Origin of the sequence: Terasakiella sp., assembly GCF_048267425.1 — a bacterium.
Lineage (GTDB): Bacteria > Pseudomonadota > Alphaproteobacteria > Rhodospirillales > Terasakiellaceae > Terasakiella.
On sequence record NZ_JBLWXN010000007.1, the window covers coordinates 148,057 to 205,727 of the forward strand.

The following is a 57,671-nucleotide window of genomic DNA, read 5'->3' on the forward strand; positions in this document are numbered from 1 at the left end:
ACAGCTTGCCGGTTGGCGTATTGAAATCATCGGCACGGATATTTCGCGTGAAATGTTGGAAAAGGCCAAAGCAGGTCTTTACTCTCAATTCGAGGTTCAGCGCGGTTTGCCTGTTCAGCATCTTGTGAAATACTTTAAAAAGCATGATGATTTGTGGCAGATTGATGCATCTTTGCGGGCGATGGTTCAGTACAAGGAATTTAACCTGCTGAACGATATGAATGCGCTGGGCACCTTTGATGTGGTCTTTTGTCGAAACGTTTTGATTTATTTTGATCAGCAGACCAAAGGGACTGTTCTGGAAAAAATGTCAAAACAAATGACGGATGATGCCGTGCTGTATTTAGGTGGCGCGGAAACCGTTTTGGGTATTTCAGAAGCCTTCAAACCCGTTCCCGGCTTGCGTGGTGTTTATGGCCGTACGGGCGGAAATGGGTCTTTAGGGGATGGGGCACCCGCCGCTGGTGCGACGCCAAAACCCGCTGCTGCGCCAACAGGGTTTGCCAAGCCAAAACACATGGTGGAAGGTCGTGCGCCTAAAGGGGCTGACGCACCGGCACGTCCAGCAGCACCCGCCGCGCCGCGTCCCGGTGGAGTGCCACCGCGTCCTGGTGGGCTACCGCCACGCCCGGCAGGCTCATCATCGGGTTCGCCGACACGACCCTTGCCGCCCAAACCCGGCATTAAGAAACCTTAATAGAAAAAGGCCGCCTCACATTGCAGGCGGCCTTTTTCTTATGGGGTTGAAAGTTCTGCGTCAGGCACTCGCCGCTTGTGCTGCGTCGTCGGCATCGGGGTCGCGTAAGACATAACCGCGTCCCCAAACGGTATGAATGTAGTTATCATCCGTTGCTTTGGTCAGTTTTTTGCGGAGTTTGCAGACAAAAACGTCGATGATCTTCAGTTCCGGTTCATCCATGCCGCCATAAAGGTGGTTGAGGAACATCTCCTTGGTCAAGGTAGACCCCTTGCGCAGGGAAAGAAGTTCAAGAATACCATATTCCTTGGATGTCAGATGTACGGGTTTTCCATCACTTTCGACGGTTTGATTATCCAGATTAACACAAAGCTTGCCTGTGCGAATAATGGATTGTGCATGGCCTTTGGATCGGCGCACAATTGCATGAATGCGGGCAATCAGTTCGTCTTTGTTATATGGCTTGGTCAAATAATCATCGGCCCCGATTTCAAAACCCTTCACCTTGGACGGCGGTTGGTCCAGACCGGACAGGATCAGGATCGGTGTTTCGACCTTGGAACTGCGCAGGGCACGCAGGACTTCAAATCCATCGATGTCGGGCAGCATGAGGTCGAGAATAATAATATCGTAATCGTATAGCTTGCCAATCTCGATACCTTCTTCACCGTAGTTGGTGACATCCACCACCATCCCGGCAGATTTAAGCATCAATTCTATGGCTTTGGCTTCGCTTGGGTTGTCTTCAACGAGTAATGCGCGCATGGTGCCCCCCGAAAGTTGGCGTTAACTTTTCATTAACCTTTCGTTAACCATTACCATAACTCCGATTCGTTGAAAATAGTTTTTTTGTCGCAACGCTATATTTTCTCACGAGTCGCAAAAAATATTGAATCCTGTCAAGGGGTTTGTCATTTTTTGCAAAAGGAGTATAGTGAGCAAAGAAAAGGCAATGAACATCCCTGTTTGGAGTATCTATCGTGGCCCTGTTGGTCAATAACGTAATCGCAGAAGTTGACAAGCTTCCCGGCTTTAATGTGTTTGGCCGGGTTGCGGCAGTTCAAGGCCTTATGGTCGAGGTCGGCGGTGTTCAAGGGGCGCTATCTATTGGAGATCATTGCAGAATTCATGTGCGTCGCCGCGATTGGGTCACTTGCGAGGTCGTCAGTTTCCGCGATGGTCGTGCGCTTGTCATGCCCTTTGGTCCGGTGGATGGCATTGCTTTAGGGGATCGCGTAGAAGTTGGGCAGCGCGAGCCAGTTTTATTCCCGTGCGAGGCATGGCTGGGGCGTGTCATTAATGCGATGGGTGAACCAGTTGATGGCAAAGGTCCACTGCCGGTTGGACCCATACCTTATATTATTAAGGGCACTCCACCGTCGGCCCATGAACGGACCCGTGTCGGGGGCAAAATTGATTTGGGTGTGCGCGCGATTAATACCTTTCTCACCTGTTGTCGTGGGCAACGGATGGGGATTTTTGCAGGTTCCGGTGTGGGGAAATCGACCGTTCTGTCGATGATGGCGCGCAATACGGAAGCCGAAGTCAGTATCATTGGCCTGATTGGGGAACGTGGTCGCGAAGCTCGTGAATTTATTGAAGATGATCTGGGTGAAGACGGCTTAGCCCGCAGCATTGTTGTTGTTGCAACGTCGGATGAGCCCCCGTTGATGCGCCGTCAAGCGGCCTATGTCACAATGGCAGTTGCCGAATATTTTAGAAATCAGCAACGTGATGTTCTGTGTTTAATGGATAGCGTGACGCGTTTTGCAATGGCACAACGTGAAATCAGTCTGTCTGTGGGGGAACCGCCTGCCTCCAAAGGCTACACCCCGTCCGTTTTTGCCGAATTGCCGCGGCTTCTGGAACGTGCCGGGCCGGGGAATGCCCAACAAGGCAGCATTACCGGGCTGTTCACTGTTTTGGTGGAAGGCGATGACCATAACGAACCGATTTCGGATGCGGTGCGTGGTATTCTGGATGGTCACATCGTATTGGATCGCGCCATTGCCGAACGGGGACGTTATCCGGCGATTAATTTATTGCGGTCCGTTTCACGGACCATGCCTGATTGTAATGATGATCAGCAAAATGCTTTGGTCTTTAAAGCGCGAGAATTGTTGTCAACCTATGAAGATATGGCGGAATTAATTCGTCTGGGGGCCTATCGTCAGGGAACAGACCCCAAAGTGGATGAAGCTGTTTATTATTATCCGGCAATGGAGGCCTTTTTATCCCAAAATAAGAATGAGCCTATGAATTTGGAAACCGGATATATGGCCTTGGCACAGTTGTTGGGGATGCCATACAAAGATTTTGATGGGGATGTTTCTCAATTGGGTGTACCGCATGAACAGTTGCAAGGGCCGCAATAAAGGGTGATGTATGGGTAAAACACTCGCCAACCTGATCCGTCTTCATAAATATCGTGTCGATGAGAAACGCCGTGTTCTCGGTCAGTTGTATGGCGAGCTGCATGATCTCGAACAAAAACTGGAAGATCTTGAAAACCAACTGATTGAAGAACAGAAGATTGCAAAATCCGCCCCCGATCAGGCTTTATTTTCCTATGGTCGGTTTCATCAACGTGCAATGGGCATACGCGAACAACTGCAACAAGCGATTGCTGCCAAGGAGCAGGAAGTCGAGATTGCACGCGACGATGTCAACGAGGCGTTCCGCGAGTTGAAAGTGTATGAAGAAGCGGAAAAAAATCGCATCAAGCGGGAAGAGGAAGAACGCACCCGCAAAGAAAACATCGAAATGGATGAGATCGCAATGAACTTGCACCGTCGCAAGCAGGATTAAGAAAAGACGGATCTGGTATTATTGCGGCAAACAGGCTTTCTGTGATTTTTTAAAAGAAGGGTTACATTCCCAGTCATTCCCTGAATAATCCAGATGAGCGTTTTTGGGTAATTCGATGTGAATGCAGGTGTTATCAACCTGTTTAAAACCCCGTAGACATTTCCATCCAAATTGATGAGAACGGTCATTGAGATAAGCATTCTTGGGAACCGTGATCAGTTGGCAGGTATTTTGAACGGTACGATATCCACGCTCGCACTCCCAACCGTTTTCATAGGCACTTTCGGATAAATAGGCATTTTTTGGCAGGGTGATCAAAAGGCATGCGTCTTTTGTTTCTTTGTATCCCCGTTCACAGTTCCATGTGTTTCCTGTGTCATCTAAATAGGCATGTTTGGGGACAAAGACAGGGACGCATTTCTCACCCATATGCTTAAAACCGCGCAAACATTCCCATCCACGATCGTATAATCGACCTGTGGCAAATGCATTTTTTGGGACTTTTATTTTCACGCATTTGTTATTGCTCTCGCGGTAACCGTCATCACATAGCCAACCTGTACCGTATTTCTCTGCATGGGCATGGGTTGGAATGTTTTGTGCGCTTGATGGGGAGGACACAGCCATGCAGGCAAATAAAGTGGAAATAAATAGGAGCGAAAATATTCTCGTCTGAGAAGGAATGTTCATTCGGTGCTTTCTTTGAGGCTTGGCATTAGATCGTTTTTACGATTTCTTACCTAAAAAATAATAATCAATTTCCAGATCTTTTAAGATATTGCCATCTGCGGCCCTGTCGCGTTCTAATGCCTGTTTAAGGAGAGACGCTTTTATGGTGAGAGCACGGGTCAAGCTGCTGTTTTTGCTTTTGCTATGCAGATGTATGATCGTTTGGGTGCGTTTGTAGGCAACAAAGGACAAGCCTTCGATCAGTTCCTCATCCGTATCAATTTGATAAGAACCTGCCGGTTGCGTATTGATCGCTTCATCAAGTTTAAAAGGGTGATGAAAGGTAACGGTTTCTGTATGTGTACGAGTGGTCATGGGAGACTCTTTAAGAAGTATAGCCCTGCCTGAGAAATAAAAATATATATGGGATTAAGATAAATGATATTTATTTTTAATTATTATTTATAATATCAGATATTATATTAAATAGATATCTGTATTAAAGTTATAAATATTATTGTTTTATTTTGGGGTATTAAATTGTGGAGATGCGTACAAGCAAATGGGGATTATCCCATTGAGGTTGGCGATCTTCTATAACAATATTATGCGTTATTGTTTGATGGGGTTCTTCCTCGCCAAAGACCTGTATCCAGCGCGCGACCAGTTCGTTATTCATATCTTCTAAAAGAGCGTTTGCCGTCTGTTCGAGGGAATAATCCGGCAAATCAAACAGATGGGTGAAGTATGCGTCTATTTCTGCGGTATCGATAATGACCTTGTCGGGCACGTAACGCAGGCGTAGGCGTCGTGCTGTCCGTGTGCAAGTGGTCTGGAATGTAATGATATAATCATTTACCCGGTTTGGGTTATCTTTGGTCGCGATTAGGCTGCGTCGTTGTGCGAGGTCCATTTTTATACCAGCATGCCGAGATTTAATTCTGTCGATGTCAGATCAACCCCATCGACTTCAATAAAACGAGGGGTGACTTGAAAAGATAACTTACCATCGAAACCGATTGTGTCCATTGCATTTTCATAGATTTCAAGGATGTCGCGCCGGATAAACCCGGCCAATGGTTTATGTGTACGGATAATCAGGTCAAACATACGGTTGCTTTCCTTGGTTAATCCGTCCAATTGCATGGCCCCCAGACGAGAGAGATGCAAATCGATGACAAAACGCACGCCGGGGTCTTCTTTTCCTTCTTCTTTTTCATCCTTGTGATCGCGTTCTGCCAATCTGATTTGGTTTATTTGCCCGTTGTCTTGCAAAGGGATATAGGCGATTTTCCAGTCCGTAGCATTTGGCGTTTTGATCTTGTCGCTGATTTGTGTGAAATCATTTTCCAGTTTTTTCAACAAGTCCGGTCGTGCTTTGGACAAGGCTTTCAAGACTTTGTCATCGGCCCAGTTCTTGAAATTCCCGCGTCCCAATGCCTTTAGAAAAAAGATCATATTGGCGGCGAGGCGATGATCTGCCTTCGGGATCATGGCCTGATGCAGGTTGTCTGCGGCGGTTGGGTTGATTTGCGTTAAAATTTTATCGACTTCTTCGAGGGTCGGCCAATTTTTTCCAACCCCTTGTTCCAGCTTAAGTTCATTTAGAACTGGTTTTGCGTGTGTCTGAGGGTCGGGACGGGTGGCTGACAGGATTTCAAGTTTCACCTGTGTGCCTTCCGGTATCTTGGCCTTGATATCCAATGCAATCAACCCCTGAGCGGTCTTTACAATCGGTTGTCCTTGGGCTGTGTTGCCCATAATCGTCCCCTGAATAATGACCGTATTGGATTTCATCGTACTGCCGGCATTTGTCGTAGATGTCAGGGCGAGGTTTTGGGTTGGTTGCGTCGAGGATTTTCCACCTTGTTGATCCTGTTGAACGGATAACAGGCGTACTTTCAAATTATTTCCTGGCTGCAGCATGGGATGGGTGTTTTGTCCGCTTGCGCTTGGGTTACCTGTGGAGGGCCGAAAAGGATTATTGGAAGAGGTCTTGGCTGTTGCGGATATGCTGACAGGGGAGGGATTATTTGGCCCTTGCATGGCAGAAGTTGATGCGGTTGTTGATGTGAAACCTTGCGCCTGAGATGGTGTGAGAACAAAAGCGCGAAAGCCAGTTGCACTGTTCAAGCTTAATAAGGTTGCGGGACCTGCCCCCGTTGCATTTGCGTTTAAGGCGGAGGGAGGCAGCGCTGTTTGGGGTCGATGTGTCAATGATGTCTGTGCAGCAAATGTGGCAACCTTCGCGGCCGGTATATTGGGGGAAACCGGCTTGTTATTGATCCCGACCAACTGGATTTGAATATTTGGGACTTTTTGGACGAGGCGGAAGGTGGCTTGCGTGTCTTCAGGTAAGACAAAAGGCGCTTTAAACTGAAGCAGGCCTAAATTGGTTTGAATTTGAAGATTGCCTTGTGGTGTGGCCTGTTTGACCAATCCATTAATGAGACTGTCAAGGGCGAGTTTCGACAGTTCGAGAGACGCGACATTTGCCGGGGGTAATGTAACGGTCAATTGCGCAGCCGAACCCCCCGCACTGGGCGGTGGCGGTGGTGGTGGGGGGGCAACGCTTGTCATGGTGTGTTACATTCTAAAAATTGTTCAACAATCGATTGGCAATAGCGGCAATATCTTTGGCAGCGACACAGGAAGGCGCGTGGCTGAGCAAAGGCTGCTGCTGTTTGATTGTATCACGAACACGCTTGTCCCAGCGAATCACACCTGCCAAAGGCGGCGAAATGCCCAAAAATCCTTCGCAGGCTCGGCGTAGTGTGTTGTAGGTTCGTTCCCCGTCGCGGATAGAATCGCTCATATTCACAACGATGCGGAGGTCTAAACCGGGGTGGTCCTTTGACATGGTTTTAATGAAGGCATAGGCATCGGTCATGGCGGTGGGTTCGTCTGCGGTGACGACCAGACAGCTTCCGGCCTTGGATGTCAGTTGACGGGTCGGGCGATCCATGCCTGCCCCTAAATCAATAATGACCCGGTCATAGGATGCGGCCAAGACACCAAGGTCATTTCCCAGATGTTGAACCTGATTGGCCGGAATATGATTCAAAGCGCTGGATCCCGATCGTCCGGCGATGATATCGAAACCGCCCTCATCGAAATGTTGCGCGGCCTGATTGAGCGTAAGATTCCCACCCACCACGCCGGAAAGGTCGTGTTTGGGCATGAGGCCAAGCTGGATATCCACATTGGCCAGACCGAAATCCCCGTCAAAGAGTAATGTTTTTTGACCCAGATTTGCCAACGCATGAGACAACGTCACGGCAAACCAGGTCTTCCCCACACCGCCTTTACCCGATGCAACGGCAAATACATTACCGCCCTTGCGTGCCCTCGGCGTTGGAGTTGTTTTTTTCATAGCTGCAAACATAGCCATAATTTGTACGCCCAAATGGTTACCGAACGGTTAGGTAAAGATGTTCAATTCGTTAATTTCAGGTAGAAAGAGGAGAATGAAAGCCGTGTAAATCCTTGGTTATCAGGCGGTCTTTGTTTTTTGGAAATTATTTATTTATTTTCGAGATATTTTTTTAATTCACCTAATAAATAGTCCCAAACACCAGTCATCATATCCTTGTATGTTTGCGAGGGTAGGTTGGTTTGAATAAGGTTGAGTTGTGTTTGATCACCGGATTCTTGCAGTTCATAACGAATGGTGATGTGGTTGTCTTTAACGTTTTCTGTCCCGTGGTTTTTATTCCAATACGTAAATTGGAACAGGGAATGGGGAAGCAAGCGATCAATAACGCCAATGTCTTGACCGCTGTCCGGTCCGCTAAATACGATGGGGTTACCTTCTTGCCAGTCGCATTCAACATGATCTAACGGGAAGTAACGGATAATTTCGGCAGAATTCGTCAATGCACGATAAACGTCGCGGCAAGGGGCATTAATCTGGATTTCTTTGGTTAATTTCAAGAGAGTTACCTGTAATCAAAATGGGGGGAGGACGGGCAACAGATTTTTTATGAGTTTACGGCCTAAATCTGGCCCAAGGTTTTAATCTTCGCTTTCGGATGGACTTCACTTTGCGAGATCACAGCTGTTGACGGGCGGAACCGTTCGATGATCGAACGCACGTACGGGCGGATCGCCGGGCTGGTGAGAAGGGCTGGTGTTTCACCCATCATGGCTTGGCGCTCAAACGTTTGGCGAATGGCGTTGATAAATTCCTGCATCTTGCTAGGCGCCATTGACAGCTGACGTTCGTCCCCGGACCCAACGAGGGATTCAAGGAAAATCTGTTCCCATTCCGGCGATAAGGTAATAAGCGTCAAAATACCCTGATGGTTTGCCAGCATATCGCTGATTTGGCGACCAAGGCGAGAACGCACATGTTCGGTAATCATATTGATATTGCGGGTATATCCTGTGGCTTCGGAAATACCTTCCAAAATGGTTGGCAAATCGCGAATGGAAATCCGCTCGGTCAGCAGGTTTTGCAAGACGCGTTGAACGCCACCGACACTCATGGAATTTGGAATGATATCTGCGATAAGTTTCTGATGTTCTTTGTCCAGATCGTCCAGCAATTTTTGCGTTTCAGCATAGGACAAAAGTTCAGACATATTGTCTTTGACCAATTCGGTCAAATGGGTGGTGATAACGGTGCCGGGTTCAACAACCGTATAGCCACGAAAGAGGGCTTCTTCCCGGTTGGTCGGGTCGACCCACATGGCTGGCAAGCCGAAAGTTGGTTCTTGCGTTGCTTCGCCGGGCAGGCTGATGTCTTCGCCGCGCGGATCCATAATCATCAGGCTGGCAGGGCGAAGGTCACCGCGCCCGGCTTCAATCTCCTTGATGCGGATAACATAATTGTTGGCCGGAAGTTGCATGTTATCCTGAATACGAACAGAGGGCATAACAAAGCCCATTTCTTGGGCCAACTGGCGACGCAACGCTTTGATTTGATCAGTCAGACGTTGCCCCGATGCCCCGGCGTTGACAAGGGAAAGCAAACCATACCCCAATTCCAGACGCATCATATCGATCTTCATGGTTTCCGAGATCGGTTCTTCAGATGGCGGTGGGGGGGCCTTGGTGTCAGATTGCTGTTGTTTCAGCAATTCGGCAGCTTCGGTTTTTTGGCGTTGACTGACGAGATAGGCACCACCACCAGTCAAAATCCCCAAAAACATAAACGGCAGCACGGGAATCCCCGGCATGGTCGCCATCCCCAACAGGATAACGGTACTGACACCCAAGGTTTTCGGGTTGGCGCCAAACTGGGAAATCAGGGCTTTGTCTGCGGTCCCGGCAACACCGGCCTTGGTTACAAGCAGACCAGCAGCGGTTGAAACAATCAGGGCCGGTATCTGGGAAACCAGACCGTCGCCAACAGTCAGTCGGGTATAACTGTCGGCAGCTTGTGCCATTTCAAGGTCTTTTTGGACAACCCCGATAATAATACCGCCGATGACGTTGATAAAGGTAATGAGAATACCGGCGATCGCATCGCCGCGCACGAATTTGGAGGCACCATCCATCGCCCCGAAGAAGGTGCTTTCGTCCTGTAATTCCTGACGGCGGGCTTTGGCTTGGTCTTCGTCAATCAGGCCGGTGGACAAGTCGGCGTCAATGGCCATCTGTTTACCGGGCATGGCATCCAGTGTGAAACGCGCGGTGACTTCGGCAATCCGTCCTGAACCTTTGGTAATAACGATAAAGTTTACGATCACCAAAATCGAGAAAACGATAATCCCGATGACGAAATTCCCGCCCATGATAAAGCCGCCGAAGGCTTCAATCACCGCACCGGCTGCCGCTGTTCCTTCATGCCCGTTGGTCAAAATCAATCGGGTGGAGGCGAGGTTTAACGCCAGCCGGATCATGGTTGCAATCAGCAGGACTGTTGGAAACGCGCTGAAATCCAGCGGTTTTTCCAGGAAAATAACCGTCATCATAATCATAACGGAGAACGTAAAACTAAAGGCGAGCGAAATATCCAGCAGCCAACTGGGCATCGGGAAAATCAGGACAACCAAGATGGTTGCAATCCCGACGGCCATACCATAATCGCCATTCAAGAAAGCATTTTTTGCCTTCCCAAAAAAGGCATTGAAGGCGTCGCCGCCTGCCTCTGGTTGACCGGTGTTGCTGGGTTCTGCCATAAAACGCTACCTTGTCTTAACCGTTGCCGCCAGCTGCGGGAACGTCGAAACCTTCATCCCCGTATAACTTCAGCTTGTTGCGCAATGTACGGATGGAAATACCCAAAACATTAGCCGCATGTGTTCGGTTGCCAAGGCAATGATCCAATGTGGCAATAATCAGTTTACGTTCCATATCGGCAACAGTTTGGCCTACAAAATCACCCGAATTACCTGTGGCTTGGCCTGTGTCAGCGCTGGATTGTGCGCTGGGACTGCCGCTTAACATAATGGCTTCTTCGCCGATTTCAGTGGGACCGGCAATCAGAACGGCGCGGTGCATTGTGTTTTCCAACTCGCGCACGTTACCCGGCCAACTGTGACGCAACAACTTGTTCAGGCCCCCGCTCGTTAGGGGACGTTCTGCCATGTCATTAGCTTTTGCATATTTTTTAATAAAGTGATCGGCAAGAATTTGCACATCTTTGGGACGTTCCTTCAAAGATGGCAATTGCAGGTTCACCACATTCAGGCGGAAATATAAATCTTCGCGGAATTCACCTTTGGCAACGGATTGTTCCATATTGCGGTTCGAGGTCGCTAAAACACGGACATTGACAGGAACAGGTTTTTTACCCCCGACACGATCAATTTCGCGTTCTTGCAAAATCCGCAGCAATTTGGCCTGAAGACGTGGATCCATTTCTGAAATCTCGTCCAGCAGGATGGTGCCGTTGTTGGCTTCTTCAAATTTGCCGATCCGACGCGCCACCGCACCTGTGAAGGCGCCTTTTTCATGGCCGAATAATTCTGATTCAAGAAGGTTTTCCGGGATAGCTGCACAGTTGACAGCAATAAAGGGGCCATCTTTGCGCCGTGAGTTGCGATGGATGAAACGGGCCATAATCTCTTTACCCGTACCGGATTGCCCTGTGATCAGGACACTGGCATCTGAAGGTGCGATTTGTTTGGCAAGGCGTACCACATCGTCCATGATTGGATCGTGATAGATCATGGCGTGGCTTTCTTCTGCCACCGCGCTTAAGACAGCGCCGATCAATTCTGCATCTGGGGGCAGGGGCAGGTATTCCTGTGCGCCTGCGCGGATGGCGCGCACGGCGGCTTTTGCATCAGTGGCGACACCGCAGGCAACCACGGGTGTGTTGATGCGTTCGCCATTCAGGTTGCTGATGAATGTTTCAATATCAAGCTGGATATCCACCAGCACAAGGTCGATCCCCTTGCCTTGGCGCAAGGTATCCAAACCTTCGTTGATGTTATCGGTGTGAATGACTTTTGCGCCGCGCTTCACCGCGATTTGGCTGGCAGCGCCGACTTGTCCATTCAATGTGCCGACAATCAAAATCTTCATCTGGTCTAGGCCTCTTTAATATCTGCGTTAATCGAAATATTGAACGCGACGGTTCGGTGGCAGAATACTGTTGAGCATCATCTCCAGACGGCGTGGGTTTTCCTGACGTCCGATGGATGCTGTCGCAAGAATATAGAGCTGGTTAATCAGCAATTCATCATCGGAATTTCGCTCCAATTTTGCCGCCAGCGGCATAAGTACCATGTTTGATAGGACCGCACCATAGAAGGTTGTCAATAAAGCAACAGCCATAGACGGACCAATGGTACTGGGATCATCAAGATTGCCGAGCATTTGAACCAGACCAATCAAGGTCCCGATCAATCCCATTGCGGGTGCAAATTCGGCAGCCTTGCGTAAAATGTTTGCTCCTTTATGATGGCGCCCGGCCATGGCTTCCAATTCACCGATCATCATATTTTCGACTTCGTCTGCCGGGGTGCCGTCGACAACCAGCGACAATCCCTTGTAAAAGAATGCTTCGCGGCGGATATCGTCGAGAACGTTCTGTAATTGTAAGACCCCTTGTTTGCGGGCGATTTCGGCAATACGTATGGTTTGAACGGCGACCGTGCTGGCGTTTTGATTTTTATAGAGAACGGTTTTGATGATCAATTGACCGGCACGTAACATTTCGCCCAAAGAAAAACAAACCGTGGTGATCCCGATGGTCCCCCCGATGACAATCAAAACGGAAGGGGGATTGAAAAAGGATTCCGGTGATCCACCCAAGACAATAGCCGCGCCAACCAAGGCAAAGGCCACAATCAGGCCAATGATGGTTGCGCTATCTAAAGAGGCTTTGCCGCCGCCGATACCTTCGCCTTCGCTCATGTTTCTTTTACTCAGCTCCGGTCCGATTTGATAATCTCTGTCATGGTGACGCCGAGGCGTTCTTCAACCACGACAACTTCGCCACGTGCGACAAGTCGGTTGTTCACATAGATGTCAATCGCTTCCCCGACCTTGCGGTCAAGTTCGACGACGGCGCCACGTCCAAGTTTTAAGAGATCGCTCACCGGCATCGTTGCCTTGCCCAGAACGGCAGATACACGGACCGGGATATCATAAACGGCTTCCAGTTCGCGCGCACTGGTCGGTAAATCCTGAACCGGTGCGCCCATGCTGGGGCCGGAGTGTCCCATCTGGCTTTCCGGGGCCATTGGGCCTTCCATATTGTCCAGATTGTTAAGTTCTAAGTTGTTGTCTTCGTCAGCCATCGAATGATGTCTCCTCTATTCCGGTCTGTTGTTCTAACCGGTTTTCGGCCGATACATTTTGTGCGTTTGACAAGGGTGCATCCGCCTGATTATCAGTTTCGCCTTGATTGGTGCCTTGCGTCAAGTTTCGTTCTACAATTTCGTCAATTAGTTGCCACATATTTTCGATGTTGCGTTCTGCGCCGCCTTCCGCCCATTCAATGCGGCAGTCACCGGGCAGGATATCGTCATGTGCCATCGTGACGATCCGTCCGTCAAATCCTAGTTCATCGGCAATTTTAACCAGTTTTTCATGCAAATCTTCACGCAATGATTCGTGGACTTTAACAATGATACGCGGTTCAGCGCGCAAAGGTTCCAGACATTTGGAAACCACGTTTAGAACTTCGTCCAACCCATGTTTTTCTGCATAGGCGGGAATGATTTTTTTTGTAACCGCATTGGCAACGGATAACGCATGGGCTTCGTGATCTTCCTGACTTTTGCTATGGGCTGCAAACACAGCCGGGATGGTTTGTGCCATTTGGGTCAATGCGCTTGCAATCATGCGTTCGAACTGGGCATTGGCTTCCTCCAGACCGGCGGCCTTGCCTTCATCAAACGCGGTTTGCTGGGCAGCGAGAACTTCTTCTTCGCTGAAGGTGGGCGGGGGTGGTGCTTCAACTTCTTCTTCGTCGTCTTCACCTTCGTCCGGCTGGTGTTCCCGGTGATGGTGCGGAGCTTCACCGTCTTCGTCAAAGGCGTAGCTGTGGTCTGCCTCCGGGTCGTAATCCGGGTCGAAGTTTCGGTTTTCGAACATGTATCTTTTGACTGTGCTCATAAGTCACATAGACTCCAATTAGAAGACGAGTTCGTCTTCTTCGCCCGGTTGAGAAATATTGATTTCGCCCGCATCGGCCAATTGTTTGGCGACGACAACGATTTCGGCTTGTGCTTCGTCCACATCGCGCAGACGAACAGGGCCCATGGCCTCCATGTCTTCGCGCATCATCTTGGCGGCCCGTTCGGACATATTTTTGAAGAACAGTTCCTTGACCTCTTCCGATCCGCCCTTCAATGCCATTGCCAGTTTGTCTTTTTCGGCCTGACGCAGCAAAATTTGAATGCCGGACTGATCCACGCGTACCAAATCGTCGAAAGTGAACATAAGGGCTTTGATACGCTCGGCAGACTCGCGGTTGCGTTCTTCCAAGGCTGTAATAAAGCGGTTTTCGGTGTTGCGGTCCAGATTGTTGAAGATATCGGCCATCAATTCGTGGCTGTCGCGGCGTTGGGTCCGCGCCAGGTTGGACATAAATTCTGAACGCAGGGTTTTTTCAACCCCGTCCAAAACTTCTTTCTGGACAGCTTCCATGCGCAACAGACGCATGATAACTTCCATCGCGTAGTTTTCCGGCAATAAGGACAGAACACGTGCCGCGTGGTCTGGCTTGATTTTTGAGAGAACAACCGCAACCGTTTGCGGATATTCGTTTTTGAAATAGTTGGCAAGGACGGCTTCGTGAACGTTGCCGAGTTTGTCCCACATGGTGCGCCCGGCCGGTCCGCGAATTTCTTCCATAATGGCAGAAACGCGGTCTTTGGGCAGGGAGTTTTTCAGCAAACGTTCCGTACTGTCAAACGTACCGACAAGGGACCCGGCGGAAGAAAGTTGATCTGCAAATTCGACGAACAGACGCTCAATAACGGTGGAGCTGACGGACCCGAGCGAAGCCATGATTTGAGAAAGCTCGCGGATTTCTTCATCATCCATCATTTCAAACAGTCGACCGGAATGTTCATCCCCCAGTGACAGCATGAAAATGGCAGCTTTCTCTTGTCCTGTTAAACTGCGGTAATCGTCTTTTACGCGTGCCATCGTATCCTACCCTTAGCCTTCCTGATACATCCAGTTGCGAATAATGGCGAGTGCTTCCTCCGGGTGTTTTTCGACGATTTCGCCGACTTTCTTGACAGAGGACGCTTTCACGCGGCCTTCTACCCGGTCAATATCGATAAGTTCCTCGAAACTGTCGTCTTCATCAGCCACCGTATCGGATGGAACCGGGACACCACCTGGACCAGCCAATGCTTCCTGTTCGGCTTCTGCCAAGGCCGCGGCTTCAGCCGCCGCCTGCTGTTCGAACACACGTTTGATAAGCGGGCGAACCACCAAAAGGATGACCAGCAGGGCAACAAGGCCAAGGACAACCATCTCGGCGTAGTGCATGAGTTCTTCTTTGGTGAAAATCCAGAAGACAATTTCAGGCGCATCGTCAATGGCTTCAACAGCAGCAAAGCGCATGTTAATAACATCAACCTGATCGCGGTCCTGTGTAAAGCCAATCGCGCTCTTCACCAAAGTTGAAATTTGATCCATTTCTTCTTGGCTACGCGGCTCATAGGTCACCGTTCCATCTTGTCCTGCGGTGTAAACACCGTCAACCAGAACGGCGACGGACAAACGATTGACAACGGCGGTTTCGCGAACCCGGTTGATGATTTTTTTAGAGATTTCGTAGTTGACGGTTTCCTGTGTCCGGCTGGCACTCGATCCGGCAGATGTCCCGCCGCCATTGTCTTGCGCATCCGGCAGGTTGTTGCCAACCGTCACAGACATGTCATTTTCGCTTTCGTTGCTCTGTTCGTTTTCTTCCATCGTGGAACTGGAACGAACCACCTGACCTTCAGGATCGTATTCTTCTTCGACGGAGGTCTCGCGCGAGAAATCCATATCGGCATAAACTTCGGCGCGCACTTTACCAAAACCGACGGTGCGTTCCAGCAATCCTTCGATGCGGCGCGCAATAGCTTCCTGTTTTTGCAGACGCTGATTTTCGATTTCCTGTGCCTTGTCGGCATTACCGGGTTGTTCGAACCCACGGGCGAGCAATGTGCCTTTGTCATCGACAATGGAAATACGCTCAGGCTTTAGATCAGGTACGGCAGAGGCGACCAAATGTTGAACAGCCGTGATCTGTTCTTTGCTTAAGCGCTCAGCATTGTTCATTTTTAAAATAACGGAGGCGCTGGGCTGTTGGCGTTCACGCGAAAATAATTCACGACGCGGCAAAACCAGATGGACACGGGCGGCTTTTACGTTGTTGATGGAACGGATGGTTCGGGCGAGTTCGCCTTCCAATGCGCGGACCAGATTGACATTCTGTTGAAAGTTGGTGGAACCGACACTATCGGTGCCGTCAAAAACTTCATATCCGACAGACCCACCAGTGGGGAGGCCGTTTTCAGCGATTTTAAGACGCATGGGGCCAACTTTGTCGGAGGATACAAAAATTTCCGCCCCTTCTTTTGCGATATCGTAAGAGACCTGTTCACGTGCCAAAATCGCGATGATTTGTTGTGAGTCATCTGTATTCAGGTTGGAATAAAGCAATTCCATTTGCGGTGTACCCAAACGGGTCATCAAATAAATGAAAAAGGCAACCAGAGCCAATATGACACCACCGACGACAGCCAGTCGCTGTGGTCCGAGATTTTTTAATGTGTCTACAAAACCGCTCACTTGATGCGTTCCTTCCGATGTACCTGTTTAAGTCTCTCACATAGTTCGCAGGTACGACCCGCGTATGATGCTACATATTAGAATCTAACGCGATTACCCTAAACAAGAGGTTAATAACCCGGCAATTTTTGCCCATTGGATTCTTTAACCGACTCAGCTTCTCTAAAATGGCCTTAAAAGCTCAATGATTCTAGTGTTTTTTTGCCTCTGCAAAAGAAAAATGCCCCGGCGCAAAAACACCGGGGCCAAGTCTTAAAGAGAACCGATAAAAATCGGAGATTGTCAAGAGTGAGACGGGCTTAACGTTTCACTCTCAACAGTTCTTCCAGCATCTCATCCGATGTGGAAATGATCTTGGCCGCAGCACTATAGGCGCGCTGGGTTGTGATCATAGAGGTAAATTCTTCCCCCAAATCGACGGTGGAAGCTTCCAATGCAGACTGTTGTACGGACCCGGATCCGGCAGAGCCGGCTTCACGTACGGTCGGCTGACCGGAGAAATCGGTTTCAATCCAGACGTTACCGGACAGACTGTCCATGCCGTTCGGGTTAACCATTGTGGCAACCGGGATCATAAAGATTGGACGAGTTACACCGTTATCGAACAGAGCGGTTACAACACCGTCTTCACCGATGGTGACCCCGGCAAAGTTACCAAATGACGCGCCGTTTTGAGAAATATAGTTGATTTGGTAAGTGTCACCAAACTGGGTCATACCATCGGCAACGTTATAGTTCCCGAGGGAAACGGACAGGGCAGGGCCTTCGGAACCATCCATATCTTCGGCACCGTTTGCCCAGTCGATTTTATACTGAATGCGAGGGTCGGATGCAGTGGCTTCGTCCGTACCGAAGAATTTGTTCGGTGTACCATCCCCGTTAAATTCAACGGTATAATTGCTGGTTCCTGTCCATGCAACAGAGGAGTCCAAACGTTCAACGGTAAAGGCTTCGTTTTGCGTGACCGCCGCGATACCGCCAGTTGTTAGACGTGAGGCGTTAATTGTAATGTCGTTAGCTGTCGATCCGTTATGGAAGAAAACGCCAGTATCGCCCCCAACACGTTCTGCCCACATTTCTGGTGGTGATTTCGGTGTTCCACCATATTCGTATTGCAGAAGTTTTTGAATACGGTTGGCAACTTCATCCATGACTTGTGACAGAGAGCGGTTGTTAACGTTAATGCTTAATTCCTGTGCGTTAACAGGTGTTAAACCAGCACGTGCCGTGGTTGCAATTGCAGCGCCGGCTGCAAATGTAACGTCACCGCCTGTACCGTCAGTAAATGAAACAGCCACATTGTTTGTTTGCTCGAAAGTAATCACGTTACCAGCCTGCGAGGTCCAGTTTGCCGTGCCGCCAGTTGTATCCATTGCGGCTTCAATTGCATTGGCTAAATTGCTGGCCGTTGTGGTGGTGTCCGGGCCAATGACAACGCGTGTGCGTGTCGGATCGGTCAGGGTGTTGTCACTATCAAACTCGAACGTGGTAATAGTACCGCCGATATCAATTTGATAAGTTTCCCCGTCGGCAGGCTGTGCACCGACAGTAATCGTGTTTTGATGGATGGAGTCCACGTCAGCCGCACCAAATGCGATCCGATAATCCGTTCCGTCAATATTTAGGTCCATTGTTGTGCCGACATCGGGTACACTCTGGAAATCCAGACGGCCAAGGGACATATAGTTATTGCGCGTGGTTGTTTGGTCTTCCACAACCATTGTCGCCGCCCCTTTTGGGGGGATGACGGATAAATCCCATGCGTTTGACGCACGTTTGGTCCAGGTATGATTGATGTTGTGGGCGGCCCCCAATGAGTCATACATCAATACGTCTGTTTTGTGTGACTTGCCAACAGCTGCGGAGGACGGCAGGTTTGCACCCATTGCAATTGTGGTTGTTGAAACAGCTGTACCACCAATTGTTTTCAAGTTAAGCGGACGCAAGTTTGTATTATCAACGATGTTATCGTTAATATAAACCGTATCGCCAGCTGTGTTTTGGTAGGCCTTCATATAGGTGTCGTTGCCCACTGTTTTCTGAACGGCTTGTGTTGAGCCGTCCCAGGTTTGCAACGGCCAGCCTTGCAGGTAATACCCAGATGAATTTTGCAGGTTACCTTCCTTGTCCACACGGAAAGAACCCGCACGTGAATAGGCGTAAAGGTCACCGGTAGATGGGGTCCCAGATTCGTTTACGATAAAGAACCCGCCCCCGGAAATGGCAATATCTGTTGCTGCAGTTGTTGACTGCAGCAGGCCTTGTACATCAACGCCTTGGCGAGGTTTGGATTGCACACCCCCTGCGGAATATTTGGTCAGGGAGGCCTGTTTGGTCACCAGTGTTTGAAAGTTCACTTGTGTAGATTTGTAACCGACCGTGTTTACGTTGGTCACGTTATCGGCAATGGCACCCATGGCACTTGATTGTGCCTGAAGGCCTGATACACCGGAAAAAAGTGCGCCATATAAGCTCATCTTTTATCTCCATTAAGAATGTTTCTTAGCATTCTTGCTTATTGTTTAAGTCACCCATTCTAGGTCACTGGTTCTCTATTCGTTGAAGCTTGTGCTTCTTGTTTGCGTTAGGCTGCGTCTTCGGCAGCCTTTACCGCAGCTTTTGCTTTTGCCAAGGCTATCGAGGCCTCAGAAGCAGCTTTGGAAGCGCGTGCCGCCGCAGCCGTTGCAGATTGTGCAGCCTCCGCTGCGACGTATGAACTGGTTGCGTTTTCAGCCGTCTGGTAGGCTTCATTGGCATCAGATTGTGCTTCCGCAGCTTCGTTTACTGCTTTTTCGGCAGCTGTCAGCTGAGTTTGCACGGCCTCAAGATCGTTGTCTTCAGCCAGTGTAACCAGTGCATTGTAAGAGTCTTGTGCAGCGATAGCACTGTTAACGGCATCTTGGTTTGATGCTTTTGCTTTCAACTGTGCTGCAGCGATTGAGTCAACTTCTGACAATTCAATCGCTTCCTGTTTCAGTGCGATAACATCCGCCAGTTTAACCGCCTGGTTCGTCATGATCAGTTCAGGTTCGTCACCGGCATAAGAGACACCCGTGATTTTGCCGACGGCCGTGGTTGTGATATCAACCGGTGCACCATCTGCGTCCAGTGCGGTTACGGTCAGTTTATAAAGACCATCTGGCAACTGGTTGCCACTAAGGTCCGAACCATCCCACAACACGCCATGCTTACCAGCGGACACGTTGCCTTCACCGGAGAAGACTGTGCGGCCACTACTATCTTGAATATTAATAAGCGTTGCGACTGAATCTTCGTGCAGAACGTAGTTGAATTCAGCTTCGCCGTTGTAAATCTGGACCTGATTGGTTTTGACTTCTGCCATGCGGCCAACATAACTGGCGACAGAAGACAGTTGTGCTGTTTCTTGCGCTTTAATGAGGGTTTCAAGGTTGGCGTTTTGTGAAATTTGTTGTTCCACGCTAGCAAACTGTACCAATTGGGTCGTGAACTCGTTGGCATCCATTGGGTCCAACGGGTCTTGGTGTTGCAACTGCGTGGTCAGAAGCGTCATGAAATCGTCGAGATCATCGGCGAGTTTCTGACGGTCCGTTTCTGCCCGCGATTGGCCGGCAACTGCAGCAGCGCCTAATCCGGAAATTGATTCAGCCATCGTTCAACCTTTCTTCTTTCGTCCTTAAGCGCTCAGATCCACGCCGCCGTAGGCAGCACGTAATTGGGCGCGACGTTCCAGTGCTTCCTGTTCGGCTGTCGTGATGTCTTCGCCGCGTACAGGTGCGTCATTTAATGTATCGTTACCAAGGTTACCGGACCCGTTGCCTTGTGCGGTCTGTTGGCCTTCGTTGTTTTGTTGGCGCAGGTTAAAATTCATGTCGCCCATGTCTAAACCGGCCTCACGCATGGCTTTTTCCAACGCCTTGGCATCTTGTTTCAGCATTTCCAGTGTTTCAGGGCGGTCTGCTGTGACGGTTGCAGTTACCTTGGAACCTGCCATGTCCAACTGCACTTCGATCCGGCCCAACTCCAAAGGTTTAAGCTGGATGTTGATACGGTCTGCGCCAGCCTTTGCAGCTTTTGCGATTTCAACATTGATATGCTCAGGCTTTGCCGTGGTGTGAACATGCTGCTTGGCTTCGTGCGCCGGTTTGGCTTGTTCAGTCTGTTGGGTCTGGTTACTTGCTTGGGTCTGCGTGGTCGTCGCGGTTTGTGTTGTTTCCGTCCCGACTGTTGTTTGGGTAACTTGTGCACCAGTCCCTTTTGCAGCGGCTTGTGCGCCTTTTGCTTCATTCACCATATTGGCGAAATTCTGGTTTTGGGTATTTTGTGCAGAATTGTTTTGATTGTTTTGCACCTGTGCATTCGCGAGACCAGCCTGTGCATTTTGCCCCAGATTAGATTGCGCATTATTCTGCTGCTGTCCACTTTGGGTGGAAATACCCGCCTGATTGGTGCTGGCCGCAACGCTGGAAGCATTAGACAATGAGGTCGAGGTCTGAGACGTGGTTGTCGCAGCCGCTTCTGCGACTTTGACCTGAACATTTGCCTGTTGGTTCTGACCAATTTTTTTGGACAAATCTGCGGCTTGCTGCTGTGCGCTGCTTTGCTGTTGCGCGGCTTGCTGCGGATTAATTTCTTTTTGCTCGCCTTTATTGACCTGCGCTTGTTGTTGAGATTGGTTTTGCGCATTGCCGTGCTGACCGGCTTGTCCTTGTTGGGCGGTGTTTTGTGTCGTCGCTGTCTGTGTAGTTGTGTTTTTTGCGTTTACATCTACAGCCAAGGGATCAGTTGTTTGAGTACCGGTTTTTGCGTTGTTGTTTTGAGTGTTGCTCTGCTGGGTTGATGCAACGGCGGCGACAACGCTTGGGTCTGTTGCACCTTGTGCATTGGCGGCAGCGGCTTGTCCCAGATTTGCATTAGCGGCTGCATCGGCGAGATCGTTACCTTGATTTTCGGCGTTTGCCCCGGCCTCATTTGTGTCAGCCGTCTCGTTTGAGGTGTTGTTGTTGGCCTCAGCAGTTTCACTTTGCTCGTTCTTATCTGCTTTGGGCTTGTCTCCTGCGTCAGCGTCTTTTTGCGGGGCATCGTCGCGTTCTGAACGATCCCGGTTATCATCACTGGCGTCCCGACGCGTATCGTCTGCGCGATCATCCGGGCGATCTTCTGTGCGAGTGTCGTCAGATTTATCAGTACGATCGCTTGCGACATCATCGTCGTTGCGTGCATCGGCTGTTTTGGATGCTTTATCATTGTACGAGTCATCATAGCCTTTGTCAGCGTGCGCATCATAGGCGGGCTCGTTGGATGACTTGGAGGTCGACATGCTTAGGTTCGTGCTCATATTGCTGCTGGAGAAAGCGAGCAAATCGGCAAAACCTGCACTATTGTTGGTGCCTTTTGTTTTTGTTGTTTGGGCCACAGGACCTGTCACCGGGGTAACAGTTCCGTTATTTTTCGCGTTAACCGCTAAATTATCCATGATCGCGTCCTCGCAAGTTCCGGTTCTTCGACGGATTAAATGCAAAGGGTGTGCCAGATGGGTGTTATTGCTTTATCTTATTGAAAATGATGAATTAAATTATTTTTGTTCGTTTTACTTTATGAAGGTTTAGGTAAAAAATTCCTAGTACGCAGGCAATATATTCAGTGAAGGGGTGAGTAAATAAAGAGTACTTTTTTGGTAAGGGCTGTGCTATACTTCATTCTGTCGTAGAATGGGACAGTTTTTCTCGAGAAGGACCTAGAAATGGTTGATATCTTTTCTGCTTTGAAAAACGGACAAGGTGCCGTTAGTATATTTAACGTATCTAAGAATGTATCGCGAAACCAATTGGCAGCGCAGTTGCAGACGGATTTTCAGAACAAGGTCCAAAATGCGGAAACTCAGGTTCAAGATCGTTTAAATGCTAAGATGGCAATTGTGGATCGTAAGGGAAAGGCGTTTTCTGATCTTACGAAAAACTTACGTGAAGCACTGGATGTCCTGCAAAATAGCCGCAAGCGTGTTGAAAGTATTGAGCGTCGTCTTGATAGTATGATGCTAGATGTGAATCGGGCGCAGAAGTCGTTTGATGACCCTGATACAGATTTTCAAGCGGAAGGGTACGCGCGGGCTTTTGACTCGGGCTTTCGTTCCATTGATTTGGCTATTAGTGAAACGCGGGTTTCACCGAACCTTTTGAATAATTCAACATATCCGATGGAATACCCTACGAATAGCAATGGGGGGTATTCCAGTTTTTTTGGTGTCGATTTAAGCGCCAATTATTCTTTGGAAGAAGCTGGCGGTGAAGTCTGGAAATTGGAAAGTTCTGGTTCGTCGATCCGGCGTTATGATGCAGATGGCAATGAAACGAATGTTGTTGCTTCGTTTGTAAGTGGTTTGACGCTCAACAGTATTGATGCCAGTGATAATGTCAGTTTTTCTGTTGGTTCGGATGCCAGTTCGAGTACAACGTATAATGCAACAATTAAACGTGCAGGCATCGGGATCATGCATGCATGGGCGTATGATGATTTAGCGACAGATAGTGGGCGTGCACGTGCGTTGGAGGATTTGTCTTCTGCAAAGAGCATTGCTCAGCTTGAGGTGACACGTTATGAAGTTGTAGAGACTTCTTTGAAGTTTTATTTGGAAAAAGCAAAAAACGAAATTGATGGTATTAATCAGGAAAAAGTAAACCTTCAGCGCGAGTTAATGACAGAACTTTATGATAAGCGTCAAAAGCTGCAACAGCAATTTCAGGCAACTCAAAGTAATCTTGCGCAGGCATTTTTGGTTCGTAGCAATTATGCAAGTTTGATCCCTAGTGGTTCTATGGGTGACTTTTTTAATTTATTGACTTGATTTGTTTGGTTGTGGGGAACCTTAATCGTGTGTGATGGGATCGTGTTACTTGGTTGCGGCGGTCATGCACTTGTTGTTATCGATACGTTAGATGTTTTAGGTGTAAAAATACAGGGTTACATAGCGCCACAAAAAAGCGAGAAAGATAAGTTGTGCGCTTTCGAGCACCTTGGTTCTGATGAAGTTTTGGAAAAGCTTGACTTAGAAGCAATTTCTTTGGTCAATTGCCTTGGCTCTGTTAGATCTACAAACCTGAGGCGCATTGTTTATCAGCAAGCAAAAAGCCTTGGTTTTCGATTTATCAATCTCATACATCCTGGGGCTATAATATCTTCTTCTGCGCATATTGGAGAGGGGTCTCAAGTGATGGCTGGAGCTATTATTCAGCCTTATGCCGTTGTGGGTGAGAATTCTATTGTTAACACTGGTGTAATTGTTGAACATGAATGCAAAATTGGTGATCATGTTCATCTGTCGCCGGGTGTTGTTTTGTCAGGCGGGAGTTCTGTTGGTGAGGGTACTCATGTGGGTACAGGGGCGTCCATTATACAAAATATAAAAATTGGAACAAATGTAACAATAGGAGCTGGCGCCGTTGTGACGCACAATATAAGGGATAACGATGTGGTTGTTGGGGTTCCTGCACATTCTATAGGAAGCAACGATTTATTATCATAAGTAAGATCGCGCCTATATTTGATAAGATATAAGCGTTATCTCTTTAGAAATTTAGTATAGCTGATAAATGAGGATGGTATGTCTGAAGGTGCTTATAATAAAATTTTTACCCTCTTGGCGAAGGCTGGCTGGGAAGAGGATGGTTGGGATCTTGATATTGTTAACCATAATATAGATACTGGTTTCTTTATGGAGGCGGAATCAAAAGTACCTTTTGAGCAATTTTCATCTTCAATTGAGAATTTTTTTATTGGCAGAAATAGCTATATTCTTAATGGCGGATTATATAGCTCCAATACTATTATTGGTCGTTATTGTTCGATCTCTAAAGATGTATATCTAGGCAACACAAATCACGATTTTAACTGCTTAAGCACAAGCTTTGTGCCTGATGATCCTGGGTTTCAATCCCAAAGGGTTAAAGGCTATAATATTGTCGGTTGTGACGTTTGGATTGCAGCTAATAGTATCGTGCTTCAAGGCTTAACGATTGGGCACGGAGCTGTTGTCGGGGCGGGCTCAGTTGTGACAAAGGATGTTCCTCCTTATGCTATTGTCGCAGGTAACCCCGCAAGGATAATAAAATATCGTTTTGCACCTCAAATTATTGAAGGTTTGTTAGAAACTAAATGGTGGACGTTGCCTGATAGCATTATTCGGCAATTACCGGCGCATGATGTGGAAATGTGTATTGAAGGTTTGAGGGCTGCACGAAGAACGACAAGTTAAACGAAGCCTTACCAGGCAGTTAAGCCGCCATCTACGATTAAATTTTGTCCGTTTATATATGATGAGGCATCTGATAGGAGAAAGTTTGCTGCATAAGCAATTTCATCTGCAGATGCCATTCGTCCCAATGGGACTCTTTGGCTGTATTTTTTTGAAAATACGTTATTTTGTCCGCTTTCCACACCGCCAGGTGTGAGTGAATTTACCCGAATACCTTTGTCCCCCCAGTATGTGGCAAGGTATTGGGATAGGCCAATTACTGCAGCTTTTGATGCCGAGTAAACAGCGGGTGTGTTGATTTCACGGTCCATATAATAAGACCCATCGTAAATTCGTTGATCCGGCCCAACAACACCGTAAATGGAGGCGGTTTGTACTATACTGCCAGCGATATTTTTTTCTCCCATATGTTTCCCGATGGCCTGTGCCATAAGAAACATACCGTCAATATTTACGGACATAACCTCTTGCCATGTCTTTAAGTCGTAGGTTTCAAAGGGTTCGAAAAAATCGTTTAGGTTATTTGTTTTTGTCGCTGCGTTGTTGAGTAATCCGTGTACATTTTCAAAATTTGCGCAAATCTGTTCTATTGATAGTGAAACACTTCCCGGGTCCCTTACATCGCACCCAACGCCAATATGTACACCATTTTGTGTCGTGATAGGGAGTTGTGCCGCGAACTTTTCACAAGCTTCTTTATCTAAATCAAGGACTGCAACTTGTGCACCGCTTTGTGCAATGGTTTTACAGAGAACTTGCCCAAGAATGCCAAGCGCACCTGTAATGACAATGTTTTTATTTTGGCAAGAATTAAGGAGATCAGGGACAATTGTGGGCATTGGTTGAGCCTTATGTTGGATTTGTTTCTAATAAGTGCTGAACGATTTTTAAGTCAAACGGCGTGTCAATATCGATTGAACGTTCCTCGGGCATCTCATAAATATAAGTTTGATCGTTAAGAACCCCCCCTTGAGCATTGAGAAGGCTTTTGCGTGTCCATACATAAATTGAGGCATTCATATCGAATACCTTTGGTGCATCCTGCCGCCTCAGCACGTTCTTTTTTGGAGGTTTGGAAAGTTTAACTTTTGAATTCGGTAAAAGCTCAACTTGGTTGAAATAAGGAGAGCGTCGGGCTGGACAGCCAGTTATGACATTAACATTATCATTGTGACTTGCCAAATTTTCATGGAACCAGACTGCACCGATAATATCTTTGGGGAGGCGTAGTGGGGATGTAGCATCAAGGTCCACGCATGTCTTAAACTGACAGTTCAGTTCCTTTTCAACAGCCTGAACACAATGTTGTATGGCTGTTAGTTTTCCAGATGTGTTTGTTGCCAGTTCATCAGGGCGTTTGATGACTAGGTCAGCTCCCCATTCTCTTGCCAATGATAAAAGTTCGGGATCGTCACTGCTGACCGCGATAACTTCAAAAAGCCCAGATTTTTTTGCTTGATCAATGGAATGTGCAAAAAGGGGTTTACCTGCTATAAAAGTAGAATTCTTTCTAGGAACACCTTGGCTCCCTCCCCGGATGCAAACACTACAAATTCGTTTGATTTTGTTGGTCATTTGATAATTCCTTTGCTCGAAGAATAAAGGCTGTTGTTTTCAGACCATTCTCATATGTGCAAGTATTTATATCCGGGTGGTCTTGTAGAAGAGCTTTCGCTTGCATTAGATAAGTATGTTGAATGTTTTGTTGAAATTCCTGAATTTCACCGTTTATGCTCATTTTGCCGTTGATTAAGTTGGCATAAAGCGTTTCGTCAGAAGATAGAACCTCAATATGCCGTTTTGCAATTTGGTCTGTATAATTTAGGCGTATGGATATAGCTGGACAGCGAGGTGAGTTTGCGAGAATTAAGGCTGTATCATCACTGTCGATTTCCAGCGTGCTGAAAGTGCCACATAGAGAAGAAATTAGGGATAAGTCTCCAAATAACCATTGTGCGTAATCTATTTCATGGCTCAGGTCCCAAAGAACTCCCCCACCGCGAATGGAAGAGGCTGAGTAACTACATCGGTAATCTGTTTCAGGTCGCCAGTTGGGTAAGTAGCTGCCGCAATAGATATCTACGGATGAAATATTTTTTGTACTAACCTGTCTTTTTAGGTTTTGAATTATAGGCAAAAAACGCAAGTTATAAGCGACAAAAATGTTATCAGTATGAGAAATAGCACCTTTTTGAGGCATGTTGAAAAGTGGCTTTTCCACTAAAATGCGGATATTTTCCGAGTAAGCCCGAATTTCTAATAATGAAGCGGCATGGTCTGCTGTATCATTGGCGATTATGCATAAATCAGGTTGGAAATTTTGTAAGCCTTCAGTGAGATGACGAAATATATTATGATTATTCTGTGCTAAATGTTTTGATACAGCTTTTACTGTGCATCCCAATAAAGTGAAGGCATCGTAATGCTTTCGACCAATACTTCCCATACCTATAATCAGAACTTTTTTTAACATTTTAAGTACTCAAAAGGTCTTGAAGGCAGTGAATGACAAAATCCTGTTGATCGTCTGTCATCGTTGGAGAACAGGGTAAGCTTATGGATTGAGAGTATAATGTTTCACTAATGCCCGCTCCTATGAAAATCGGATTAATTAGAGAAGGGCTTAGGTGCATTGGTTGCCATAAAGGACGTGTGATTATATTTTTCTCGCTTAATCTTAAAATAATTTCCCGTGCATCAAGTGAGGCTTTGTCTGAAAGGATTTGAATTGTATAGAGCCAATTTGCGGGCTTTACATTGTTTTTAATCGTTGGCGTATTGATAAAGGGGGACTTGGCAAAAGCCTGATCGTATCTGTCACGAATTCGGCGTTTATGAAACAGTATATCATTGCAAACCTCGAGCTGAGCACAGCCAATAGCCGCTTGTATATTGGTGAGACGGTAATTGAATCCTGTTTGATCATGGACGTATTCTTGATTATTGCTTTTGGCCTGAGTTGAAAGATGTCTAACTTGTGAAGCGAGTTGATCATCGTCTGTAACGATCATTCCACCACCACCTGTTGTAATCATTTTGTTTCCGTTGAAGCTAAAGCATCCGCAGGACCCAAATGTTCCGCAATGTTGGTTATTTATGAAGGCACCTAAACTTTCTGTCGCATCTTCAATGAGCTTGAGAGAGAATTCTTCCGCTATGGGTTTAATTTTTTCTATATCGACAGGATTACCCAAGATATGAACCGGTAAGATTGCTTTGACTCTTCGGTTTGTCTTTTTGTTGTATAACTGGTTATTCGTGTAAATGCACTCGTTCTGAATAAAGTTGCGCAGTAGAGTTGGCGATATTTGCCAGCTGTCTTTATCGCAATCAATTAATACAGGATGAGCTCCCGTGTATTTTATCGCATTGATGGGGGCAATGAATGTAAGGTCTGACACTAAAACTTCATCATCGTTTTGGATGCCATTGGCAAGAAGGGAAAGATGAAGAGCAGCTGTACCATTTACAACTGCAACGGCATGCTTTGCCCCGACATATTTGGCAAATGTCTCTTCAAAATGGTTTACATATTTACCTGCAGAAGACACCCATCCTGTATCAAGGCATTCTTTTACATATGCCCATTCGTTCCCTTTTAAGTAGGGTTCGCTAAGGGGAATGATTTTAGATGTTTTGGAATCAGATGACATAATTGTTTCGTTCATAATGATGGATATTCTCTCGAAACCATTCAATGGTTTGTTTTAAACCTTCCTCAAGAGTGATTTCGCTTGACCAACCCAACAACTGCTTGGCTTTGCTGGAATCTGCCAATAAGCGTTCGACTTCACTATTTTTAGGTCGCGTTCGTGTCAGATCTTCCTCTAATGGGTTATCGTTTCCACAAAGTTGGATAATCAGCTTGGCGAGGTCTCCAATAGAAATTTCTCGTCCGGATCCTAGGTTTATAGTTTCGCCGATCGCATCGTTACATTCGGCCGCCATAATGAAGCCTGCAACGGTATTGCTAACATAATTCATATCTCGTGTTGGTGTGACATTACCAAGTTGGATCGGTTGGTTACGTAAGCATTGTGAGATAATAGTAGGGATAACGGCACGCATGGATTGACGGGGGCCAAAGGTATTGAAAGGCCGTACAATCGTAACGGGAACATCAAAGGAGCGGTAATATGATTCAGCCATCATATCGGCTCCTATTTTACTTGCAGAGTAAGGGGATTGTCCTTGCAGGGGGTGGCTTTCATTGATCGGGACAAACTGTGCGGTGCCATAGACTTCTGAGGTTGAAGTATGTATGAGACGCCTGTTTTGATGACGACGTACTGCTTTTAAGACGTTGGTTGTGCCAATAATGTTGGTTTGAATATAGGAATCGGGCGCAACATAGGAATAGGGGATTCCGATTAAAGCGGCTAAGTGGAATACTGTATCCTTTTCTTTGATCAACTGGTCAATGTAATTGGAATCAGTAATGTCGCCCAAAACAATTTCCATGTCGTTTTTCAAGCGGCTATAGTCTAGCCAGCCAAAACGGTTTAATGAGTTGTAGTGTACAAAGGCTGTGACATTAGCGCCTTTTTGGGTAAGGGTCTCGCATAAATGACTTCCGATGAAACCAGCAGCGCCTGTAACGAAAATATTTTTATTTTTCCAATCCATCTTAATCTCTCGTTTTATGTGACTGATGTAATATCGAAGAAGGTCTTTTTCAAACTGTTAGAAGACCAGTCTGTTTGCTGAAGAATGTTAATAATTTTTTGCGCAGTGTTGCCGTTCCCATAGGGCGAAGGGGTGTTTTTTATACTTTGTCTAAACTGATGATTTAATGCGAGCTGAATAGCCGCTAAAATCTCGGTTATATCGCCTGAACAGTCTAATATACTTGGGGTTCTCATGCGACCCCTTTGCCTGTCACCAATGTTTATGCTTGGGATTTTGAGGATAGGGGCTTCGATTATTCCACTGGAAGAATTCCCAATAACAACATCAGCATGTGAAACCAGACTGAGATAATTTTTATGTCCAAGGTTTTCGCACATAACAATTTGTTTGCGGGGAATGCTCTGAACAAACTCCTCTAAAATTTCCCTAACGACAGATGCTCCGGTGTCAGCATTTGTACCCGTAATGACGAAAGTTGCTTGTGGGAATTGTTTTAAGGCCTCGGAAAGGGCGGTTATTTCCTGCTTTGTATCTTCGTAAGACAGGCTTATAGGATGGTAAGTGATAGCAAAAAGTGGAGCCTGCATTTCAATGCCGAGCATCGTTTCCAGTTCGTGACGGGAAAGAAATGCCGTATTTTGAATTGAAGTAGCTGCGAGTGCTCCGACATTAAAGACGCGTTTAGGGTCTTCTCCAAGCTGTAAGACCCTGTTCCGATATAACTCTGTTGCTGTAAAATGAAGATTAGCCGTTTTGGTAATGCTGTGACGGATCGCCTCATCTATTACACCTTCGCTACGTTCTCCACCATGAATATGAGCGATGGGGATTTGCAGGTAGAGTGCTGCAAATGCAGCACTGGCAATTTCATAACGATCACCGAGCAATATGACAAGATCTGGTGCCAAGCGTGAATAAGCATGAGCGATACCATCTAATGCCTGAGCTGCCATAAGTGCAGTATTTAAAGGGGTATCCCCAGAAAAAGGGAGAAAAACTTGCTCGTCAATTTTGTAGCCATCAGCGACAATCTCATTGACTGTCATGCCATGTTTTTGGGACAGGTGCGTACCAGTGACAATCAATTGAAGGGTAAAGTCAGGACTATTCCTTAATAACGACATCAAATTACTGAGTAAGCCATACTCAGCTCGTGTACCTGTTACAACACATATCTTTTTTTTTGAGAAAGGGGTCATGATGCGTTTGTAGGAAGGGCTGGAATAGGTTCATTGAGGGGCGTGTCAGGGGGGTAGGACTGTGAGGCTGGTGTGCCTATTATATCCCAATAAGCAAATGGCGTATTACCGTTTCCAGGCCTTATGATTTGAATGTCCTCTTCTGTAATGATTTGGCCTTTTTTAATGTGGGTGATCGCTCTGAGTGACTTTCGAGCCGGAAGACGGTTGTTCTTTTCGCTGGAAGAAACTTGTTTATTGGAAACGCCAAGGGCGGCTTCAATATTACGTATTGAGCGGATCATTTTTTTAAATTCATCTGGTTCAGTGGACGCAATATGATCCGGACCCTGCATATCTTTTGATAATGTAATATGTTTTTCTATAACTTTGGCGCCAAGTGCGCAGGCGGCGATTGATGCTTCTATACCTTGTGTATGGTCAGAAAATCCGGTCTGAACATTAAAAGTCTGTTCCAGTGTTTTCATTGCCCGCAAATTAATATCTGAAAATGGAGCGGGATAAGATGTGGTGCATTGAAGCAAGGTCACTAAGGAGGAAACCATTTTTCGTCCGGCTGGATTTTGCCAAGAAGTACGAAAAGCTGCCAAGCTAGGGGGAGTGTCGGGTGTTTTTGTAAATCCATACGCCAACACACTAAGGGCGGTTTCGATTTCTGGAATATCAGCCATGCCGCAAGAAAGTAGTATGGGGAGTTGATGTGAGGCGGCTGCAAGTAACAGAGGAGCGTCGACAAGATCTCCAGAAGATATTTTTATGTAAGGCAGGGGAAAGTATTTGACAACCTGGTGGAGACTTTCAGTGTCAAAAGCAGTTGTCATAAAATAAATCTTTCTTTTTTGACAATGCTGTTGAATTTTAAGGAAGTCATCCATTGAAAGTTCTAGTGAGCGCAACATATCAAGTTGAGATCCGGATTGCCCCAAGTTTTGTTCTTGGTAAGAAGCCATGGCTGTATTGGTTGCCACAAGACGAGAGGCTTTGAAGGTCTGGAACTTGATGGCATCAGCCCCACATTCCGTTGCGCAATCAACGAGTTCAAATGCAGTTTGAAGCGAGCCGTTATGATTTACACCGGCTTCAGCAATAATGAAGCAACTCATCGGGGCTTTCCTCTAGTTTTCCACTTTTTTGGCAAAAATACCCTGTTCGATATCTTGCTGGGCTTTTAGGTAGTCGTCATGCTTTCCGATATCTAACCAGTATTCATGGATTGGGAAGTTAATGACGGTTTCGCCTGTTTCGAGTAAAAGGTCAATTAGTTGGGTCATGTCGAACTTATCCCCGTTTTGAGGAATAAGTTCAATTGCGCTTGGTTCTGCAAGGTAAATACCTGCGTTCACAAAAAACGAAATTTGAGGTTTTTCCTTAATTTCGGTGATGTGACTGTCTTTGGATTTGACGACCCCGTAGGGGATATCAATTGTATAACGCCTTACAGCAACACTGAGCTTGGCATTATGTTCTTTATGAAATTGTAGGAATGCTGAAAAATCAAGATTTGTGAGAATGTCACCGTTTATGATCAAGAGTGTACTCTGTCTGTCTGGGACTAAGCTGACGGCACCGGCCGTTCCTAGGGGTTGATCTTCTTTGACATATTGAATGTTGACGCCATGGTTTTGTCCGTCGCCAAAATGGTCGGTGATTTGATTGCTTAAATAATGTGTTGTAATAACGACATCGTAGATGTTGGAGGTTTTTAGCTGTGTAATGATTTGTTCAAGCAGAGGCTTTTCACCGACGGGAAGCATGGGTTTGGGGGTTGAGTTGGTTAAGGGGCGTAAACGCGTACCGAAACCACCAGCCATTACAACGGCTCGAACGGGAAGCTGATTCTCTGAAAATAACTGCTGAAAACCAACGATATCAATCACTCTTGCATCATCATCTATCAATGGAATGCTGGTAATCTTGTATTTTTGCATCAACGCAATCAGTTCAGGTTCAGAAATGGAACTGTGCGCTTTAATGGGTGTTTTATAAGTAGGGTTGGTTTTGGAACTTAAAAGGACACTGAGCGGTTCTGTTTCTTTTACATTACCGAGAATCGATCTTCGGATATCGCCGTCAGTAATTGTTCCGATAAGACGGTTGCACTCATCTACAACGAGTGCGATTTTTGCGGAGTTCGCTTCTATCACACGAATTGCGTCGCTAATTTGATCGCCAAGGTGCAAGAAACACCTCTCAATGTCGTCGCTATAATATACCATCGCAAATCGACCTTCTGTCGTTACACGCGGAAAACCAGTAAAGGCTTTTTTTCTTTCCCGTCCGATAGTTTAGAAAAAAAAATACATTTTGTCACTTAATAAAAACGACGGACAAAAGGGGGGCTCTTATGGTTTACCTGTTTTACAAGAAAAGACGGGTCCGGAAAACACAAGAAGGGTATGTGTTTATTTCTTTTGATTTAATCCAATTCATATGATAAAAAAAGACATCATACGTAGTATGCGTATGAGTAGTCGTGTGGCTACATTTTTCTCAGAAAGAGGAGTACTTAGTTATGGCTGATATTGCACTCTCAAGCGCCGTTCGTTCAAACCTTCTGGCACTTCAGAACACTTCTGGATTTATTGACCGGACACAAGGCCGTCTGTCAACCGGTTTGGCTGTTGCCAACCCGTCTGATGATGCGGTTAAATTCTTCCAAGCGAAATCTCTTAGCGATCGTGCTACGGACCTCATGGAACGTAAGTCATCAATCGACCAAGGTGTGAACGCTCTTAACGCAGCTTTGACTGCCGTTGAGTCTATCGAAGATTTGGTTCAACAAATCAAAGGTGTTGTCGATTCTGCACGTTCTGCAGATAAGACACAGCGTGCAGCTTTCCAGAAGCAAATTGGTGAATTGGGTGAGCAAATTTCTAAACTTGTAAACGATGCATCGTATCAAGGTTTGAACTTGCTTAACTCCACCGCTTCTAAATTGTCTGTTCGTTTTTCTGAAAAAACAGATTCAAAATTGGATGTTAACGGTGTTGACTTCAGCTTGTCCCTGTTCTTCAAAAACTCAACTGGCGCTGCTGCGCTTGGTGCGACCAAAGGGTCTGCTCTGCTGACACATGTGTTCAGTAGTAAGTTGTCTAAATACAACAACTCTTTGGCTACAATCCTTGCGAGCTTTAACGCAAAAGCAGATGCGTTCGTTGCTTCTATGGATTCTACAATTTCCAACCTGCGTGCGGAAGCCGCTAAAATGGCTGGTAATGTTGCGATCCTGGAAGTTCGCTCTAACTTTACAGCAGACTACGTTGGTGTTTTGGAAACTGGTTCCGGTCAGTTGACACTTGCAGACCTGAACGAAGAAGGTGCTAACCTTCTTGCGCTGCAAACTCGTCAACAGATGGGTATTCAAGCTCTGTCATTTGCTGGGCAGTCCGAACAAGCCGTTTTAGGCCTGTTTAGATAATCACCATCCTAAGGTTAGCGACCAGAGATTTTCTCTGGTCGCTAATTTATTTAGTCGGGAAAAAAGATATGCCGCTTAAATTAAATTTAAAAAAAGAACAAAAAATTATTATTAATGGTGCTGTTCTTGAAAATAAATCGGATCGATCGCTTTCTCTGGCTTTGTTGAATGATGCGGTTATTCTACGTGACAGAGACATTTTGACAGCAGAAGAGGCATCAACCCCAGCAGCTCGGGTTTATTATAGCTTACAATGTGCGTACCTATTTAAAGAAAAAAGAATAAGGTATGTTGCTGAGGCAAAGGTCTTTATTGAAGATTTTATGGTAGCGGTTCCGTCTAGCAAAAAAATATGTGAAAAGGTGCTGTCAAAAATCGAAGATGAGGACTTTTATGGTGCTCTTCGAGATGCTCGAAAGCTTATTGATGTTGAAGCCAAAGTTCTAGAACCGCTCCCAGAGACAGAAACAGATTAAATTGTAATTTCAAATTAAGATTTTGTTTAATCTGTTTAACGTAATATCTTTTATAGCAATGTCGTTTTCTTATGATTTTGACAGGCGTTTACACTAGGTATCTAATATATAGGCGGGGAGAGTGATTAATGTCTCAAAACTACGGTGTACAAGGATATCAAACAACGCCTATGCCAGGAGATTCAAGCGCAAGTGAGGCTTGGGCACTGATGCAGGCTGCGCGAAGAATGTATGATTGCCGGGATGCGGAAGACATAGAAGACCTAAATGAAGTCGTCCGGTTGAATTGGCGTTTATGGACAATTTTTCAAGCAGATCTACTAGGCGTTGATTGTAAGTTACCTTTGGAAATTCGTCAAAATATGCTTTCTCTTTGCAAGTTTGTCGATGAGAGAACAACGAAATTCTTTTCTTCTTCTGATCGTACGCTTGTCGATGTTCTTGTTAATATTAATCGGGAAATTGCTACCGGCTTGTATCAGCAATCTGAAAATAAAAAGAAAACATTAGACGATTCTGATGCCGAAAATATCCCGCCTGCGGGATTGAATAATATCGATGTATAAAACTTAAAATCGGGTGTGGTATGACGACGTTGCAGGAAATAAAACAATACATTGCCGCGGATGATTGGAAGACAGTCATCCGAATTTGCGAAGAAAAATCGCAAGATGAAAGTTGTGACCCTGTATTTATCTTTCTAAGGGCGGTGGGCGCATTTGTTGAAGATGACATTGCTCAGGCTTGCCTTATCGGTGAAGCTGCTTTTGCTGCAATGCCTGATGCAAAGCAAGTTGCTGATTTTATGGCTGTCATATCTGTGTTTGTCGGCAAAAGTAAGGATTCATATTATTACGCAAAAGTCCGTTCAGTTCTGGAACCTAACCCGGAAATTGAAGAATTATTGCCGCAGGATATATTACCGGATTATTCCGATGTTTTAGAGGAAATTGTCGAGCATCCGCTATTGGTTAGAGGTGCGGGGGCATATCGGGATGGCGATTTTGAAAAGGCGGAAAACTGGTTTCGTCAGCATATAATTGTGCATCCGGAACATGTGCAGGGCCACCATGCATTGATTGATTGTCTTGTTCTGGAAGAACGTTATCGAGCTGCTGTTGAAGCTTGTCGGTCTGCGTTGCACATTTTACCCGAGAATGCAGACCTTTTGAGCAAGGAAGCCACTTTGTTGGCGCAGTTAGGCTATTTTGAAGAGGCAAAGTCCTGCCATCGTCAAGCAAAATTGCTCGCTCCAAATGACGCAACAATTGCAGCTGCAATGTCAATGGACCTTGTCGATGACCCAAACGTATCTGTAGATGAAATCCGCAAAGATCACCAAAAATGGTGGGATACCTTCGCTTTTAAGAAAAATGATACTTTTACGAAAAAAGCAGATAAAGAGAAACGTATTCTGAACGTGGGCTGTATTTTGATGGGAATTGATCATTTCCGATTTGGGGCGTCATTGGCACACGCATTGTCATATCGAGATCCTTCAAAATATCGAACAATCGGTTTCGGTGCGGGGGAGTTGCATGATCGAGAAAATATGATGTACCAGAAAGCGTTTGATGATTGGCGCTCTGTACGCTTCGACGACCCTCATACACTTGTAGAAAGTGCAAAGGCATTCGACATTGATGTGTTGATAAATTGTAGCGGATTACGCCAACCTGAAGTGCTTAGAACTTTTGGAGTGCGTACTGCCCCTGTCCAAATTCTATATGCTCCTGCCGTTCTTGGTGCAAGAACGGAGACAATAGATTGTCAAATTACTAACTCTATCGTTGTCGAAGACGCGCTCCGTCAAACGATGGAGACAGGGCATGCGATTGCGAATATTGAACAACCGGATGATATGCATTCACGAGCGGTTCCCCGTTCAACGGGTTCGCCGTTTACTTTTGGTATGGACGCAACGTTTGCAGAGCTTAATTGCCAGACTGTAGAAGCGATAGTACGCATTTTGCGCGCGTGCCCTGATAGTATGGTGCTGTTACGCAACCATGACTTTGAGCGTTCTGAAAATACCATTATGTTAATGGAAAAGTTCGGTAATTTTGGTATGGCGCATCGTATTGATATTCTGGCAACGGCAACTTTCCGTGAGTTTGCAAGTGAAGTCGACGTTTTCCTTATGCCTGCCAGAACGCAGCGATTTTATATTGCCGTTGAGGCCGTTAGTGCTGGTATTCCTTTTGTGTGTAATGAAAAGTGGGATCAGGTTGTTGGGGGCATTATTGACTTTGCTAAATCAAATAACTTTTATGACGAGATGGTCGCAAAAGATGAGGAAAGCTATATTGAGTTGGCCAAGAGTTGGTATAACCGCGCTGACGATTTAAGGCAATCACGGGAAAAAATGGCACATCGTTTAATAGAGGGTAACTATTACGAGAATGCTAAACGTATGAATGATTTGTCTCAAATTATTGATGGTCTGTGGGCAAATGCAGTAGAGAAATAGCCAATGCTAAGTTTATTTGAAAAAAATGTAGAGTTTTTTAAAAACAATGACATTTTTTTATATAAAAGAATTGAACCTTATCTAGACAACTTGGCGAAAAATACTCTTCTTCATAATGCCGATGGAGAACCCGTAAATATAAAGTTAGGGCAGGTTAACCTTTATGGTACCGATGCTGATGTTTATTCAAAAGCACAGTTAAAAGATTATTTTGATGCCCCGAACCGTATGGCATTTCCGAGTCCAGATCATTGTAATATTTCGGATGTAAGCTTTGGTTTATTTCGTAAAATGCAGGAATTCGCCAAAGGGAGAGAGTTGGATAAAGGGTGGATCAAGCCGTTACAGGTAGTTGATTCTGGTTATTTTTTCTGTAGTGGTATTGGTTTAGGTTATCATATTTCTGATATTGTTTCGCGTAACCTGACTCGGGTATATATTTTTTCTGAACCTATTATAGAGTTTTTCCTTTTTTCTTTTGATGTCGTAAATTGGGCAGATGTCTATAAGACAGCGGAAAATAATGGTGCGTCTGTCCATATCGTATTGACGGGAAAAGCGAACGAACTCGTATATCAAATTGAGAATATTATTCACAATTATAGTATTTCGTTTATAGAAGGGAGCTATTTTTACGCTCACTATGCATCTTGGGATACTCAGGAAACCCTTAATTTGTTAAGGGAACGTATGGAAGGTTATACAATTTCGTCAGGTTTTTACGAGGATGAACTCCTGATGATGATCAATACCTATTATAATTTTAAACACACAGATTTTCGATTTCTAAAAAAACAAAAAATGTTGGATATTAACTATCCGGTGTTTGTGATTGGTTCCGGGCCTTCGCTGGAATATGATTTGGATCAGATTAAGCGATTAAGGTCAAAGGCTATTGTAATTTCGTGCGGGACAACGATCAGACTATTGCTAAAGAATGGGATACGTCCCGATATTCATGTTGAAAATGAAAACGGCTGGAAGACCGAAAAAATATTAAGTGCCGTTAAAAAAGAATACGGATTGGAAGGTATCATATTAGCATGTTCATCAACGACCTTTCCGGGTGTCCAGCAATTATTTGATGAAGTGTGGTGTTATGTTCGCCCCGCTTTGAGTGCAACGAGTGTATTTGCGAAACCGACAGATTCATTGAAAGGTGTATCGCCAATGGTCGTGAATGCCGGTGCAGGAGTTGCTTATAATCTAGGTTTTCGTAAGATTTACCTTTTTGGTGCAGATTGTGGAAAGGCGAAAGATGCTAAGTCACACCACAAGGATGCATTGTACCATGATGATTTGGGCAAAGAGCTGGGCTTTACTGAAAAACAACTGAACGATATCTATGTGAAAGTTGTACCTGGCAATTTCGGAGGCGAATTTTTAACGTCGCATTTCTTAGATATGTCGCGAATTTGCCTCTCTGATTTAAATCGCCAAGGGCGTTCTAATTTGGTTAATTGTAGTAGGGGGGCTAAAATAGAAAGTGTGCCTGCCATGAGTAGTGCTGCGATTACATTTGATGAATATAATGAGAAAGAACAAGCATTTTATCTGGATAAAATACGTCAGCAATTTCCTTTTTATAAAGCTGGAGACAAGTTAAAAGAAGCGGAGTTAAGTCGATGGAGAGATGCTTGTCCCGAATTTAAGAAAGATTTGAGGAAAAAACTAAAGCCCCTGATTAAAACTGTTGATAATTTTTGGGAAATTGATGTCGCGATTAAAGAATTTTGGAATGATAATATTGATAAATATCGTGGTATTTTAATTATTATATCTGGTTCATATGCCAATATGGTGAGATTGGCATCATATTTGGGAAGTCGAATTGAAAATGAAGGCTTACGAAAAGAATTTTTAATACATTCAATGACCAAATATTTGGAAATTTGCGATTGGATGGTCGATCAGATAGAAGAGCTGTACAATAACATGCTAAATGAGGGTGATCGTATTGAAATGCCTGAAAGATACGAAGGGGGCTATGATACGCATGTTGAGAAAGAAGGCTAATGGCAAAACAGGATACCGATAAAAAAAGGAGTACAGTCTATAAAGATGTACTCCTTTTTTTATCGGTTTAGTCAATCTTACGCTACGATTTATAAATTTCTTGGTTTCAGTTTATTGGGTATTTTAAATTTTGGTAATCAAGTTAGAAATATTATAGGAAGTTAGATAGTCCAAGCTTTTGCGTCCGCGATAAAACTTGATAGGATGCCTGAAGTGCGCGATCAATATCCAGCAGTTCAGTTGTAGCTTCTAACATATCAATATCTTCGATATTGGAGATATTATTTTCCATGAAACCAATCGTTTTTTCTTCGCGCGCGATTGAATTTTTGATTTGCGTTTGTTGGAAAGCGGTATTAAATCTCAGTTGCTCAATACTGCTTACAGCTTCTGCGCCAAAAGGTGGAGTGCCATCTGTTGGATAATTTAATGCAGAGTCTAATAGCCAAAGGGCATCATCAGTCCGGCCCGTATTCTGATCGAGGCCACCAGCCGTGCCGAATTCTCCTTGTGCAATAATGGAAAGTGCCCGTATTGCTTTATCAAAGGCAGGATCGAGAGCGTTGATATTTAAATCAATAACGCGGTTTTCATCAATCCGATGCTGAGTTTCCATGAGGTCGCCGTTATAGTAGTTGCTGACATTGATGGTGCCTGCTTCTGGTCCAGCGGCTGTTGCAGTCTTTTCGGTAACCGTAATGGAGCTGCCGTCAGCACTAACAGCGCTGACTGTAACGGTCATTGTATTGTTGCCAGAGCCTGAGGCAATTTCTAATGTAGATGGAATTTCGACATTACTAAACGTGCCAGCTCCGCCAGCAGCAGTGATGGTTGTGCCTGCATAGGTCATCGTATCAGCGATGACGATCTCTGGGTTTGACCCGCGTTTAATGGTGAAGGTGTCTGCAGAGACTTCATCAGTGAGGTCTTTACGTTTGACGCGGATATGTCCGGTTGTGGTGTCAACAGAGGAAATCGTCCATGTCCCATCATTGGATGTTCCTCCTGATACTGCAATATCATCGCCAACTTTAAAGTTGGCATAGTCAGCCGCCGCATATCCAGCAGCTGTCACTTCCATATATTGGGCGTTTCCACTTCCTCCTAAGGTGAAAGTAAAATTGTCAGATACACCGAATTCCGCAATATGAGCATCGCGTGATTCAGGGTATTTTATTGTATCTCCGTCCCATTTTGTTTGAAAATCCGATAAGTTATTACCTAAACCTAAGTCGGCAGGGGCTTGTGATGTCCGCGAACCTGAAAATAAATAACGTCCGGCAATTGTCTCATTCATAAAGCCTTGAATGTCGCGCAAGGCTTGATAAGCGAACTTTTGAACCAGTTCAACCTGCTCGGCGTCCCGGCGTTCGCCACTGGAATAGTCTGATAACATATCGTACATATTACGAATTGTATCTTCAATTCCGACAAGAGAAATATCTTGAGTTTGCAATCTTAAGTCAATGACCTGGTTGTTGTCGATGAATTTTTGAGACTGGGCAGATAAATGTTCCAGGCGAACCAAACGTTCTGACTGAGAAGGGATCCCTGCATATTCTTGTGTTTTCTTTTCCGTTGCCACTGCAATTTGAGCATCGAACAAATTGCTTTGCAGCTTAAATAAATGAGAGTTCAAAAGCTGGTGGTGGGCAAAGTTTGCAAGTCTGTTTACCATCTTTCTATCTCCTATCTCACTGCGTTTTCAAGAGTTTCGAACATGCCCTGAATAACGCTGATGACACGTGCGGCGGCAGAATAAGCTTGTTCATAGAGGATCAATTGTGACAGCTCTTCATCCAGATTGACACCTTTTTGTGAGTCTGAACGGTTTTGCAAACTGTTCACCAGAGATTCCTGAATTTCGACATCCAGTTCATTATTGGCAGCCTTTGATGAATTTAATGCCAAAATGGAGGATGTGTATTGATGGAATGTTTCCGATACCTGACTTAAACCACCTGCGCCATCAAAAGACTGTGCATTGTTGAAAGTTCCGGCGAGCTCGCTGGCAACTTTATTGTCACCGGCACTCACATAATATTCGCCGCCGGTACCCAGGGAAGCATCCCAGCGCAAGATACCCCGTGATATATTGCCGGGTGTGCTGGTCAAATCATCACGAACTTTCAAGGAAGAAGCCGTGCGTACGTTGGAAACACCGAAACCTGTGTTACTGGCGAAATTACCGCTTTCCTGTACAACCTCCATGTTGTTTCCTTCAACGTTGGTAAAGCGCAATCGTTTACCATCGCCTTCGGAAATAACAGTGGCGCGAACACCTATATTGGCATTATTAACCAAGGTTGCCATGTCATCCAGAGAACCGGAAAGAGAGAGGGAACCAAGACTGGTTAAGCCCCCGCCAGAGTTATCGTAAAATGTCAGGGTGGTACCACTTTCCGCATAAGTGGGAGAAAGAATGCCAGTATCCCAAATATTTTGTCCCAAATCTTCGGTGTAAAAATCGTTTAAACCAAAGAAATCAGAAAAACCTTGATGAGTTCCGGTGACCTTTGTTCCGTCGCCGTAGAAATTGATTGTGGCATCAGCCCTGTCTGATCCGGCTGTTGTACCTGTTTCGTCACGGAAGCTCAGGTATTTAGTAGTATCACTCATGGTGATTTGTAATTTGCCATCGACAAATTGGGCCGTTCCGCCCCCTGCGTTGGCATCCAGCCAACTATCAATTGTCGTGGCAACTTGATCCAACGTCCATGGTCCTGCACCATGATCTGCGGTCAATTGAGTTGTTAGTGAAACAGAACCAACCTGATTGCCATCGCCATCCATAACAGCCATGCGGGTGTCCCCGCTACCAAAAGCAATCTGTTGCGCTGAGGAGTCAATGAAGGCGGTTGTCCCTTGCATGGACTGTGAGCCAGGGAAAGCCATCCCCCGGTTATGAACCGCATTGATCTGATCGCGCAATGCTCCTGCGAGTTCATCTAATTCAGACTGTAGTCCGGGTAATACGTCATCACGCATTTCAACTAAACCGGCAAGTCTCCCGCCTTGCAGATCGTTGGTTATGTCGTTGGCTAAAACGGCTGTACCGGCATAAATACCAGAGAAATCACCTTCTTCATGCGTGGTGACAGCACTGACACTTGCCCCCAGGTTATGTGTCAGATCAACGGCTTCCTGATCAATAAGGACACGGCCACCTTTGGTGAAGACGGAATATTCGCCGTTGGAACGGGGAAAGTAGGTAATATCAATGATTTCCGATAGGGCATTTAGTGCCAGATCCCGTTTGTCTTCAAGGGCGGATACATCGTTATTTGCTACATTATTGCGAACGATTTTATGGTTGAGGTCGGCGATTTCTTTTAGATGATTCTCCGCCTCTTTGACAGCTTGGTGAATGTCGTCATCGGCTTGTTTGCGCAAGTCTTGAATGACGGATGACATATCTTGTAATTGCTGCGCGGTATTTTCTGCCCAGCGAATAACTTCACTTTGTTCCAAGGAACGTTCAGGTGTAACAGACAGAGCCTCTAAAGCAGAGCTAAGTTCCGATATTGTATGTGCAAGGGAGCTATTGTCACCGGGGGCCCCGAATAATTCTTGCATCCGGCTGTAGTATGTCAATTGTGACTTGATGGCGTACAGTTCTGATTTTTCGTCCCGTACATCCTTGAGAAGCCCTTCATCGACCGCACGGGTGACATCGGCAATATTCACGCCTGCGCCGACACCGGCGAGAACGTTCGTTTCAAAATTCACGATCTTACGGGAATAGCCGACGGTATTGGCATTGGCGACGTTGTCGGAAACGGTACCCAGCGCAGATTGAGTGGCCAAAAGGCCACCTGCGGCGACGTGGAGTGCGTGTGTAATTGACATATCTATCTCCCTTGTTTTCTACAAGGCCTGTCTTACAAAGTTTCGTTTAAAGAAATCGGTGACGTGGCTTCTCCACGACGACCGACATTTGCATCCTTGGCATAGGTGCCGGAATGCGGGGTCATTTGCTTGGCAATATCTGCAAATTTCAGCAACACGCGCCGATTTGTATCAATGTTCAGTTTCAACATGCGTGCGTTGTGGGCGATGAGCGCGTCCATTTCCTGACTCAGTTCTTTCAAAGTCGCCCGTACATCTTCGTCGACGGCTGCAAATCCATTGACATCGCGTTGAATGCCACGGGTATGGCGTTCATAAAGGCGACTGAGTTTGTCTTTTTCAGACACAGTCTCTGCAAGTACTTTTGGATTTTGTGCGTCCAGCGCATCATTTTCCTTTTGCAGGATTTCGATCATACGCTCGCAGATATAAATCAGTTCGTTAACGCGTTCTGACATTTCCATAATTATAGTCCTTCCTGTGCGCGTAAAAGTTGGCGCTCGACGTGGTCGGCCAAGCCAATCCCGCCTGATTTTGCAAGCGATTTACCGTATTCGTTGACCAGCATGCTTTGCCACATTTTTTCTGCATGACCACCGCCAAAAGGTTCGCTTGCTTCGATCCCTTCGAACATGGGTTGCATCATCTGGCTGAGGAACTGTGCCTCGAAATCAACAGCCGTCTCATGGATTTTACGTCTTTGTAAAACATCGACTTGTGTTGGGTCTTTGAGTTGCTGTGCGTTCAGTGTTTCAGCAAAGCTTTTGCCTTGGTTGTTGGTGCTGTCGACAAGACCGGCCAGTCCCCGTTTTGCCTGTGCATCCTGAAAGGCAACTTGTGCCTGGCTGAGAAGGGAAAGATCGCTCATTACATCACCTCGATTTCAGCTTGCAAGGCACCGGCAGACTTGATGGCCTGTAAAATGGTGATCAGGTCACGCGGGCCAATACCTAAGGCATTCAGCCCGTTGACCAGTTCTTGTAAGGAAACACCATCGTCCAGAACCGTCATTTTTTTATCTTTATCTTCGTTGGCGTCGATGGCGGTCCGGTCAACTGTTGTGGTGGTGCCCGTTTGTGCAAACGGTCCCGGTTGCGAAACCTGTGGTGTTTCGGTGATCCGAATGGTCAGGCTGCCTTGTGCGATGGCAACGGTGCTGATACGGACGCTTTCCCCCATCACAATTGTGCCGGTGGTTTCGTCAATGACGACACGGGCCATTTGATCGGGGTCGACGCGTAATTGTTCAATATCGGTCAAGAGATTGACAACATTGCCATCGTAACTGTCCGGGATATCCAGTTGTACGGTACCGGGATCGGTCGGGCGTGAGGAACTGCTGCCCAAAAAGGCGTTGATCGCCTGTGAAATACGACGGGCTGTGGTGAAATCAGGATTGCGCAAGGACAATTTGACATCTTCCATTTGCGCCATTTCGAAATTGAGTTCGCGTTCGATAATCGCACCACTTGCAATGCGCCCTGATGTTGGGACACCTTTTGTAATTGTTTCAGCTGCACCTGCGGCTGTAAACCCGCCTACAGCCAATTGCCCTTGGGCGACAGCGTAGACTTCGCCGTCCGCACCGATCAACGGCGTTACCAGAAGGGTTCCCCCCAGCAGGCTGTCAGCATCCCCAAGGGCGCTGACCGTTACATCAAGACGGGAACCTTGGCGGGCAAAGGGTTTTAAAGACGCGGTTACCATTACGGCTGCCACGTTTTTACTGTCCAGACCGTCTTCGGTCGATTTCACGCCGAGGCGTTCCAGCATGGACAGTAGGCTTTGTTTGGTAAAGTGCCCGTCCGCAAGTCCATCGCCTGTGCCGTTGAGACCGACAACAAGGCCGTACCCGACAAGCATGTTGTCGCGTACACCTTCAAAGGTGACGATGTCTTTAATTCGCGAAGAGGCGTGCGTGTCAACAGGACTTAACAAAAGACCAAAGCCGATCAACAGGGCAAGACCCAAGTGGAAGGTGCTGTCTTTTGCGCTCTTAAGCACTGTTATGGTTCTCTTTATGACGGCAGTCATGGTTTTCTCATCTCTTAGCCATTGTCATATTGTGACTTAACTTTATGTAAGTCGTCTTTGTTACGATTTAACTAAGCAATTTCGATGCCAGAAAAGTAATTTTATAAAATTAAGTAAAAACAAAAAGTTAGGTTCGTTTTGGGAAAGTCTTTTTTTAAGTTTAACTGCAAAAAAGGTCTGATACGGAAAGATTTGCCGGGTGAGAAAAAGGCCAGCTTGTGAAAAGAACAAGCTGGCCAGCTGTGTAAATCAGTCGAAAACAGAAAGACTAACGTTTCAGGTCACGTGCGACCTGACTCATTTCATCAATGGTTTTAAAAGATGTTGATCCGATATTATACGCTTTCTGCGTCAGGATCATCGAGGTAAATTCATCCGCCATATCCACGTTTGAAATTTCACGTGCGTTGGGAACGAATTGTCCTGCACCTTGTCCGCCGGCCGTTCGAATGACCGCTTCGCTGGTTGTACCCGACAGGCGATAGACGTTGCCGTTTACAGGATCCAGTGAATTGGGGTTGGTAAAGGTGGCCAGTGGCAACTTATAAATCGGTCGGGTGGTGGCATCGGCAAAATGTCCGATGATTTCCCCGGCATCATTAAAGGTGACATGATGCAGTCGGGCGTTAGAACGGCCATTGTAATCGTAATGCCCCTCGACCAACTGACCTGAGGCGTAGTTGGTGACATCGGAAATATCCAATGTAAAGGTTGGTCCTGTCGTTGCACTGGCAATTTCAAGGTTGAGCGGAGATTGTAAATGACCACTACCATCAAAGCTGACGGTCAAGACGGTTGGGGTTCCATCAGCCGATGCTGCATCAATGGAGAGAGGAACGCCGTCTTCCAAAACCTCTAATGAATATTTATTGTCTTGTACGGCTGCTGCTGTCCCGTCATTGGCGATGGAGGTCTGAGTAATGGCGCCGACTGCGGCGGCAACTTCTGTCATTGAACCTAAGTCAAAGGTAAAGGCTTCATCGTAACTGCCGCCACCTTGTACAGTGACAGATGTCGGTGTGCTGGAAATCGCACCTGTGAGTGGATCGAATGTGACGGTTAGGCTCTTAGGGGTACCGTCGCCGGACCCATCAATGCTTTGTGCGTCTGATCCTTCCAGGACCTGCAATTCCCATTCATTCGGATTGGCCCCTTTTGTCCAGGTCACATTGAATTCTTTTTCATAACCACGGTTGTTATAGGCCGTTACCGCGTTGGTTTCCGTGAAACCGGCGGGTTCCCCACCGGGTAAGGCCCAATTTGGTGTCATGGTTTGGGTATGTCCGCCCAACACAATATTGGACCAGCGCAATTGGTACGTTTGGGCGACTCCATCAGCATCAAAAGCCTTGATAAAGGTCGACTCGTTATATCCAACGGCAGCATTGGATGGAACGTTCAGTCCGATTTCGGCCGTGGTTGTGGCCTCCCCATTGGATGTAAAGGTTTCCGGGTCAATTCGGATTGGGCCAAGCGAGGCTTCATCGGTCGGAAAGGTGGATTGATCGGCATTGACCGGCCAACCTTGGACGTAATATCCGTTCTTATCGACCAGATATCCCTCGCGACTGGTGACCGTATTGCCATTGATTGTTGTCGTGATTTCATCACCCAGGGCCATGCCCAACATGCCATCGCGACCATAATAGGTCGGTCCATTGCCATCCAGTTGGGTATTGAGCACAAAAAATCCGTTGCCATTAATCGCAACGTCTAAATTGTTATCGCTACCCAGCAATTGGCCTTGTTGACTGATAAGGGTTCGGGTTATGCTTTTTACCCCACCAATATCGCGGTTGCTGCCATAGGTTTGTGCGACCATTGTATAGAAATTGGTTTCGCTTCGCTTATAGCCCCCCGTATTCAGGTTGGCTAAGTTTGTGCCTATGGTTTGCATAGCCTTGCTCTGGGCCATCATCGCACCAACAGGCGCGGCGAATAATCCAAGCAAACTCATTTTAAGTCTCTTTTCATTTTCAATTTACACAGTGGGTACAATACCCCATGAATTAATAAGCAAAGGCTGTGCCATTATGTAAATGATTGATAAAAAACAGGAAAGATGATTTTGATGATGGGGAAGACGGGCAAGAGGGCAAGAGTTGCCGGGCAGACTTTCCCCACTTGCCTGAAGGTGTGTAAATAAGTTAACGAGGTAAGAGAAAATAGGCTATACTCCACAGGCTAAAGCAATGAATAGGATGCCAAGATGAAGATTTCCAATGTCGGGTCCAGTAAACCGACCCAGAAGGGACAGAAAAAAGGCAGTGTCGGCAAGTCGAGTGAATTTTCCTCACATCTCGGCGGTACGAGCAGTGCGAGTAGCTCTCATGTTGAACTGTCTGAAGTCAATCCGGTCGCGTCTATGGATTCTATTCTGTCCATTCAGGAAGTGGGGGATGCGACGGAAGAAGAAAACCGCCGGGCCCTCTATCAACGTGGCGAGGATATCCTTGATCGTCTTGCTGAAATTCAGCGCGAAATTCTGTCCGGGGCAATCTCGGTTGAGCGATTGCAGAACCTCGCACAGATGTTGCGCAACAGACGCCAAAGCGTTGATGACCCGCAATTGCAGCAAATAATTGATGAAATTGAACTGCGTGCAGAGGTCGAAATCGCCAAATGGGGCCGGGCTAAAAAATAGACGGCATGAAATAGTATTTCCTAACTCATTATAATTGCAGGTAAAAATAAACTTGCAACTCATCGAAGAAAATTGCTTGCGATATTGTGAGAGTCTTTCTATATTGCGCGCAATTTAGCAGGATGCCTACGTAAGTTAGGGGGTAACGGGATGACCGTCACTTTGGCAAAAGATTACAAGCCGTCTAATGACGAAGAGTTTATGAATGAAAACATGAAAGAGTATTTTCGTCAGAAACTCTTGTCATGGAAAGAAGAACTCATTCGTGAATCGAATGAGACGTTGGAACACCTTCAACACGAAAACAATCAAGCGCCGGATTTAGCCGATCGTGCCTCAATGGAAACGGACCGTGCCTTGGAACTACGTACACGGGACCGGGCGCGTAAATTGATCAACAAGATTGATGCGGCGCTGGATCGTATTGCCGATGGCAGTTATGGGTATTGCGAAGAAACGGATGAACCGATTGGTATTCGCCGTTTGGAAGCGCGTCCGATTGCGACATTGAGCATCGAAGCGCAAGAACGTCACGAACGTATGGAAAAAACACATCGCGACGATTAAGTCGGGGGATGTCGATTTTTAAGAAAAGGGGATGCCGGGTTGGTGTCCCTTTTTTCGTTTGGGAAACTGGGTGTTTTTTAAATAGGCATTGATCTTTACGTTTAATTCGGTCTTATTTTTAATCGTTTATCTTATCTGTTTGGGATGAAGGGCCGTAAGTCATGGCACTGAAACCTATGCACGCCCAGACGTGCGCAAAGAAGACATTGCGGCTGTTTGTGAGGTTTTGACAAGTCAATTCCTGACAACTGGTCCCAAGGTGCCTGAACTGGAAGACCTGTTTGCCCAAAAAGTTGCCGCAAATCAAGCGGTGGCCTGTTCCAATGGGACAACGGCGTTGCATTTGGCCTCAATGGCGATTGGGTTGAAGCCGGGGGACAAGGTCATCGTTCCGGCCCTGACTTTTTTAGCAACGGCAAATGCAGTGCGTATGTGTGGTGCTGATGTCGTTTTCTGCGATGTGGTTAGTGAAACCGGACTTATGACGCTGGACCATATCCGCGAGGCAGAAGCGCGCGGCGGATCCGATATTGTTGCGCGTTATCGGGTGGCGCTGGATGGTGTGTCCTCCTATGTCAAAAGTGTTTTGCCCAGCGGAAACGATGTTCCACTGTTACACCTGTTTCAAATCCTGATTGATTACAAGGGGCTTGGGAAAGATCGTGCACAGGTGATGAATGAATTGTCTGCGCGCGGTGTAGGGACGCAGGTGCATTATATCCCGGTTTCGGACCAGCCTTATTATCAAAATCTTTATGGGGTGCAAAATTTACCGGGTGCCCGTCAGTTCTATGAACGTGTTCTGGCTTTACCGCTTTATTGTGGACTGAGCGATTCGGATGTTGAAGATATCCTTGAGGCTGTTCGGGACGTTTTATTTCGATAAAAAAAAGGCCGAAGTCGGGTGACTTCGGCCTTGAGTTTTCCTTGCGTCTTAGAGCGATAAGAGCCAGGGCATTAAAAGAGTTAGAACGGTGAGACAATATCCAGAATTTGCATACCCCAACGCGGTTGTTGCAATTCGGAAACGTTGCCGCGACCACCGTATGTGACGCGCATCTCAGCGATTTTTGTATGATCAATTGTATTGGATGAAGAAATATCTTCGCGGCGAATGATGCCGGTGATGTTCAATTCCCGCAGTTCATAGTTGACCAATGTTTCCTGACGGCCATTAATCACCAAATTCCCGTTCGGCAAAATTTGTGTAATAACGGCGGCAACGGTCAGGGTGATGGTTTCATCGCGGGCGATTTTGCCTTCGCCTTTGGTGGTGTGGTCGGTATCAAGGCTGACGGTTGATGTATTGAGAACGTTTGATGAAACGACTTTTTTTAAGCCAGCTTCAAAACCGAACAGGTTAGTGATGTTGCTATCTTCGCCGTCATCGCGGGTGCGCTCTGTCTTGTTGTTGATGGTTGCTTTATCTGAAATAGCGATGCTGACGGTCAAAATATCACCAACCGAATTGGCACGATTATCTTTAAAGAAGGCCCGCGCACCGCTGCGCCACAATGAATTCGGGTTGACTGTCGCAACTTCGGGGGCAGGCATCGGCATGCTGACCGGGCGATAGTCTTGGCGCTTGGTCGGGTTGACGATTTCGGTTGTTTTCGGGCCGTCACCGACTTGGGAAAGACGTGTGAAAAGGTTGCAGGCCGAAAGGGATGACATCAAAAGAACGATGGCTGAAATACGGAGAATATTTCTAAATTTAAACATGTCTAGTCTCCTGTAACTATGCTCTAAGACTGAACTCAACGCGCGGTATGTTTTATTGATTTAGGGCGAGTTGAGCGTGTTTGGCCGTCAGAGGTACGACCGTAACGGTTGAACTGCTCAGCACAATGGCATCGATAGTTCGTTTTGTTTTGCTGTTGATAACGCGAATGGTTTCGCCATCTGATCCGTTTTCCATAGCTTTGCCTTTGGAGGTCAGGGTCATGCCGGGCATTTGCAGAATGATTGTTACAACACTGCCTTTGGGAATGACGACGGGGCGTTGTACGTCGCGTGTGCGGATCGGGCGTTCGGCATGCAAAAGACGTTTCGGGGTCATCCCAAGAATGTCCTGTGCGTCAATCACGATATCGCGTTGGGTTTGATCGGCACGAACCTTGATCCAGGTAATGTCGTTTTGTGAAATCACGTCGCCTTTGCTTAAGCGATGAGTCAATGTCGGTATTTCCAACATGGAATGAACGGCACCGGTAACACGCATCTGTTTGACCGGGTTCATGCCTTTTTCACCAATGCTGACCATTGCGGCAAAACGGTTTGTGCGACGACTATAGCTGACATCATTGACTTGAACTTCAGCCATCAGGTCGCTGGGTACGTGCACACGTAGGTTTTTATTGCTCAGTTCCACTTCCGGGTTGCTGGGTAGGTCGTATCTGCCCAGTGCCCTGACGATCGCATCCCGAATTTCGTCTTTTTCAATAATGGCGCTCTCGCGATTGACGACGGTTCGCAGATCGGCGGACAGGGGGCGCCATTGCAAGCCATAGGCCCGTGCAATGCGATAAAGCCAACGCGCATCAAAACTGGCACGACGTCCCGGTTTGGGGGCGTAGGCAATTTTGGTATCGGCTTTGTCCAGCGGGACGTTCGTGAAAAAATCACCCAAGCGGATATAATTGCTGGAAACAGAAATGTTTTCACGTAAAGAAACCGGATCAGCCTCGCCAACAGCCAGTTTGTCTGTTTCTGCTTGTGTTTGCCACGCAAAAAACAGAACGCAGAGCAAACTTAGAAAAAAGATAAAGCGTTTCATCGTTTTAGCCCTCCGTTATCGCATGTTGGATATGGTGCCCATCATTTCATCGGAAGTGGAAATGACTTTGGAATTCATTTCGTAGGCACGCTGTGCTGAAATCAGGTTGGTGACTTCGGAAACCGCATTGACGTTTGATGTTTCCAGAAACCCTTGCAAGATAGATCCGTAGCCAGTGGTCGCCGGTGCAGCAGTAGAGGCCTGACCGGAAGCCGGTGTTTCTAAGTAATAGTTGGAACCTTCGGCGCTGAGACCCGCCGGGTTGGGGAAGTTTGCCAAAGTCAATTGACCAACATTTTGCAGTTGGATCTGACCGTCGATTTTGGCGAGCACTTCACCGCTGGAGTTGATGGTTACATCAACGGCGTTTGCCGGAATTGTGATACCCGGTTGTACCTGATACCCATCGTGGGTGACCAGTTCACCATCACCGTTTAACTGGAAAGTCCCATCGCGTGTGTAAGCGGTTTGACCATCGGGCAGGGTGATTTGGAAAAAGCCGTTGCCTTGAATGGCAAGGTCGAACGTATTGTCCGTGGGGGACATATTGCCTTGTTCGTGGATACGGTAAACGGAGGCCAGTTTTACACCAAGACCCAGTTGAACACCGGTTGGGACAACATCTCCATTGTCTGCGGAGGTTGAGCCTGCGCGACGCAGGTTTTGATACAGAAGATCGTGAAATTCTGTCCGACGGCGTTGAAAGGCCGTTGTGTTCATGTTGGCAAGGTTGTTGGAAATCACTTCAACATTTTGTTGTTGTGCCATCATGCCTGTTGCGCCGATGCTTAATGATCTCATTGTCTTACTCCTAAACTTATTCGCTCTAGTTCAGCCGTTTAATCGGCGCTCTTTATCTATCTGAAATCAGGGTGAGGGCTTTTTTGATCCGCTCATCTTCTTTGCCGACCAGATCTTTTGCTTTTTCATAACTGCGGTGTACATCAATCATGCGTGTCATTTCGATGATCGGCTGTACATTGGACAGTTCCAGCTTGCCTTGAATGACATGGGGTTGATCAATTTGCGTGCCCGGTGTGTCGGAGCTGTACATCGTGTTGGATACTTTGTCCAAAAACTGTGGGTTTTCGAAATTCACGATACCCAGTTTGCCAATTTCACCACCATTTGTATAAATCTGGCCTGTCCGGCTGATTTCGATACGGCTGTCGTTGGCTTGAATGGAAATTTGATCGCCTTCAGCGGTTAAAACCGGATGACCATCACTTGTAACAACAACGCCTTCGTTATTCAGTTCAAAGTGACCGTTACGGGTGTAGCGATTGCCTTGTGGTGTTTCGACGACGAAATAACCGTCTCCATGAATGGCAACATCCAAAGAGTTTCCGGTTTCTTCCAGATTGCCTTCGGACAAATCACGATATTGGGAGACATCACGTACGAATTTGAGCTTGTCGCCCATAATCGCTTCGCCGCCCTTACTGCGCATCAGGAAATCATCGAACATCATGCTTTCACGTTTGTAAGCGTGTGTATTCATGTTGGCGATGTTGTTTGCCACAGAAGTCATTTCACGGCGCAAGGTCGTCTGTCTGGACAGTGCGATGAGTAATGTATTTTCCATTTGGCCAAGCCTCTAAACTTTTTTCGCTCTAGGTGGTGCGACATTTTGCCGCGTTGTTGCCAAAACTATATGCACACACTGTGCCAGTCTGAAAATACATTAAAAAACAAATGGTTAATTATTTTGTGTCGGAAGGAGCGTTCAAAATTTGCCGGACAAGATTGTGGCGGTGCGGCAATAAATGCCTTGCAGGGACGGAAGAAACAGTCTGCATTTTTATGTTTTTTTGTCTCAGGTAAAAAAACGGATTAAACCAGTTGTTAACTACTTGCTTATTATGGTGTAAATAAGGGTAGCTTTACGAGACTGTTATGCACATCCTTGATAAGGTGTGCCATCAGTTGACAAGGCTGAAGCAGATAGAATTTGAATCGAAGTGAGTGAACAATATGGCTGATGACGATCTCGACGATGACATGGGTGACGACGACGATCTGGACGGTAGCGAAGAAGGGGGCTCGGGCGGTAGTAAGAAAAAAATATTGATCCTTGCCATTCCGCTGGTCTTGATTATCGGCGGGGCGGCGGGTGCTTATTTTACCGGCTTGCTTGATCCGTTGCTTGGTGTTGAAGAGACAGCCGCCGACGGTGAAGGGGGCGAAGCCGCGCCTGTTGGTCCGGTTGCGTTTACCGATTTGCCCGAAATTCTGGTCAACCTGAATACCACGGGGCGGAAATCCAGCTTCTTGAAAATCCGTGTCAGTCTTGAACTGCCCAATGTGGAAGATGTGGTTAAGGTTGAAGCTGTGCAGGATCGTGTCGTTGATGCTTTTCAGGTCTATTTGCGTGAATTGCGCGTAGAAGATTTAAAAGGATCGGCCGGGATGTATCGTTTGCGCGAAGAATTGTTGGCGCGTGTAAACGCCGCTGTCGCACCTGTGAAGGTGAATGATGTGCTTTTTAAGGAAATGCTGGTACAATAGCGTATTGGTAGAAGACGAATGATTGATCGAAGTAAAGGACCGCACGCATGACTGTCGCCGACGACGATGGCGAAGATCTCGCCGCCGAATGGGAAGCCGCACTCGGTGATGACGATGATGAGGCTGATGACGATCTCGCCGCCGAATGGGAGTCCATGGTCGGTGACGATGGTGGTGGCGGCGCCGATTTGCTGGGTGCAGTTGGCGGGCGTGAATCTACGCGGGTTCTAAACCAGGACGAAATCGACAGCCTTCTCGGTTTTGATGAAGATCACGACGACGATACAGGGCAGTCCGGTATTCAGGCTATCCTGAATTCGGCGCTGGTTTCATATGAACGTCTGCCGATGCTGGAGGTCGTTTTTGACCGTCTGGTGCGGATGATGTCCACATCGATGCGGAACTTTACATCCGATAACGTCGAAGTGTCGCTGGATAACATTGTCTCTATCCGTTTCGGCGATTATCTGAACTCTATCCCCTTGCCAGCAATGTTAGGTGTTTTCAAGGCGGAAGAATGGGATAACTTCGGTCTGCTGACGATCGACAGTTCCATGATTTATTCTATCGTGGACGTTTTGTTGGGCGGGCGGCGCGGGACCGCGGCCATGCGAATTGAAGGTCGTCCCTATACCACGATTGAACGCAATCTGGTGGAACGGATGGTACATGTTGTTTTGAACGACTTGTCCGCTGCGTTTGATCCGCTGAGCCCGGTGACCTTCCGTTTTGATCGTTTGGAAACCAACCCGCGTTTTGCGACGATTTCGCGACCCAGCAACGCGGCCATTGTCGCCAAGCTGCGTATTGATATGGAAGATCGTGGTGGGCGCGTGGAAATGCTGCTGCCCTATGCGACTTTGGAACCGGTTCGTGAACTTCTATTGCAGATGTTCATGGGGGAAAAATTCGGTCGCGATAGTATTTGGGAAACGCACTTGGCGCGTGAGCTTTGGCAAACGGATGTGGATCTCGAAGCCGTGCTGGATGAACAATATATGGAATTGACCGATATTATTAATTTAAAAATCGGATCACAGATCATGTTTAATGCCACCCCGGACTCAGATGTTGAAATTCGTTGTGGCGGTGTATCCATGTATGTGGGTAAAATGGGTCGTAAAGGTAACAATATCGCCGTGCGTATCGACGACGAAATTACGAAGACGAAAGGATAAGCCTGTGCCGTTTGCCTTGCTCTTGGACATTTTGATTGCGATCTTGCTGATTGCGACCATTGCTTATGCGGTTATGTTAAACCGTCGCCTTTCACAGTTGCGTCAGGACCAATCCGAATTGGAGGCACTGGCTAATCAGTTTAACGATGCGACGTTGCGTGCCGAAGAAAGTATCCATAAACTGACCGGATCGGCTGATGATATGAAACGCGATGTGCAGGACACATTGCGTAAAGCCGAAGCCTTGCGCGATGATTTGAATTTCTTGATTGAACGTGCGGGCGTGTCGGCGGATAAGCTGGAAGAAAAAGTCCGCAATAATCGGCCCGAGCCCCCGGCCTATTCCGGGAAAAAGGTAAAAGACACGGTTGTCCCGCCGAGCAAGGATAAGCCTCAGGCACCTGTTCAGCAGGCGGAAAAAGAGGACGAAGAAGAATTTAAACCGAAAACAGATGCCGAGCGGGAGCTTTTGAAAGCTCTTGAATCAGTGCGCTGAAGACCGGGAGATAACACATGATGACCTTCCTGAATAGATTGAGAGTCCTGCCGGTTACGATTTTTGTGGCTGTGTTTTTGCTGACGATCAAGGTGAACGCGATCTGGGAAGGGGTTGGTGACTGGATGGGTGCCGTGAGCGTTACTCAGGCAGAGGCAGAACAAAAAGTCGCGCAGGATCGTCCGAAAGAAGCCAAAGATATTTTGAATGATCGCCATCCCGCCCCGCCGCGCGTTCTGGAATTGGCCCAAGCCAATACCGAAGAATTGAGCGACGAGGAAAAAAAGGCAATGGCAGAAGAAGATGCGGCCATTGCAGCGGAGGAAGCCGCCAATAATCAGCGCGATACCGGGATCGGTGATGATCCGACGTTCTATACTCAGGCAGAGGTGGATTTGCTGCAAAAGCTGGCGGAGCGACGTGAAGAAATTGAAGCGCACGCCCGTGAACTGGATGTTCGCGAAAACCTGTTGAAGGCCGCGGAAGGGCGCATTGATAAAAAAGTTCAGTCGTTGAAAGCCTTGCAAAAGACGATTGAAGATAAAATGATTAAATATGATGAGCAACAAGCCAGCAAGTTGGTGAATTTGGTCAAAATATATGAAAATATGAAGCCTAAGGATGCCGGGCGAATCTTTGAAGAGCTTGAAATGGATGTCTTACTGGAAGTTGCTGAAAAAATGAATAAACGGCGGCTCGCTCCCATTCTTGCAAAAATGGACCCGAAAAAAGCACGTGATGTAACCGAAGAACTGTTTAAACTACGTAGTTTACCGCAGCCGGGCGAGTTAACGGGGGGGTGATTTATCCCTTTGTGTAAAAAAAATGAGCTAATGCGTTGGTTTCCCTTTTAAAAAGGTTGCGTCATAGGCTAAGCTCAAGTACTAAATTTAATAGATACCTTTTTTATATGTTTTATTGAAAAAGGTATAAGCCGATTGAAAAGATACTTTTATCTGGGAGTGGAGTGCTAAATGGCTGTCAATCCTAATATGCCGATCCTTATTGTGGATGATTATAAAACAATGTTGCGTATCATCCGCAACTTGCTGCGTCAGTTGGGTTTTACCAACATCGATGAAGCAACTGATGGAAGTCAGGCGTTACAAAAACTTCGCCAAGCCAATTTTGACTTGATTATCTCCGACTGGAACATGGAACCGATGACGGGCCTGCAATTGTTGCGCGAAGTCCGTGCCGATGCGAAGTTGAAGCACATTCCGTTCATCATGGTGACTGCGGAAAGTAAGTCTGAAAACGTAATCGCAGCGAAGGAAGCCGGTGTATCCAACTACATCGTGAAGCCGTTCAATGCGGAAACGCTAAAAGGTAAAATGGTTAGTGTTATCGGTGATTTCTAAGTCATTCGATGTCTAATCATTTCTGGTTTATGGAGTTTTCATGTCAGTTTCCTCTAAAGTAGACCCCGATTTGGGTGCACGTCTTGATGAATTGCGCGACACTTATGGTGATACCGTGCAAGTAGAAGAAGTGGTCGAAGTTGTGGATAGTCTTCTTTCAACGATGAAAGGCGATGTTACGTCTGCTGACATGGAGCTCTATAACGAGCTTGAATCGCTGGCTGAGTATATTCATAGCGCTAAAGCCGAGATTGCTCAGCTCCGTCCCGACGATGTGAAGGAAAAATACCTTTCTTCCGCCAGTGATGAACTGGACGCCATTGTCGAGGCGACTGCGGATGCGACCAATAATATTATGGACGCAACCGAAATCGTAGAAGAGGTTATGGTGGGGTTGGAGCCGGAAGTCAGTGATAAACTGATGGAAGCAACAACTAAGATTTATGAAGCCTGCACTTTTCAGGACATTACAGGGCAGCGCATTACAAAAGTGGTGAATGCCCTCAAGCATATTGAAGAAAAAATCGATGCCTTGGTCGATGCGTTTGGTGCGGAAATTGATAAATTCAAATCCGAGAACCCCGATCCTGTTGAGGATGGACCTAAGGAAATAACCGACGAAGACTTACTGGAAGGCCCGCAACTTGAAGGTCAAGGCAGAAGTCAGGAAGACATCGATGCTCTGCTGGCCAGTTTCGATTAACTCATGACATAATAGAAGGCGATGGACCGAATTCAGGTAAACTTTGGTGGGGGCAAAAGACCCGAAAGTGACGCCGGACGGACAATCACGCTTTTTTTGTCACTTTATTTGCTGGTTTTAGCTTTCTTTATCTTGCTTGTAAGTATCTCTTCTACGGAAGAGGTGAAATCGAAAGCCTTAATGGAAAGTCTGACCTCGACTTTTTCTTCCGTTTTACCCCCACGTATGGATCTAACCGCTTTTAATGCGACGACGGGCGACTTTTTGGCCGCGGATGATTTTCAGCGTCAGGTAACCGGGCTGTTTTCGACGGTTATCGGCGTGGTAAAAGTGGATACCATTCAGCCCGGACGATTGATGCGGGTTGAAATTGACGGGGATAGCTTGTTTGAGCTGGATAAAGATATTATCCGCGAAGGCCAATATGGATTTATGGACCGCCTTGTTGCAGCCCTGAGTGCCAATCCGCCGGGTTTACGTTTTGAAATGGAATTCGTCGTGCCAGCCCCTTGGTCCGGTATTCGGACATTACCGACGAAACAAAGTTTACCTGTACGCCGCGCCGGTGCTTTTGCCCGTGAACTATTGACGCGCGGTGCCCCGCCGGGATCGGTTTCCATCGGCTTGAAGGGGAGTAATGAAACTGCATTGGAAATTTGGTTCCATATTCGCGCCCAGGATGAAAATCGTATCCGGTTTGAAGAGTCACCTTTGATTTCCAGTGAAGTGATAAAACCGGCTGTTG

The 57,671-nt window shown here is 46.6% G+C and carries 55 protein-coding genes and 1 pseudogene (2 of these 56 only partly in view); 21 read left to right on the forward strand and 35 right to left on the reverse strand.

Annotated elements, in window-relative coordinates:
* Positions 1-451 (forward strand): annotated as a pseudogene (locus ACN0VA_RS12360) (CheR family methyltransferase); its annotated part reaches 383 nt to the left of the window's first position; the annotation flags it as partial.
* 306 nt (positions 452-757) lie between these two features.
* Here the strand turns inward: ACN0VA_RS12360 and ctrA are convergent.
* Positions 758-1,462, reverse strand: coding sequence for a response regulator transcription factor CtrA (ctrA, locus tag ACN0VA_RS12365; RefSeq protein WP_417821452.1), 705 nt, complete (start codon positions 1,460-1,462; stop codon positions 758-760).
* A gap of 215 nt (positions 1,463-1,677) precedes the next feature.
* Here ctrA and fliI point away from each other — a divergent pair, with 215 nt between their 5' ends.
* Together fliI and ACN0VA_RS12375 are read left to right on the forward strand one after the other, a co-directional pair.
* Positions 1,678-3,072: a flagellar protein export ATPase FliI gene (fliI, locus tag ACN0VA_RS12370; protein WP_417821453.1), complete on the forward strand. Its 1,395-nt coding sequence runs from the start codon at positions 1,678-1,680 to the stop codon at positions 3,070-3,072.
* 10 nt (positions 3,073-3,082) lie between these two features.
* Positions 3,083-3,505 (forward strand): flagellar export protein FliJ, encoded by a 423-nt coding sequence (locus ACN0VA_RS12375; protein ID WP_417821454.1) that lies wholly within the window; start codon positions 3,083-3,085, stop codon positions 3,503-3,505.
* A gap of 18 nt (positions 3,506-3,523) precedes the next feature.
* On the opposite strand, the gene ACN0VA_RS12380 is transcribed toward ACN0VA_RS12375, so the two are convergent.
* From ACN0VA_RS12380 to ACN0VA_RS12455, 16 genes are all read right to left on the reverse strand, one after another.
* A complete protein-coding gene (locus tag ACN0VA_RS12380) occupies positions 3,524-4,195 on the reverse strand; it encodes a hypothetical protein (protein ID WP_417821455.1) in 672 nt (223 codons plus the stop codon).
* 36 nt (positions 4,196-4,231) lie between these two features.
* Entirely contained in the window at positions 4,232-4,549 is a 318-nt protein-coding gene (locus ACN0VA_RS12385) for a hypothetical protein (RefSeq protein ID WP_417821456.1), read from the reverse strand.
* Positions 4,550-4,709: 160 nt separating this feature from the next.
* Positions 4,710-5,087 carry a hypothetical protein gene (locus ACN0VA_RS12390; RefSeq protein ID WP_417821457.1) on the reverse strand — a complete coding sequence of 126 codons (378 nt, stop codon included), beginning with the start codon at positions 5,085-5,087 and terminating at the stop codon, positions 4,710-4,712.
* A gap of 2 nt (positions 5,088-5,089) precedes the next feature.
* Positions 5,090-6,754: a hypothetical protein gene (locus ACN0VA_RS12395; RefSeq protein WP_417821458.1), complete on the reverse strand. Its 1,665-nt coding sequence runs from the start codon at positions 6,752-6,754 to the stop codon at positions 5,090-5,092.
* A 13-nt stretch (positions 6,755-6,767) separates the two neighbouring features.
* Entirely contained in the window at positions 6,768-7,565 is a 798-nt protein-coding gene (locus ACN0VA_RS12400; protein WP_417821459.1) for a MinD/ParA family protein, read from the reverse strand.
* Between the two features lie 131 nt (positions 7,566-7,696).
* Positions 7,697-8,107: an SRPBCC family protein gene (locus tag ACN0VA_RS12405; protein WP_417821460.1), complete on the reverse strand. Its 411-nt coding sequence runs from the start codon at positions 8,105-8,107 to the stop codon at positions 7,697-7,699.
* Between the two features lie 62 nt (positions 8,108-8,169).
* A complete protein-coding gene (flhA, locus tag ACN0VA_RS12410) occupies positions 8,170-10,299 on the reverse strand; it encodes a flagellar biosynthesis protein FlhA (RefSeq protein WP_417821461.1) in 2,130 nt (709 codons plus the stop codon).
* 16 nt (positions 10,300-10,315) lie between these two features.
* A complete protein-coding gene (locus tag ACN0VA_RS12415; protein WP_417821462.1) occupies positions 10,316-11,650 on the reverse strand; it encodes a sigma-54-dependent transcriptional regulator in 1,335 nt (444 codons plus the stop codon).
* Positions 11,651-11,677: 27 nt separating this feature from the next.
* Positions 11,678-12,484, reverse strand: a complete 807-nt coding sequence (locus tag ACN0VA_RS12420) for a motility protein A (RefSeq protein WP_417821463.1) — start codon at positions 12,482-12,484, stop codon at positions 11,678-11,680.
* A gap of 11 nt (positions 12,485-12,495) precedes the next feature.
* A complete protein-coding gene (gene fliN / locus ACN0VA_RS12425; protein ID WP_417821525.1) occupies positions 12,496-12,795 on the reverse strand; it encodes a flagellar motor switch protein FliN in 300 nt (99 codons plus the stop codon).
* Between the two features lie 67 nt (positions 12,796-12,862).
* Positions 12,863-13,690, reverse strand: a complete 828-nt coding sequence (locus ACN0VA_RS12430) for a hypothetical protein (RefSeq protein ID WP_417821464.1) — start codon at positions 13,688-13,690, stop codon at positions 12,863-12,865.
* Positions 13,691-13,708: 18 nt separating this feature from the next.
* Positions 13,709-14,728: a flagellar motor switch protein FliG gene (gene fliG / locus ACN0VA_RS12435; RefSeq protein WP_417821465.1), complete on the reverse strand. Its 1,020-nt coding sequence runs from the start codon at positions 14,726-14,728 to the stop codon at positions 13,709-13,711.
* A 12-nt stretch (positions 14,729-14,740) separates the two neighbouring features.
* Entirely contained in the window at positions 14,741-16,372 is a 1,632-nt protein-coding gene (gene fliF / locus ACN0VA_RS12440) for a flagellar basal-body MS-ring/collar protein FliF (RefSeq protein WP_417821466.1), read from the reverse strand.
* 299 nt (positions 16,373-16,671) lie between these two features.
* Positions 16,672-18,849, reverse strand: a complete 2,178-nt coding sequence (locus ACN0VA_RS12445) for a flagellar hook-basal body complex protein (RefSeq protein ID WP_417821467.1) — start codon at positions 18,847-18,849, stop codon at positions 16,672-16,674.
* A 107-nt stretch (positions 18,850-18,956) separates the two neighbouring features.
* A complete protein-coding gene (locus ACN0VA_RS12450) occupies positions 18,957-20,003 on the reverse strand; it encodes a flagellar hook assembly protein FlgD (RefSeq protein WP_417821468.1) in 1,047 nt (348 codons plus the stop codon).
* Between the two features lie 24 nt (positions 20,004-20,027).
* On the reverse strand, positions 20,028-21,827 hold the full coding sequence (locus ACN0VA_RS12455; protein WP_417821469.1) for a flagellar hook-length control protein FliK: 1,800 nt from the start codon (positions 21,825-21,827) through the stop codon (positions 20,028-20,030).
* Positions 21,828-22,094: 267 nt separating this feature from the next.
* Here ACN0VA_RS12455 and ACN0VA_RS12460 point away from each other — a divergent pair, with 267 nt between their 5' ends.
* The 3 genes from ACN0VA_RS12460 (at position 22,095) to ACN0VA_RS12470 (ending at position 24,602) form a co-directional block, all read left to right on the forward strand.
* Positions 22,095-23,195, forward strand: coding sequence for a hypothetical protein (locus ACN0VA_RS12460; RefSeq protein ID WP_417821470.1), 1,101 nt, complete (start codon positions 22,095-22,097; stop codon positions 23,193-23,195).
* A gap of 27 nt (positions 23,196-23,222) precedes the next feature.
* Positions 23,223-23,873 (forward strand): acetyltransferase, encoded by a 651-nt coding sequence (locus tag ACN0VA_RS12465; protein WP_417821471.1) that lies wholly within the window; start codon positions 23,223-23,225, stop codon positions 23,871-23,873.
* A gap of 78 nt (positions 23,874-23,951) precedes the next feature.
* On the forward strand, positions 23,952-24,602 hold the full coding sequence (locus ACN0VA_RS12470; protein ID WP_417821472.1) for a CatB-related O-acetyltransferase: 651 nt from the start codon (positions 23,952-23,954) through the stop codon (positions 24,600-24,602).
* An 8-nt stretch (positions 24,603-24,610) separates the two neighbouring features.
* Here ACN0VA_RS12470 and ACN0VA_RS12475 read toward each other — a convergent pair whose 3' ends face one another.
* The 8 genes from ACN0VA_RS12475 to ACN0VA_RS12510 are packed head-to-tail and all read right to left on the reverse strand — an operon-like array spanning position 24,611 to position 32,646.
* Positions 24,611-25,441, reverse strand: a complete 831-nt coding sequence (locus ACN0VA_RS12475; RefSeq protein ID WP_417821473.1) for an SDR family oxidoreductase — start codon at positions 25,439-25,441, stop codon at positions 24,611-24,613.
* 10 nt (positions 25,442-25,451) lie between these two features.
* Positions 25,452-26,177 (reverse strand): cytidylyltransferase domain-containing protein, encoded by a 726-nt coding sequence (locus tag ACN0VA_RS12480; protein WP_417821474.1) that lies wholly within the window; start codon positions 26,175-26,177, stop codon positions 25,452-25,454.
* Positions 26,149-27,075 carry a Gfo/Idh/MocA family protein gene (locus tag ACN0VA_RS12485; protein ID WP_417821475.1) on the reverse strand — a complete coding sequence of 309 codons (927 nt, stop codon included), beginning with the start codon at positions 27,073-27,075 and terminating at the stop codon, positions 26,149-26,151. The genes ACN0VA_RS12480 and ACN0VA_RS12485 overlap by 29 nt, the downstream gene beginning before the upstream one ends.
* Before the next feature lies 1 nt (position 27,076).
* Complete coding sequence (locus ACN0VA_RS12490) at positions 27,077-28,270, reverse strand: LegC family aminotransferase (protein ID WP_417821476.1); 1,194 nt, start codon at positions 28,268-28,270, stop codon at positions 27,077-27,079.
* Positions 28,245-29,228 carry an SDR family NAD(P)-dependent oxidoreductase gene (locus tag ACN0VA_RS12495; protein WP_417821477.1) on the reverse strand — a complete coding sequence of 328 codons (984 nt, stop codon included), beginning with the start codon at positions 29,226-29,228 and terminating at the stop codon, positions 28,245-28,247. The genes ACN0VA_RS12490 and ACN0VA_RS12495 overlap by 26 nt, the downstream gene beginning before the upstream one ends.
* A 14-nt stretch (positions 29,229-29,242) precedes the next feature.
* Complete coding sequence (gene neuC, locus ACN0VA_RS12500) at positions 29,243-30,430, reverse strand: UDP-N-acetylglucosamine 2-epimerase (RefSeq protein WP_417821478.1); 1,188 nt, start codon at positions 30,428-30,430, stop codon at positions 29,243-29,245.
* Positions 30,427-31,533 (reverse strand): N-acetylneuraminate synthase, encoded by a 1,107-nt coding sequence (gene neuB / locus ACN0VA_RS12505; RefSeq protein ID WP_417821479.1) that lies wholly within the window; start codon positions 31,531-31,533, stop codon positions 30,427-30,429. The genes neuC and neuB overlap by 4 nt, the downstream gene beginning before the upstream one ends.
* A gap of 12 nt (positions 31,534-31,545) precedes the next feature.
* Positions 31,546-32,646, reverse strand: coding sequence for a nucleotidyltransferase family protein (locus tag ACN0VA_RS12510; RefSeq protein ID WP_417821480.1), 1,101 nt, complete (start codon positions 32,644-32,646; stop codon positions 31,546-31,548).
* A 296-nt stretch (positions 32,647-32,942) separates the two neighbouring features.
* On the opposite strand from ACN0VA_RS12510, the gene ACN0VA_RS12515 reads away from it, so the two are divergent.
* The 5 genes from ACN0VA_RS12515 (at position 32,943) to ACN0VA_RS12535 (ending at position 38,810) form a co-directional block, all read left to right on the forward strand.
* Positions 32,943-33,848: a flagellin gene (locus ACN0VA_RS12515; protein WP_417821481.1), complete on the forward strand. Its 906-nt coding sequence runs from the start codon at positions 32,943-32,945 to the stop codon at positions 33,846-33,848.
* 68 nt (positions 33,849-33,916) lie between these two features.
* A complete protein-coding gene (locus ACN0VA_RS12520; protein ID WP_417821482.1) occupies positions 33,917-34,324 on the forward strand; it encodes a flagellar biosynthesis repressor FlbT in 408 nt (135 codons plus the stop codon).
* A 128-nt stretch (positions 34,325-34,452) separates the two neighbouring features.
* Positions 34,453-34,890 carry a flagellar biosynthesis regulator FlaF gene (locus ACN0VA_RS12525; protein WP_417821483.1) on the forward strand — a complete coding sequence of 146 codons (438 nt, stop codon included), beginning with the start codon at positions 34,453-34,455 and terminating at the stop codon, positions 34,888-34,890.
* A 20-nt stretch (positions 34,891-34,910) separates the two neighbouring features.
* Positions 34,911-36,794, forward strand: a complete 1,884-nt coding sequence (locus tag ACN0VA_RS12530) for a hypothetical protein (RefSeq protein ID WP_417821484.1) — start codon at positions 34,911-34,913, stop codon at positions 36,792-36,794.
* Between the two features lie 3 nt (positions 36,795-36,797).
* On the forward strand, positions 36,798-38,810 hold the full coding sequence (locus ACN0VA_RS12535; RefSeq protein ID WP_417821485.1) for a 6-hydroxymethylpterin diphosphokinase MptE-like protein: 2,013 nt from the start codon (positions 36,798-36,800) through the stop codon (positions 38,808-38,810).
* Positions 38,811-38,961: 151 nt separating this feature from the next.
* Here the strand turns inward: ACN0VA_RS12535 and ACN0VA_RS12540 are convergent, their stop codons facing one another.
* The 6 genes from ACN0VA_RS12540 to ACN0VA_RS12565 all read right to left on the reverse strand — a co-directional run bounded on the left by ACN0VA_RS12540 (position 38,962) and on the right by ACN0VA_RS12565 (position 46,650).
* Positions 38,962-40,488 (reverse strand): flagellin, encoded by a 1,527-nt coding sequence (locus ACN0VA_RS12540; protein ID WP_417821486.1) that lies wholly within the window; start codon positions 40,486-40,488, stop codon positions 38,962-38,964.
* A gap of 11 nt (positions 40,489-40,499) precedes the next feature.
* The gene (flgK, locus tag ACN0VA_RS12545) at positions 40,500-42,659 is read right to left on the reverse strand and encodes a flagellar hook-associated protein FlgK (RefSeq protein WP_417821487.1); all 2,160 of its coding nucleotides are present in this window, start codon (positions 42,657-42,659) and stop codon (positions 40,500-40,502) included.
* Positions 42,660-42,691: 32 nt separating this feature from the next.
* Positions 42,692-43,123 (reverse strand): hypothetical protein, encoded by a 432-nt coding sequence (locus tag ACN0VA_RS12550; protein ID WP_417821488.1) that lies wholly within the window; start codon positions 43,121-43,123, stop codon positions 42,692-42,694.
* A gap of 2 nt (positions 43,124-43,125) precedes the next feature.
* On the reverse strand, positions 43,126-43,527 hold the full coding sequence (locus tag ACN0VA_RS12555; RefSeq protein WP_417821489.1) for a rod-binding protein: 402 nt from the start codon (positions 43,525-43,527) through the stop codon (positions 43,126-43,128).
* Positions 43,527-44,663 (reverse strand): flagellar basal body P-ring protein FlgI, encoded by a 1,137-nt coding sequence (locus ACN0VA_RS12560; RefSeq protein ID WP_417821490.1) that lies wholly within the window; start codon positions 44,661-44,663, stop codon positions 43,527-43,529. Before ACN0VA_RS12560 ends, ACN0VA_RS12555 begins: the two co-directional genes overlap by 1 nt.
* 298 nt (positions 44,664-44,961) lie before the next feature.
* Positions 44,962-46,650: a flagellar hook-basal body complex protein gene (locus ACN0VA_RS12565; protein ID WP_417821491.1), complete on the reverse strand. Its 1,689-nt coding sequence runs from the start codon at positions 46,648-46,650 to the stop codon at positions 44,962-44,964.
* Positions 46,651-46,902: 252 nt separating this feature from the next.
* Here ACN0VA_RS12565 and ACN0VA_RS12570 point away from each other — a divergent pair, with 252 nt between their 5' ends.
* From ACN0VA_RS12570 to ACN0VA_RS12580, 3 genes are all read left to right on the forward strand, one after another.
* On the forward strand, positions 46,903-47,337 hold the full coding sequence (locus ACN0VA_RS12570; RefSeq protein ID WP_417821492.1) for a flagellar assembly protein FliX: 435 nt from the start codon (positions 46,903-46,905) through the stop codon (positions 47,335-47,337).
* Between the two features lie 150 nt (positions 47,338-47,487).
* Entirely contained in the window at positions 47,488-47,904 is a 417-nt protein-coding gene (dksA, locus tag ACN0VA_RS12575) for an RNA polymerase-binding protein DksA (protein WP_417821493.1), read from the forward strand.
* A gap of 190 nt (positions 47,905-48,094) precedes the next feature.
* Positions 48,095-48,790: an aminotransferase class I/II-fold pyridoxal phosphate-dependent enzyme gene (locus ACN0VA_RS12580; RefSeq protein ID WP_417821494.1), complete on the forward strand. Its 696-nt coding sequence runs from the start codon at positions 48,095-48,097 to the stop codon at positions 48,788-48,790.
* A gap of 80 nt (positions 48,791-48,870) precedes the next feature.
* On the opposite strand, the gene flgH is transcribed toward ACN0VA_RS12580, so the two are convergent.
* From flgH to flgF, 4 genes are read right to left on the reverse strand one after another with little or no spacing between them, the layout of a single operon-like run.
* Entirely contained in the window at positions 48,871-49,626 is a 756-nt protein-coding gene (gene flgH / locus ACN0VA_RS12585; protein WP_417821495.1) for a flagellar basal body L-ring protein FlgH, read from the reverse strand.
* A 52-nt stretch (positions 49,627-49,678) separates the two neighbouring features.
* Positions 49,679-50,680 (reverse strand): flagellar basal body P-ring formation chaperone FlgA, encoded by a 1,002-nt coding sequence (gene flgA, locus ACN0VA_RS12590; protein WP_417821496.1) that lies wholly within the window; start codon positions 50,678-50,680, stop codon positions 49,679-49,681.
* A gap of 15 nt (positions 50,681-50,695) precedes the next feature.
* Complete coding sequence (gene flgG, locus ACN0VA_RS12595) at positions 50,696-51,481, reverse strand: flagellar basal-body rod protein FlgG (RefSeq protein WP_417821497.1); 786 nt, start codon at positions 51,479-51,481, stop codon at positions 50,696-50,698.
* A 52-nt stretch (positions 51,482-51,533) separates the two neighbouring features.
* A complete protein-coding gene (gene flgF, locus ACN0VA_RS12600; RefSeq protein WP_417821498.1) occupies positions 51,534-52,265 on the reverse strand; it encodes a flagellar basal-body rod protein FlgF in 732 nt (243 codons plus the stop codon).
* A 389-nt stretch (positions 52,266-52,654) separates the two neighbouring features.
* Between flgF and ACN0VA_RS12605 the strand changes: the two genes are divergently transcribed.
* The 7 genes from ACN0VA_RS12605 to ACN0VA_RS12635 all read left to right on the forward strand — a co-directional run.
* On the forward strand, positions 52,655-53,188 hold the full coding sequence (locus ACN0VA_RS12605) for a flagellar basal body-associated FliL family protein (protein ID WP_417821499.1): 534 nt from the start codon (positions 52,655-52,657) through the stop codon (positions 53,186-53,188).
* Between the two features lie 47 nt (positions 53,189-53,235).
* A complete protein-coding gene (fliM, locus tag ACN0VA_RS12610) occupies positions 53,236-54,366 on the forward strand; it encodes a flagellar motor switch protein FliM (protein WP_188661770.1) in 1,131 nt (376 codons plus the stop codon).
* A 4-nt stretch (positions 54,367-54,370) separates the two neighbouring features.
* On the forward strand, positions 54,371-54,862 hold the full coding sequence (locus ACN0VA_RS12615) for a DUF6468 domain-containing protein (RefSeq protein ID WP_417821500.1): 492 nt from the start codon (positions 54,371-54,373) through the stop codon (positions 54,860-54,862).
* Positions 54,863-54,879: 17 nt separating this feature from the next.
* Entirely contained in the window at positions 54,880-55,665 is a 786-nt protein-coding gene (locus ACN0VA_RS12620; RefSeq protein WP_417821501.1) for a MotE family protein, read from the forward strand.
* A 171-nt stretch (positions 55,666-55,836) separates the two neighbouring features.
* Positions 55,837-56,223: a chemotaxis response regulator CheY gene (locus ACN0VA_RS12625; RefSeq protein WP_188661776.1), complete on the forward strand. Its 387-nt coding sequence runs from the start codon at positions 55,837-55,839 to the stop codon at positions 56,221-56,223.
* Between the two features lie 40 nt (positions 56,224-56,263).
* The gene (locus ACN0VA_RS12630; protein ID WP_417821502.1) at positions 56,264-56,926 is read left to right on the forward strand and encodes a protein phosphatase CheZ; all 663 of its coding nucleotides are present in this window, start codon (positions 56,264-56,266) and stop codon (positions 56,924-56,926) included.
* 21 nt (positions 56,927-56,947) lie between these two features.
* A protein-coding gene (locus tag ACN0VA_RS12635) for a flagellar motor protein MotB (protein ID WP_417821503.1) crosses the window boundary here: on the forward strand, positions 56,948-57,671 show its 5' portion. Its footprint extends 182 nt past the window's final position; only the first 724 of its 906 coding nucleotides appear in the window; its start codon is at positions 56,948-56,950; its stop codon lies beyond the right edge, outside the window.

Bases quoted from the DNA above. Each gene is read 5' to 3' on its own strand.
- flhA (WP_417821461.1), bottom strand. From the start codon at position 10,299: ATGGCAGAACCCAGCAACACCGGTCAACCAGAGGCAGGCGGCGACGCC.
- ACN0VA_RS12565 (WP_417821491.1), bottom strand. From the start codon at position 46,650: ATGAGTTTGCTTGGATTATTCGCCGCGCCTGTTGGTGCGATGATGGCC.
- fliN (WP_417821525.1), bottom strand. From the start codon at position 12,795: ATGGGACACTCCGGCCCCAGCATGGGCGCACCGGTTCAGGATTTACCG.
- ACN0VA_RS12385 (WP_417821456.1), bottom strand. From the start codon at position 4,549: ATGACCACTCGTACACATACAGAAACCGTTACCTTTCATCACCCTTTT.
- ACN0VA_RS12395 (WP_417821458.1), bottom strand. From the start codon at position 6,754: ATGACAAGCGTTGCCCCCCCACCACCACCGCCACCGCCCAGTGCGGGG.
- ACN0VA_RS12415 (WP_417821462.1), bottom strand. From the start codon at position 11,650: ATGAAGATTTTGATTGTCGGCACATTGAATGGACAAGTCGGCGCTGCC.
- ACN0VA_RS12525 (WP_417821483.1), top strand. From the start codon at position 34,453: ATGTCTCAAAACTACGGTGTACAAGGATATCAAACAACGCCTATGCCA.
- ACN0VA_RS12375 (WP_417821454.1), top strand. From the start codon at position 3,083: ATGGGTAAAACACTCGCCAACCTGATCCGTCTTCATAAATATCGTGTC.
- ACN0VA_RS12475 (WP_417821473.1), bottom strand. From the start codon at position 25,441: ATGCCCACAATTGTCCCTGATCTCCTTAATTCTTGCCAAAATAAAAAC.
- ACN0VA_RS12550 (WP_417821488.1), bottom strand. From the start codon at position 43,123: ATGGAAATGTCAGAACGCGTTAACGAACTGATTTATATCTGCGAGCGT.
- flgH (WP_417821495.1), bottom strand. From the start codon at position 49,626: ATGTTTAAATTTAGAAATATTCTCCGTATTTCAGCCATCGTTCTTTTG.
- ACN0VA_RS12625 (WP_188661776.1), top strand. From the start codon at position 55,837: ATGGCTGTCAATCCTAATATGCCGATCCTTATTGTGGATGATTATAAA.
- ACN0VA_RS12430 (WP_417821464.1), bottom strand. From the start codon at position 13,690: ATGAGCACAGTCAAAAGATACATGTTCGAAAACCGAAACTTCGACCCG.
- fliM (WP_188661770.1), top strand. From the start codon at position 53,236: ATGACTGTCGCCGACGACGATGGCGAAGATCTCGCCGCCGAATGGGAA.
- ACN0VA_RS12455 (WP_417821469.1), bottom strand. From the start codon at position 21,827: ATGGATAATTTAGCGGTTAACGCGAAAAATAACGGAACTGTTACCCCG.
- flgK (WP_417821487.1), bottom strand. From the start codon at position 42,659: ATGTCAATTACACACGCACTCCACGTCGCCGCAGGTGGCCTTTTGGCC.
- neuC (WP_417821478.1), bottom strand. From the start codon at position 30,430: ATGACCCCTTTCTCAAAAAAAAAGATATGTGTTGTAACAGGTACACGA.
- ACN0VA_RS12460 (WP_417821470.1), top strand. From the start codon at position 22,095: ATGGTTGATATCTTTTCTGCTTTGAAAAACGGACAAGGTGCCGTTAGT.
- ACN0VA_RS12620 (WP_417821501.1), top strand. From the start codon at position 54,880: ATGATGACCTTCCTGAATAGATTGAGAGTCCTGCCGGTTACGATTTTT.
- ACN0VA_RS12530 (WP_417821484.1), top strand. From the start codon at position 34,911: ATGACGACGTTGCAGGAAATAAAACAATACATTGCCGCGGATGATTGG.
- ACN0VA_RS12515 (WP_417821481.1), top strand. From the start codon at position 32,943: ATGGCTGATATTGCACTCTCAAGCGCCGTTCGTTCAAACCTTCTGGCA.
- ACN0VA_RS12535 (WP_417821485.1), top strand. From the start codon at position 36,798: ATGCTAAGTTTATTTGAAAAAAATGTAGAGTTTTTTAAAAACAATGAC.
- dksA (WP_417821493.1), top strand. From the start codon at position 47,488: ATGACCGTCACTTTGGCAAAAGATTACAAGCCGTCTAATGACGAAGAG.
- ACN0VA_RS12520 (WP_417821482.1), top strand. From the start codon at position 33,917: ATGCCGCTTAAATTAAATTTAAAAAAAGAACAAAAAATTATTATTAAT.
- neuB (WP_417821479.1), bottom strand. From the start codon at position 31,533: ATGAGTTGCTTCATTATTGCTGAAGCCGGTGTAAATCATAACGGCTCG.
- ACN0VA_RS12605 (WP_417821499.1), top strand. From the start codon at position 52,655: ATGGCTGATGACGATCTCGACGATGACATGGGTGACGACGACGATCTG.
- ACN0VA_RS12540 (WP_417821486.1), bottom strand. From the start codon at position 40,488: ATGGTAAACAGACTTGCAAACTTTGCCCACCACCAGCTTTTGAACTCT.
- ACN0VA_RS12450 (WP_417821468.1), bottom strand. From the start codon at position 20,003: ATGGCTGAATCAATTTCCGGATTAGGCGCTGCTGCAGTTGCCGGCCAA.
- ACN0VA_RS12445 (WP_417821467.1), bottom strand. From the start codon at position 18,849: ATGAGCTTATATGGCGCACTTTTTTCCGGTGTATCAGGCCTTCAGGCA.
- flgA (WP_417821496.1), bottom strand. From the start codon at position 50,680: ATGAAACGCTTTATCTTTTTTCTAAGTTTGCTCTGCGTTCTGTTTTTT.
- fliG (WP_417821465.1), bottom strand. From the start codon at position 14,728: ATGGCACGCGTAAAAGACGATTACCGCAGTTTAACAGGACAAGAGAAA.
- ACN0VA_RS12420 (WP_417821463.1), bottom strand. From the start codon at position 12,484: ATGAGCGAAGGCGAAGGTATCGGCGGCGGCAAAGCCTCTTTAGATAGC.
- ACN0VA_RS12400 (WP_417821459.1), bottom strand. From the start codon at position 7,565: ATGGCTATGTTTGCAGCTATGAAAAAAACAACTCCAACGCCGAGGGCA.
- ACN0VA_RS12390 (WP_417821457.1), bottom strand. From the start codon at position 5,087: ATGGACCTCGCACAACGACGCAGCCTAATCGCGACCAAAGATAACCCA.
- flgG (WP_417821497.1), bottom strand. From the start codon at position 51,481: ATGAGATCATTAAGCATCGGCGCAACAGGCATGATGGCACAACAACAA.
- ACN0VA_RS12380 (WP_417821455.1), bottom strand. From the start codon at position 4,195: ATGAACATTCCTTCTCAGACGAGAATATTTTCGCTCCTATTTATTTCC.
- ACN0VA_RS12630 (WP_417821502.1), top strand. From the start codon at position 56,264: ATGTCAGTTTCCTCTAAAGTAGACCCCGATTTGGGTGCACGTCTTGAT.
- flgF (WP_417821498.1), bottom strand. From the start codon at position 52,265: ATGGAAAATACATTACTCATCGCACTGTCCAGACAGACGACCTTGCGC.
- ACN0VA_RS12485 (WP_417821475.1), bottom strand. From the start codon at position 27,075: ATGTTAAAAAAAGTTCTGATTATAGGTATGGGAAGTATTGGTCGAAAG.
- ACN0VA_RS12480 (WP_417821474.1), bottom strand. From the start codon at position 26,177: ATGACCAACAAAATCAAACGAATTTGTAGTGTTTGCATCCGGGGAGGG.
- ACN0VA_RS12490 (WP_417821476.1), bottom strand. From the start codon at position 28,270: ATGAACGAAACAATTATGTCATCTGATTCCAAAACATCTAAAATCATT.
- ctrA (WP_417821452.1), bottom strand. From the start codon at position 1,462: ATGCGCGCATTACTCGTTGAAGACAACCCAAGCGAAGCCAAAGCCATA.
- ACN0VA_RS12470 (WP_417821472.1), top strand. From the start codon at position 23,952: ATGTCTGAAGGTGCTTATAATAAAATTTTTACCCTCTTGGCGAAGGCT.
- ACN0VA_RS12495 (WP_417821477.1), bottom strand. From the start codon at position 29,228: ATGGATTGGAAAAATAAAAATATTTTCGTTACAGGCGCTGCTGGTTTC.
- ACN0VA_RS12510 (WP_417821480.1), bottom strand. From the start codon at position 32,646: ATGGTATATTATAGCGACGACATTGAGAGGTGTTTCTTGCACCTTGGC.
- ACN0VA_RS12555 (WP_417821489.1), bottom strand. From the start codon at position 43,527: ATGAGCGATCTTTCCCTTCTCAGCCAGGCACAAGTTGCCTTTCAGGAT.
- ACN0VA_RS12570 (WP_417821492.1), top strand. From the start codon at position 46,903: ATGAAGATTTCCAATGTCGGGTCCAGTAAACCGACCCAGAAGGGACAG.